The organism is Micromonospora andamanensis, from assembly GCF_016863495.1.
Classification (GTDB): Bacteria; Actinomycetota; Actinomycetes; order Mycobacteriales; family Micromonosporaceae; genus Micromonospora; species Micromonospora andamanensis.
Window position 1 is genome coordinate 1 of the sequence record NZ_BOOZ01000025.1, and the last position, 57,671, is coordinate 57,671.

The following is a 57,671-nucleotide window of genomic DNA, read 5'->3' on the forward strand; positions in this document are numbered from 1 at the left end:
TCAGGTTCCCCTTTCCACGCTTTGCTCTGCTTCAACCAACGCAATAGCGACTGAGCTGGGCCTCCTCATGCTGACGAAGCCAGCTCGGCTCGACAGTCGGCTACGTAGTGCAACCGTTGCGTGGGTTGAAGCAGAGCAAAGCAGGCGGGGTGGTGGGCGGGTGGGCAGGAGGTGGGTACGGATCGTGACGGCCATTACGACTGAGGATGCCTGCCGCGCTCCCTGGCCGGCTCGCAGCCGGCCAGGGAGCGCGACCAGGACCTAGGCAGCCGCCAGGGCCGGCTCCCGGGTGGGCCGCAGGTGCCGGGCGTACGCGCTGGTGGTAAAGAACGACGGCAGGTCCTCGCCGAGCGCGGTCTCCTCGACGATCCGGGCGGCCTGCTCGGCGCGTTCCCGCTCGGTCTCCCCGCGCCCCTCGGTCACCGCTGCCAGTTCCTCGGCGAGCATCGAGCGGACCAGTTCCTCGGTCACCGATCCCCCGCCGGCCAGCGGCGTGCCGTGGTGCAGCCACTGCCACAGCTGGCAGCGGGCGATCTCGGCGGTGGCGGCGTCCTCCATCAGGTTCCACAGCGCCACCGCGCCCGTACCGCCGAGCCAGGCGTCGATGTAGCGCAACGCCACCGCCACGTTGGCCCGCACCCCCGCCTCGGTGACCTGGCCCGGGGTCTTGTCCACCGAGAGCAGCTCGGCGGCGGTGACCGTCACCTCGTCGCGGCGTCGGTCGAGCTGGTTTGGACGCTCGCCCAGCACCGCGTCGAAGACCTCCCGGCAGGTCGCCACCAGGCCGGGGTGGGCGACCCAGGAGCCGTCGAAGCCGTCGCCGGCCTCGCGCTGCTTGTCCGCCCGCACCTTGCTCAACGCCACCTCGTTGACCTGCGGATCACGCGCCGGGACGAAGGCGGCCATCCCGCCGATCGCGTGCGCCCCGCGCCGGTGGCAGGTCCGCACCAGCAGCTCGGTGTACGCCCGCATGAACGGCACAGTCATCGTCACCTCGGCGCGGTCCGGCAGGACGAAGTCCGGCCACTGACCGAAGTTCTTGATGACGCTGAAGATGTAGTCCCACCGGCCGGCGTTCAGGCCCGCCGAGTGCTCGCGCAGCTCGTAGAGGATCTCCTCCATCTCGAACGCGGCGGTGATCGTCTCGATGAGCGTGGTCGCCCGGATGGTGCCCTGTGGCAGGCCCAGGTAACGCTGGGCGAAGACGAAGACGTCATTCCACAACCGCGCCTCGCGGTGGCCCTCCAGCTTCGGCAGGTAGAAGTACGGACCCTTGCCGGCGTCGAGCTGCCGCCGGGCGCAGTGGAACAGGTACAGCCCGAAGTCGACGAGGCTGGCCGAGATCGGCCGCCCGTCCACCACGATGCCCTTCTCCACCAGGTGCCAGCCGCGCGGCCGGACCACGATCGTGGCCAGGTCGTCGCCGAGCGCGTACCGCTTGCCCCGGGCGTCGGTGAAGTCGATCCGGCGGTCCAGGGCGTCGATCAGGTTGAGCTGACCACCGATGACGTTCTGCCAGGTCGGCGCGGTGGCGTCCTCGAAGTCGGCGAGCCACACCTTGGCGCCGGAGTTCAACGCGTTGATCGTCATCTTGCGGTCCGGCGGTCCGGTGATCTCGACCCGCCGGTCCTCCAGGCCGGGTGCGGGCGCGGCCACCTGCCAGGTCGGATCGTCGCGGACCGCTGCGGTCTCCGGCAGGAAGTCGGGCAGCTGACCGGTGGCGTAGCGGTCGCGGCGGGCGCGGCGGGTGTCCAGCAGAGCCACCCGGCGGGCGGCGAACTCGCTGTCCAGCGCGACCAGGAACGCCAGTGCCTCGGGCGTGAGGACCTCGTCGAAGCGTTCGGCCATCGGGCCGATGATCTCGTGTCTCATGCGAACTGCTCCTCTTCGGTGGAGCCACGCAGGGCGGTGGTCTCGGCGGCCGGGTTGAGCACCGTGCTGATCAGGTCGAAATAGCCGGTGCCCACCTCCCGCTGGTGCTTGACCGCGGTGTAGCCCGCCGGCTCGGCGGCGAACTCGCGCTCCTGGAGCGACACGTACGCCGACATGCCGTCGGCCGCGTAGCCCCGGGCCAGGTCGAACATCGAGTAGTTGAGGGCGTGGAAGCCGGCCAGGGTGATGAACTGGAACTTGTATCCCATGTGGCCGAGTTCCCGCTGGAACTTGGCGATGGTCGCGTCGTCGAGGTGCTTACGCCAGTTGAACGACGGCGAGCAGTTGTAGGCGAGCAACTGGTCGGGGTACTCGTCCTTGATCGCCTCGGCGAAGCGGCGGGCGACCTCCAGGTCCGGCGTGCTGGTCTCCATCCAGAGCAGGTCGGAGTGCGGGGCGTACGCCAGGCCACGGGCGATGCACGGCTCGACGCCGTTGCGGACCCGGTAGAAGCCCTCGGCGGTACGCTCGCCGGTGACGAACGGCTGGTCCCGCTCGTCGACGTCGGTGGTGAGCAGGGTGGCGGCCTGCGCGTCGGTGCGGGCGATGACCACCGACGGCACACCCGCCACGTCGGCGGCCAGCCGTGCCGCCTCAAGGGTGCGGATGTGCTGGCCGGTGGGGATGAGCACCTTCCCGCCCAGGTGACCGCACTTCTTCTCGCTGGCGAGCTGGTCCTCCCAGTGCACCCCGGCGGCCCCGGCCGCGATCATCGCGTTCATCAGCTCGTACGCGTTGAGCACGCCGCCGAAGCCGGCCTCGGCGTCGGCGACGATCGGCGCCAACCAGTCGATGCCTGAGGTGTCGCCCTCGACGGTGGTGATCTGCGCGGCGCGCAGCAACGCGTTGTTGATCCGTCGCACCACCGCGGGCACCGAGTTGGCCGGGTAGAGGCTCTGGTCGGGGTAGGTGTGCCCGGCCAGGTTCGCGTCGGCGGCCACCTGCCAGCCGGACAGGTAGATCGCCTTGAGCCCGGCCCGGACCATCTGCACGGCCTGGTTGCCGGTGAGGGCACCGAGGGCGTGGATGTAGTCCTCACTGTTCAACAGCCGCCACAGCCGGTTCGCGCCGTGCCGGGCCAGGGTGTGTTCCTCCTGGATCGCGCCACGCAACCGAACCACGTCCTCGGCGCGGTAGCTGCGCCGCACACCCCGCCAGCGGGGGTTGGTGTCCCATTCGTGCTGCAACTGCTCGACCGCGGTAACCATCGTCGCTCATTCCCTTCGAATTCCGTCGTCACCTGGTGACGCTGCGCGAGACGCCGGCCGCCGGGTGTGCAGCCACGGTCACACGGCATACCGGAGATGGTCGAGAGACGGAAAAAGCCAATTATTGAAAAGTCAACACGCGATTTTGCAAAGTTGTGAAAGCGCCTATTCGCAGCGGTGCTAATGTGGCCGGACCAGAACGCCGGACCAGGGAGGTGAGGGCCGTCGCCAGGACGTTCGCCGGGGCCCGGCTGCGCCGGATGCGCGAGGAGCGTGGGCTCAGCCAGACGGAACTGGCCCGGCATCTCAGCATTTCCCCGAGCTATCTCAACCAGATCGAGCACGACAGCCGACCACTTACCGTTCCGGTGCTGTTACGCATCACCGAGCTGTTCGGCGTCGACCCGACGGTGTTCGCCGCGCACGACACCCCCCGGCTGGTCGCCGGGCTGCGCGAGGCGCTGCCGGGACGCGCCGGGCTTACCGAACTCACCGAACTGGCCACCCGGCTGCCGGAGGTCGCCGCGGCGGTCATCGAGCTGCACCGCCGCTACCAGCAGGCCGACGAGCAGCTCGCCGAGCTGGTCGGTGACCGGGAGCGGATCGGTCGCAGCCCGCACGACCAGGTAACTGAGTTCTTCTACCGGCGGCAGAACTACGTACCGGACCTCGACGAGGAGGCCGAGCGGCTGGCCGGACGGATGGCGCTGCGTCGCGGCGAGGTCCGCGCCCTGCTGCGCGACAGGTTGGCGCAGCGGCACGGCGTCCACGTCACCCGCGAGGACGCCGCCGCACTCGGTGGTGAACTGCACCGGTACCGCCCGCAGACCCGCACCCTGCACCTGTCCACGTCGCTGCGCGCCGGGCAGGAGGCGATGCGGATGGCGGCGCAGATCGCGCTGCTGGAGTTCGCCGACGTCATCGACGAGATCGTCGAGTCGGAGGAGTTCGACGACGCGCAGACCCAGATCCTCACCCGGGTCGGCCTGGCCAACTACTTCGCGGCGGCGCTGATCCTGCCGTACGAACACTTCCTGGCCGCCGCCGAGCAGCGTCGTTACGACATCGACCTGCTCACCCAGCACTACGCGATGGGCTGGGAGACGGTCTGCCACCGGCTCAGCACCCTGCAGCGACCCCGGGCGCGGGGCGTGCCGTTCTCCTTCGTCCGGGTCGACCGGGCCGGCAACATGTCGAAGCGCCAGTCGGCCACCGGCTTCCCGTTCTCCCGCACCGGCGGTACCTGTCCGCTGTGGACGGTGTACGAGGCGTTCGGGGCGCCGGGGCGGGTGGTCACCCAGGTCGCCGCCATGCCGGACGGGCAGCGCTACCTGTGGATCGCCCGCACCATCACCCGGCACCACGGCGGCTACGGCCAACCCGGCAAGGTGTACGCCATCGGGCTGGGCTGCGAGGTGCGGCACGCCAGCCGGCTCGTCTACTCCACCGGAATGGACCTGCACGCGGCCGAGGCGGCGACCCCGATCGGGCCCGGCTGCAAGACCTGCGAGCGAATGACCTGCCCACAGCGGGCCGCCCCACCGATCAGCCGGCAGCTGGACGTGGACGAGAACCGCAGCACCTTCATCCCGTACCCGCTGCGAACCTGACCTCCGTCCCGCCGGTACGGATACACTTTCAGCCCCTCCGCGAGCCCAGGGCTGGTGCATGGTTTCTCGTCCGATCCGCGTCCCCCGTTCGCTGCTTGCCGCCGCCGTCGCTCTGGTCTCGGTCGCCGCGTCGCTTGTCGGCTGCTCGGTCGTCGAACCGGCCGCTCCCGCGCCGCTGCGGGTGCTCCAACTGAACCTGTGCAACAGCGGCATGGCCACCGGCTGCTACACCGGTCGATCGGTGGCCCGGGCCGCCCAGGTGATCCGGGCCGAGGCCCCCGACATCGTCACCCTCAACGAGATCTGCTCCGGCGACGTGGACATGCTGGAGCGGGCGATGACCGACGTGCACGACGGCACTGTGGCGGCGGCCTTCCAACCCGCGCGCAACGGCCGTACCGGCGAACCGTACCGCTGCGTCAACGGCCAGCAGTACGGCGTCGGGGTGCTGACGCACATCCCGGCACCCGCCGCCGACCACGAGGTGCACGCCGGGATCTACCCGGCCCAGGACCCGGCCGACCCCGAGCAGCGGGCCTGGCTCTGCGTGGAAGCCAGCACCCTCTTCCTCGCCTGCACCACGCACCTGGCGTACACCAGCTCGACCCTGGCGCTCGCCCAGTGCGCACACCTGGTCGGCACGGCCATCCCGCAACTGCACGCCGACGGTCGCTACCGCCCCACAGTGGTCAGCGGCGACCTCAACCTGCGCCACGGCGGCACGCCAGACGTGCGGTCCTGCGTGCCGGCGGACTACCGCCACCGGCACGACGGCGGGGTGCAGCAGTTCATGGCCACGGCGGACCTGCGGATCGACGCCACCAGGTCGGTGAGCATGGAACGGACCACCGACCACGCGGCCTTCCTGGTGACGCTCACGCTGCCCGGTCAGGGCGACCCCGCGCACTGAGGGGCGTTTGTCAGTCCCACCAGAACGCCCAGGTCGGCGCGTCGACGATCCGTTCGGCGTAGGCGGCGAGGGTGCACGGCCGCTGCCCCTGCCACACGTTGTCGGGGCAGAAGGCGAAGTGCTCGGCGGCCACCCGCAACGCCTCGCCGGTTTCCTCCGGGGGCGCGGCGACGCTCAGATACAGCTCGGCGAACCCGACCCCGATCACCCGGACCCCGAACCGGTCCTCCCAGCTGCGCAGCACGGCCGACAGCCGCCCGGGATCGTTCGTGTGGTTGACCGCACCCTGCCAGCCCAGGACGGCCAGGGCGTCGCTGCCCCGCTCGGCGGGGACCAGCCCGAGGCGCATCGCCGGTTGGGCCAGCGAGAGCTGCTCGGCCCAGTGGTCCGCGTGCCGCTCCGGCGTCGTCCACGGCTCGCCGGGCGGTGCCAGCCCCGGCCAGTCCCGCCCGTACGGGGCGGTCACGGCGGCCCGCCGGTCGTTGGACAGCTGGTCGTCGCCGTCGTAGGGGGCGGTCTGGCCAGCCCACCAGCCGGCCAGCAGTCGCTCCGGATCGTGCTCGGTGGGCGACGACACCCGGTCGGGCCAGAACTCGCCATCGTCCCATGGACGGGTCGGCGCACCGTCGTAGCCGTCGAGCAGCAACGGCCACAAGCCCGACTGCGGGTGCGCCGCGTGCAACCGCGACCAGAGACCGGCCGGGGCCGGGTCGTCACTGAGCCACAGCGTGGGCCGATCGGCGTCGCCCTCGTCGCCGCGTACCGTCCGGCCGGGCGGGAGCGGCTCGGTCAGCGCCCGAGGGCGCGCCGTGGCATCCACGAACAATTCCGACAGCTCCGCCGGCATCTCGTTCAGCTGTGAGGTCACGACGCGTGAGGATAGTGGCCGCGTCCGACAACCCACGGCGACAAGCCGGTCGTGTCGCCGGGTCCTGGCCGGCCGAGGAGCCGGGCCGCGTGGTCGGCGCACAGCGCTTACTCGGCGGCAGCGAATCGTTCTACGTTGTCGACCGGACCGACGACCAGGATCAGATCGCCGTAGGCCAGCACGGTGTCCGGGGTCGCGTGGGTGAAGCCGGGATGACGGCCACCGATGGCGACCTCCGGCTTCACCGCCACCACTGTCACCCCCCACCGACTGCGGAGGCGCGACTCGCGAAGCGGCATGCCGACCACGTCGCGCGGGGGCTTGGTCTTGATGACCGCGAAGTCCGCGTCCACCTCGACGTAGTCGAGGATGCGGCCGGTGAGCAGGTGGGCAGTGCGTTCACCCATGTCGTGCTCCGGCGCGATGACGTGGTGGGCGCCGACGCGAGTCAGGATGTTGCGGTGCTGCCCGCTCACGGCTTTGGCCCAGATGTCGGGGATGCCGAGCTCCGAGAGCAGACTGGTGGTCAGGATGCTGGCCTGGATGTCCGTGCCGATCGCCACGACCGCCCGGTGGAAGTCGCCGACACCTAGTTGCCGCAACGCCTCGATGTCGGTCGAGTCCGCGGTGATCACGTGCGGAAGTTGCCCGACGAGACTCTGCACGGTCTTCGGCTGACTGTCGATGCCGAGCACCTCCGTGCCTCGCTTGGCCAGTTCAAGAGCCAGGGCGCTGCCGAAACGGCCCAGGCCGATCACGACGACCGGCTCGTTACGGATGTCAGCCAACGATCGTCCTCTCCTCTGGTAGTTCGAAACGCCGGTTGCGCTCGCGCAGCGCCAGCGCAGATGCGAGGGTGAGCGGTCCGATCCTGCCCGCGAACATCAGCAGCACGAGCAGGACATTGGCCTGTGGTGGCAGGTCACCTGTGATGCCGGTGGACAGGCCGACGGTACCGAAGGCGGAGATCACCTCAAACAGGACCGCGTCGAGCCGGTGCGGGGTGATCGCCAGGAGGATGAAGGTGGCCACAGCCACCGCACCGGCGCTGAGCAGGACGATCGCGAGGGCCTGGCGTTGGTTGCTAGCGGGGATCCGGCGATGACCGACGTTGACCTGGGTCTCGCCGCGCATCTCGGACCACAGCACGAACGCGAGCAGCCCGAAGGTGGTGATCTTGATACCGCCGGCCGTGCCCGCGCTGCCGCCACCGATGAACATCAGCACGTCGCTGGCGAGCAGACTTTCCGGCCGCATCGCCCCGATGTCGACGCTGTTGAAACCGGCGGTACGGGTCATCGCGGAGGCGAAGAACCCAGCCAGCAGTTTCTGGGGTCGTTCAGCGGGCCGAACGTGCCCGGGTTCGAGTACTCGGCGAGGGTGAACACCACGGTGCCGAGGGCCAGCAACGCGACGGTGAGCGTGACGGTTATCCGGGTCGTCACCGACCAGTACGAAGGGTGGCGCCAGGAGCGGGCCAGTTCGAAGACGACCGGGAATCCCAGCCCACCGAGGATGACGGCCGCCGTGACGGTCAGGGTGATCCAGGGGTCGGCCACGTAACCCATCAGGCTGTCGGCGTAGGTGGAGAAGCCGGCGTTGTTGAACGCGGAGATCGCGTGGAAGACGCCCTCGTAGAGCGCCGTACCGAACGGACGCTCGTACGCGGTGGCGAAACGGATCGTGAGCAGCGTGGCGACGACAACCTCGCTGACCAGGCTGAACACGACGATGCGGCGCACCACGCCGCGTACGTCACCCAGGTTGAGGCTCTTGGTCTCCGCTTGAGCGAGAAAACGGGCACGCAGCCCGAGCCGGCGTGACAGCAGCACGGTGAACAACGTGGCCAGGGTCATGATCCCAAGCCCGCCGATCTGAATGAGCAGCAGGATGACCGCCTGCCCGAAGCCGGACCAGTAGCTGCCGGTGTCGACGGTGACCAGGCCGGTGACGCACACCGCCGAGGTGGCGGTGAAAAGGGCGTCCACCAACCCGGTGCGGTGTCCGGATCGGGTCGCCCACGGTAGGGACAGCAGGCCGGTGCCCACCGCGATCGCCACGGCGAACCCGACGGCGATCATCTGTGCCGGATGCCGGAACCGGTCACCCCGTCGCTGCCAGGCGGGTCGCCGGGTCACGAACCGCATGACTGGCCGCCCACCACGCCGAAGGCCGGTCCCGACGATGAATCCGGGTTGCAAAGGACCCGCCCGACGGACCGGTCCACCGGTCGCCGCTGGTCAGCAGCGATCACCACACGGCGCATCTTCGCACGGCCGGGCACCCGGACGCCTGGACGGGCGGACGGAGGCGATCTGACGACGCCCGTCCGGCCGGGACAGCGCGTCGCTGTGCCGGTGCGGTGAGGACCACTACTCGGCGAGGATCTGCTCGCGGAGAATCTCGGCGTGTCCGCAGTGCTGGGCGAGTTCGCGCAGCACATGCAGGTAGACCCAGCGCAGCGGCAACGGTCCGCGACGGTTGCCGGGCAACAGGTCGTCCAGGTCGAGAGCCGCGGTGGCGCGGCGGGCGGCGGCGCAGGCTTCCCGGTGTGCCCGCCGTACGCCGTCGATGGTGTCCGAGTCGTCGAGCACGAACGACTCGTCAGGCGTCGCGGGGATGCCGATGTCGGCGCGCGACCGGCCGGTGACCGCCTCGTCGAACCAGACCTTCTCCACGAACGTGGCGTGCTTCACCAGCCCCAGCAGGGTGGTCCGGGACGGCACCAACGACCGACGCGCCTGCTCCTCGGTCAGACCGTCCAGGCAGCTGCTGAGCATCGCGCGGTGCTGATCGGTGGACACCGCGACAGCATGCCAGCTCTGCCGGCGTAGCCTGGCCCCGGTGGAGCTGGATCGCACACCGGCGCGACGGGCGGATGGGTCGGACGCGGAGCTGCTGGCGGCGGCGCTGGCCGGTGACGGTGTGGCCTTCGGTCGTCTCGTGGGGCCCGTGCGGGACGAGTTGCGGGCGCACTGCTACCGGATCCTGGGCTCGCTGCACGAGGCGGAGGACGCGGTGCAGGAGACGTTGGATCGGGCCTGGCGTGCGCTGGACCGCCTCGACGACCACTCCGGGATCCGGCCCTGGCTGTACCGGATCGCGACGAACCGGGCGTTGACGCTGGCCGCGCGGCGACGCCGCCGTGAACTGCCCGCCGCCCTGCGTCCGGACGCGGCTCCGGCGACCGAGGTGGCGTGGTTGCAGCCGTACCCGGATCGGCTGATGGCCTGGGCCGACCACCTGGACCCGGCGGCGCGGGTGATCGCCCGGGAGAGTGTGGAGCTGGCGTTCGTCGCCGCGTTGCAACACCTGTCGGCCCGGCAACGCGCGGTCCTGCTGCTGCGCGACGTGCTCGACTTCCCGGCCCGCGAGGTCGCCGACCTGCTGGACACCACTGTCGTGGCGGTCAACAGCGCGTTGCGGCGGGCCCGCGCGGTGCTCGCGGGCCGGCTGCCGGACCGGACTCAGCAACGGACCCTGGGCACCCTCGGCGACCCGGCGCGGCGGGAGCTGGCCCGCCGGTACGCGGCGGCCTGGGAGGGCGGTGACGTCGAGACCCTGGTGGCGATGTTGACCGAGGAGGCGCGGTACTCGATGCCGCCGCAGCGGGCCTGGTACCAGGGCCGTGACGCGATCCGCGGTTTTCTCGTCGAGGCGGTGCTGTCGCACCGCTGGCGGTTCCTGCCGGCTCGGGCGAACGGGCAGCTCGCGTTCGGCACGTACCGCTGGGACGACGACCGGGCGAGTTACCTGCCGGCGGGCCTGGACCTGCTGGCGCTGGACGGTGCCCGGGTCACCGAGGTGGTCTCCTTCCTCGACGCCCCGTTCCCGGCTTTCGGCCTGCCTGACCGACTCGCCGGAGACGAGTTCGCCGCGCGGCGGTGAGTTTCCGTTCCGGCCGGGGTTGTAGGTGTGACGGACCCGATCGACGCCGGAAGGACCGAGCCGAGCATGACCACGAACGAGGAACAGATCCGCGAGCTGATCGAACGTTGGGCCAGGGCGGTACACCAGGGGGATCTCGCCTCGGTGCTCGCCGACCACGCCGAGGACATCGTGATGTTCGACGTGCCGCCGCCACAGCAGGGGGTACGCGGAATCGACGCCTACCGGCAGACCTGGCCGCCGTTCTTCCGGTGGCAGGCCCAGGGCGCGTCGTTCGAGATCGAGTCGCTCGACGTCACGGCCGGTGACGACGTGGCGTTCGCGTACGCCCTGCTGCGCTGCGGCACGCCTGACGACCTGGCCGAGGCCCCCGACCGACGGTTGCGCCTCACCTTGGGCCTACGCCGCCACGACGACCGCTGGGTGGTCACCCACGAGCATCATTCGTTCGCCCTCGACCCGGCACCCGACCGGGACTCCGCCTCCGACGAGCGGGAACTGCACGCGCTGCACGAGCGGTGGTTCGCCGCGACAGCGGCGAAGGACCTCGACGCCCTGATGGAGCCGATCGCCACCGATGTCGTGTCGTACGAGCACGAGGCACCGCTGCGGTACGTCGGCGAACCGGCGGTACGCGAGGTCTGCCGGGCCGGCCTCGACGCCTCCGGTGACGGCGCGGTGAGCTGGGAGGTGCCTGACCAGACGCTCGTGGTCGACGGGGATCTCGCCGTGTCCTGGGGCCTGAACCGGGTACGGGTCACCCCGCCCGGTGCCGCGACAGTCGAGAGCTGGTCGCGCGGTACCCGGGTGTTCGCCCGACGCGACGGCGGCTGGCGGCTGGTGCACCAGCACCTCTCCTACCCGTTCGACCCGACCACCGGTGCCGCCCGGACCGACCTGCTCCCCTGAGCGGACCGAGCCGGGGCCGCGGTCAGCGTTGCACCCGGGCACCGGCTCCGCGTACCAAGGCCTCCACCTCGGCCAGGCTGGCCATCGACGTGTCGCCCGGAGTGGTCATCGCCAGCGCACCGTGGGCAGCGCCGTACTCCACCGCGAGCGCCAGGTCACGTTCGCGTTCGAGCAGGCCGTAGATCAGCCCGGAGGCGAAGCTGTCGCCGCCGCCGACCCGGTCCAGGATCTCCAGGCCGGGTCGGTGGGTGGCCTCGGCGAACGCGCCGCCGGCCCAGGCCACGGCACCCCAGTCGTTCACTGTCGCGCTGCGCACCCCGCGCAGGGTGGTCGCCACCACCTTGAAGTTGGGGTACGCCCGCACGACGGCTTCGATCATCGCCTTGAAGTTGCCGGCGTCGAGCGCGCCACTGTGGATGTCGGTGTCCGGTACCGGGAAGCCCAGGCAGGCGGTGAAGTCCTCCTCGTTGCCGATCATCACGTCCACCAGGCCGGCAAGTCGGGTGTTCACCTCGCGCGCGCGGTCCTGGCCGCCGACGGCCTTCCAGAGGCTGGGCCGGTAGTTCAGGTCGTACGAGACGAGGGTGCCGTGTCGACGGGCGGCGGTCATCGCGGCCTCGGCGGTCTGCGCGGCCGTCTCCGACAGGGCGGCGTAGATGCCGCCGGTGTGCAGCCAGCGCACCCCGAGCGTGCCGAAGAGGTGGTCCCAGTCGACGTCGTCCGGCTTGAGCTGGCTGGCGGCGGAGTGGCCCCGGTCGGAGGTGCCGACCGCGCCACGGACGCCGAAGCCACGCTCGGTGAAGTTCAGACCGTTGCGGACGGTGCGGCCGATCCCGTCGTACGGCAGCCAGGTGACGAGGCTGGTGTCGACACCGCCCTGGAGGATCAGGTCCTCCAGCAGCAGGCCGACCTCGTTGCGGGCGAACGCGGTGACGACGGCGGTGCGCAGGCCGAAGCAGCGGCGCAGCCCTCGGGCCACGTTGTACTCGCCGCCGCCCTCCCAGGCCCGGAACTGGCGGGCGGTGCGGACCCGGCCCTCTCCGGGGTCGAGCCGCAGCATGACCTCACCGAGGGAGACCAGATCGTAGTGGCAGTCGGCCTTCGGCCGAGGGTTCACCGCACTCACGCCGCACCCCCGGCGGCGGCCAGCGCCTCCCGGGTGCGGTCGGTGATCTCGTCCCACTGCTGGCCGGCGATCAGGTCGGCCGAGACCATCCAGCTCGCCCCGACCGCCAGGACCGCCGGCAGGGCCAGGTAGTCGGCGATCACCGCGGCGGTGATGCCGCCGGTCGGGATGAACCTGACGTCGCGGAACGGGGCCGCGAGGGCCTTGATCATGGCCGCCCCGCCGAGCTGCTGGGCGGGAAAGAACTTGACCACGTTCAGGCCGGCGTCGAGGGCCATCTGGATCTCGGTGGCGGTGGCGGCGCCGGGCACCACCGGCACGTCGGCCTGCTGGCAGGCGCGGACCACGGCCGGCGCGAAGCCCGGGGTCACCACGAACCGGGCACCGGCTGCGATCGAGCGCTCTGCCTGCTCGACGGTGAGCACCGTGCCGGCGCCGACGGTCAGGTCGTCGCGGGCGGCGAGCGCCGCGATGGCGTCCAGCCCGGCGGCGGTACGCAGGGTCACCTCGACGGCGGTCAGACCGCCCTTGACCAGGGCGTCGCCGAGCGGGTCGGCGAGCCGTGCGTCGTCGAGAACCACCACTGGCAGCACCCGACCGACAGGCAATTGTTCAGAACTATGAACGTTGGTCACGTACGTGACCTTACTGGAGGCCGGCACCCTTCGCTAGAGTGGCCCCGTGTCCACCGCACCCGAGGACTTCCAGCCCGTGAAGTCGGCCGGGCGCACTCTCGACCTGCTCGAACTGCTCGCCGATCACCCACAGGCTTGGGCGCTGGGTGACCTGGCCCGCGCCCTCGGCATCCCGAAGAGCAGCCTGCACGGCCTGCTGCGCACGTTGACCAGCCGCGGCTGGGTACGCACCGACGAGACCGGCAGCCGGTTCCGGCTCGGTCTGCGCGCCCTCCGGGTAGGAGCCGCCTACCTCGACGGGGACGACCGGATCGGTCTGCTGGCCGGCGTGCTGGATGAGTTGTCCCGCCGCTTCGGTGAAGCCGTCCATCTCGGCCGACTCGACGGCGACCAGGTCGTCTACCTCGCCAAACGGGAGTCGGTGCACCGCCTGCGGCTGTACAGCGCGATCGGCCGCCGACTCCCGGCACACGCCACCGCATTGGGCAAGGCCCTACTGGCCGAGCATCCGGACCAGGAGGTCGACCGGATGCTGACCTGGCCGCTGGCCCGTCTCACGCCACACACGGTCACCGACCCCGAGGCCCTGCACGCCGCCCTCGCGGCGGTGCGGACCACCGGCCACGCGGTCGACCAGGAGGAGAACGCCGAGGGCATCCGCTGCGTCGCGATGGCCGTACCGCTGGCCCGCCCGGCTGTCGACGCGGTGAGCGTCTCGGTCCCGGTCAGCCGGCTGAGCCCGGAGCTCGAAGCGGCGATCGTCGCGTCGCTGCGGGAACTCCTAGGTGACCTCGCCAAGGCCCGGAGCATGCTGAGCGCGTGACGTCAGCCTGTGGGGCGACCTGACGGCACGGAGTCGGGCGATCGATCCCCCCGCGCTGCCCGGCGACGTTGACCCTGCCCGGCACCCCTCATAACCTGGGTGAATCGATTCGACTGCGAGGAGCGGGATGAACATCGGGGAGATCGCCCGCCGCGCGGGCGTGTCCCGCAGCACCGTGTCGTACGTGTTGAGCGGCAAGCGGGCGGTGTCGGAACCGACCCGGCAGCGGATCCAGGCCGTCATCGACGAGTTGGACTACCGCCCCAACGCGAACGCCCGGGCGTTGAAGGAGGGCCGTACCCGTACCCTCGGCCTGGTCATCCCCCCGGCCAGCCAGCGCCTGACCGACATGCAGCTCGGCTTCGTCGCCAGCGTGGTCGAGGCCGCCGCCCGCGCCGACCTGGACGTGCTGCTCTCCCCGTCCGGCGGCGACCACGACAGGTCGTTCGAGCGGATCGTGACCGGGCGCCGGGTGGACGGGGTGATCCTCATGGAGATCCGGCTGGAGGACGACCGGGTCACCCGGCTGCGGCAGAGTCGCCTGCCCTTCGTGACCATCGGGCGCACGGCCGAGCCGACCGGCACCAGCTGGGTCGACGTCGACTACGAGGGTCTGATCGCCAGGTGTGTGCACCATCTGGCCGACCTGGGCCACCGGCACGTCGCCCTGGTGAACCGCTCGGCCGAACTGGTGGCCGCCGGCTACGGACCCGGGCACCGCGCCCTGGCCGGGTTCTCCCACGCGGTGGCCGAACGCGGACTGACCGGCGTCGACCTGTGCTGCGGCGACGACGCGCCCGCCGGCGAGGCCGCCATGAGCCGGCTGCTGACCACCCGTCCGGAGGTCACCGCCGTTGCCACGATCAACGAGGCCGCCCTGCCCGGCGTACAGCGGGCCCTGCAGGCCGAGGGCAGGCTGGTGCCCCGCGACTTCTCCGTCGTCGGGGTCGCCGCCGCGCACTGGGCCGAGGACTTCCGCCCACCGTTGACAGCGGCGGACGTGCCCACCCTGGAGATGGGGGCCGAAGCCGTGGCGCTGCTGCTCGAACGGATCGCCGCCCCCACCGCCGCCCCCCGCCACCACCTCTACCACCCACCCGTCTCGCTGAGAGCCAGCACCGCCCCACCCCCGACCTCCGACCCCCGACCGCAGCGTTGATCAAGAGGTTCTCGCCGTGCCCGGCCGCGCGGCGCGACGAAAACTTCTTGATCAACCAGGTGGGTGGTGCGGGCGACGGCGTTCGTGGGCGGCGGCGAGGATGAGGTAGCTGCTGGCGGTCCAGGTGTACGCCCGGTCGCGCAGGCCCGCGCCGGTCTCGGCGTCGAAGTTCTCGGCGAAACCGGACTTCTCGCACAGGGCACGGAACCGGTGGCTGATCTCATCGGCAAACCCGGTGTGTCCGGCCCGGCGCAGGCCGTCCTCGATCAGTACGGTGGCCGGTGCCCAGATCGGACCACGCCAGTAGCCGTCGGCGGCGTAGCACGGCGAGTCGACAGGCTCGGTGGCGAGGCCGTGCGCGGTCAGATGACGCTTGAGACCACCGGCGAGCCCGGCGCTCACCTCGGCGGGCAGGTCGGCACCGAGCACGATGGGCATGAGGTCGAGCAGACTCGTGCTCGACCTCGGCCGACCGGTCCTGGCACTCCGGGCCACGAACCGCTGGCCGTCCCAGAGTTCACTCAGCAGGTCACCTCGGACCTGGCTCGCGGTGCGGCTCCACTGCCCCACTTCCTCAGGCAGGTGCAGTTCGGCGGCCAGGTCCGCGAGCTGACGCAGCTGCACCAGCAGCAGAGCGGCGAGATCCGGTGTCTCGACGGTCCGATCACCGTCGAAGGTTGTCGCGTTGTCCCACCCACTGTCGTTGCCGTGCTGGTAGTGCGGCAGGTGGTGCCCGGATACCCGGCGTTGGTCGAGCCAGAAGGTCGTCCAGCGGGCGAGCCGGCGGTACATGTCAGCCAGTTCGGCACGCGACAGTGGCCGGGACAGCCGCTGCCGCAGCTGCCGCAACGCCCAGCCGTGCACCGGCGGCTTGACGTAGTTGTACAGCACCTCCGAGTGGGCGACGGAGTCCGGCAACGCACCCGTAGGGTCCTGATGGTCGAAGGGGAGGTGGAACTGGTGCCAGGCCAGCTCGGCGTCCGCCTCGGCCAGGGCCAGGGCATTGAAGCAGTGGTCCCAGCTCCACACCTTGTTCATCCAGTGCTTGGACATCAGCACGGCTGGCCGGGTGAGGAAACCGCCAGGCGCGACAGTCGCCGACCACAGCACGTACGCGGCCAGTTCGGCAGCGGGAGTCTCGGAGCTGCGCCAGGGCGCCACCCGGTCGACGAAGCTGGCGAACTCGGCCGCCGTCGACCTCACGAGCTGATCGAAGTCACGGTCGCCCGGGTAGCGGCGGCGGGCCGACTCGTACTCCTCGACAGCGATCTCCCACGGCTGGTCGGCTGGCAGCTCCACGACCCGCTCGGCGGTGCCGAGCGCTTCGACGCCCTCGGCACGCGGGTGGCCGCGAAGTGAGGTGACCCGGTAGCGGCGGCCGGTCTCGTACGAGGTGAAGACGTACGAGTCATCGACTGGGTCGTGGAAGAGGTAGGTCCCGCTGAACGGGGTGAGGGTGTCCCGGGCGGCGGCGATCCGCAGACCGATTCCGCGACCGCGCAACCGCACGGTGTCCCGGCCGTCGTAGGTCAACTCGATCTGTCCGGTGCGGTTGCGCCAGCTCAGCAGCGCCGCGCTGGCCGTCACCGTGGTGTCAGCCGAAGGCGTCAGCCGGAGCACCGGATGCATCCCCGTCTGGTGCGAGACCAGATGCAGCTCCGGTGCGTGGGTGTGCGCTGCCACCACCGGCGAGATGCTGAACCAGGACCCGTGGTAGCTGAACGGAATCTCCTGGATGGAGAACGTCGGGCCGGTACGGACGACGGTCATGACAGGTGGCTGCCTTTCCGGGTACGGATGGTGCGACTGCTCCGAGGATCGGCCGGATCAGTCCTTGACGGCGCCGGCGGTCACCCCGGCGGCGACGTAGCGTTGGGCCAGGACCAGCAGCAGGGTGGTGGGGATGGACGCCACCACCGCGGTCGCCATGATCGCGTTCCACTGCTGGTTGTTGTTCCCGATGTACTGGTAGATGCCGAGCGTGATCGGCCGATGAGCGCCACCACCGGCCAGGGTGGAGGCGAAGACGAAGTCGGACCAGGCCCAGAGGAACGCGAACAGCGACACGGTGACTATCGCGTTGCGGCTCACCGGCAGCACCACCGACCAGAACGTCCGCAGCCGGTTCGCGCCGTCGACGAGCGCGGCCTGGATCAGGTCGTCAGGTATCCCGGACATGAAGGCGGTGAAGATGAGCACCGCGAAGGGCACCGCGATCGTCGAGTCGGCCAGGATCAACCCGGGCACGGTGTTGAGCACGCCGAGGTTCAGGTAGATGGCGTAGAAGCCCATCGCCATGATGATGCCGGGGATCATCTGCGCGATCAGCAGGACGAAGCGGATCGCCCCGCCGCCGGGCGGCCGGAGTTTGGCCAGCGCGTACCCGGCGGGGGCCGCCAGGATCAGGGTGAGCAGTACGGTGCCGAGCCCGACGACCAGACTGGTGCCGACGTACGGCAACTGCTGGCCGAGCACGGCCCGGTAGCCGTCGAGCGTGCCGTCGAGCGGGAACAGGTGCGGCGGGCTCCTGCGCACGTCCTGATCCCGGGTGAACGACACGTTGATCATCCAGTAGACCGGAAAGAGCATCAGCCCGGTCAGCATCACCCCCAGCCCGGTTCGCCACCAGCCACGCGTCGGTCGGCTCATGACAGCCGCCGCCGATGCTCGAATCCGATGTAGCAGCCGCCGGCGGCCACCGCTAGCAGGATCAACAGGTTGCCGACGGCCGCCCCGGAGCCGAACTCGGGCAGCAGGTTGCCGAACCCGAGCCGGTACGACCAGGTGGCCAGGGTGGTCGACGAATCGGTCGGGCCGCCCCTGGTCATGATCCAGATCAGGTCGAAGACCTTGAGCGTGTAGACCAACCCGAGCAGCAGCGTGATCGCCGATACCGGGCGCAGCAACGGCCAGGTGATCCATCGAAAGCGCTGCCAGCCGCCCGCTCCGTCCAGCTCCGCCGCCTCGTGGAGCTGGCGCGGGATCGCCTGCAGGCCGCTGTAGAGCACGACCAGGTTGAACGGGATGCCGATCCAGATGTTGGCGATGATCACCGACACCAGCGACCACCGGGGCGAGGTCAGCCAGTTCACCGGATCCGCGCCGACAAGCGCGAGCCCGGCGTTGACCACACTGGCCTCACTGTTGAGCAGCCACGACCAGGTGGACGCCGACACGATCAACGGCAACAGCCAGGGTACGAGGAACAGCGCGCGCAGGGTGCGGGAGAGCGGGAAGTGCCGATGGAAGAAGAGCGCCAGCAGCAGTCCGACGGCGAACTGGCAGACAAGTGACGTGACGGTGAAGACGAGCGTGTTGAGCAGCGCCTGCGGGAACGTCGGCGCGGCCAGCACCGCCCGGTAGTTGTCCAGGCCGGCGAAGGGCGCACCACCCTGGACGAAGGAGCGGACCGTGTACTCGCGCAGGCTCAGCTCGACGTTGCGGTACAGCGGATAGGCATAGAAGGCGATCAGGTATACGACCACCGGGGCGAGGAAGGCCCACGCCGCCCACCGGGCACCGCCGGGGCGGCGTCGGCGGGCCGACGGGGCGGTGGGCACCGCCGGGGCGGCCTCGCGCACCGTCGCTGATCGCGGGGTACGGGTGACGTCGATTCCCATGTCGCTGACGCGCCTGGTCAGCTCGTCGCGCTGGCGGCGGTCCGCTGCGCGGCCGACAGCGCCTCCTGTGGCGTCTGTGCGCCGCTGAGTGCGGACTGCACAGCCGTCCACAGCGGCTCGGAGATTCTCGGGTACCGGGTACCCAGGTCGTCGCCGGTGCGGCCCTTCGCCGCCTTCACCGCGTCGACCCAGACCTTCAATGCGGCGTTCGCCGCCACCTGCTGCTCCTGCACGGCGGCGACCGGGGCGATGTAGGACAGTGTGGTGTCCGTGGTGAGCAGGTTGTCGCCGCTGGTCAGGCAGGTGACCAACTGCTGCGAGGTGGCGTACCGCCCGGTGTCAGGCTGCACCGGGATGGAGATGAACTCGCCGCCTGTGGGTGCCGGCGCGGTGCCGCCGGCGCGGGCCGGAATGGGAATGATGCCGTACTCGAAGTCCAGCTTCGCCGCGTTGGCCAGCTGCCAGGTGCCGTTCTCGCTGAACGCGTACTCGCCGCTGGCGAACTCCTGCCAGCTGGTGGTCTGCGTGTTGTTGATGACGGAGTTGGGCGCGTGGCCAGCGGCCAGCCAGTCGGTCCACAGCGTCAACGCCGCCACCGCCGGCGGCGCGTCGAGCGCGGTCAGCTCGGCCCCGGCTCCCCAGAACCAGGGCAGGAACTGGAAGCTGCCCTCCTCGGTGCCGATCGCGGAGAAGGTGATGCCCTTCTTGCCGGCGGCTTTGACCTTGACCAGTGCCGCGGTGAGGGAGGGCCAGTCAGTCACCGTGGCCACGTCCACTCCCGCGTCGGCCAGCAGGTCCTTGTTGTAGTAGAGGGCGAGGGTGTTCGCGCCGATCGGCACTCCGTACGTCTTGCCCTCGCTCTGCCCGGCGCCGAGCAGGTTGGGTTCCATCGTCGACACGTCGAGATTCGTCTCGGCGGTGGTGGTCAGGACACCGGCCTCGGCAAGAGTGGAGATCACCGGGTTGTCGATGATCAGCACATCCGGGGAGTTGCCCTGTTGTGCGGCGAGTAAGGCCTTGTTCGTCAGGTCGGTGGTGTCGTAGCCGGTGCGTTCGACGGTCACCCCGGCTGACGTGCCGCAGTCCTTGAGCAGCCCGACCCAGTCGGAATCCTCGGTGAACTGCGGGTACGGGTCCCAGACGGTGTACGTCCCGCCAGCCTCGGTCGAGGGGGATTCCGCGGAGCAGGCGACGGCCGTGGCGGCGAGGGCGGCGGCCAGCAGGGCGGCACCGACGGTGCGCCCGCGCGGGATGGATCGGGTCATCTGACGCCTCGCTTCGATCTCTGTGGCGGACGCTGCTCACCATCAACCCTATGTCGAACCGATTCGCGGAATCGGTTCGGCCGACCATAGGCCCACCTCGGCGAACCGGTCAAGGGCGAGCGCGGCAACGTCCAGCCATCGGGGAGAAACATGCGCTTCACCCCGACGACACGGCGTTGACATTTACAACCGTGAACTCCTACGCTCCGCAGCGAATCGGTTCGACCGCAGCTCTCCGCCCTCCGGACGTGCTCCCGTCGCAAAGGAGTCCCAGTGCCACTCCCCCGCACGAGCAGACCAGGACCTATCCGCCGCCTCACCGCCCGACTCGCGGTCGGTATCCTCGCGGCCACCTCCGTCGTCGCGGTGTCCACGCCGGCCCGGGCCGCCGACGAGTCGATGAGCGTCAACTTCTCGGTCACCAGCGGCGCACCGACGTACCGCGCGGCCGGCTGGATCTACGGGATGACCGAGAACGCCGCCGGCCCGGCCGACCACTTCTATCGCGACGTGAAGTTCCGGTACATGCGTGCCGGGGGCGCGCAGCTCCCCGGCAGCGGCTGGGTCGGCGGAAACTACGAGCGCCGGTGGAACTCCACAGTCGCCCAGGCCCGCCGGACCAACGCTCTCGGCGGTGAGTTCATCCTCCTGCCGCACGACCTGTGGGGTGCCGACGGTGCCGCGATCTCCCGCTTCCCCGGCGACAACGGCAACTGGACCGACTACGACAACTTCCTCAACCGGGTCATCAACGACGTACGCGCGGCCGGGCTGAGCGTGCAGTGGGACATCTGGAACGAACCGAACATCACGCTGTTCTGGAACCGCCCGATTTCCCAGTACTTCGAGCTGTGGCGCCGTACCTACCAACGCATCCGGGCCGAGTTCCCCAACCAGCTCATCGTCGGGCCCAGCTGCGCGTGCGTACCGTCGACAAACCACGCCTTCTGGAACCAGTACCTGGACTTCGTCCGCTCGACAAACACGATCCCGGACATCGTCAGTTGGCACGCGCTGCCCGGTGACCCGGTGGCAAACGTCGCCGCCGCCAACGCGACCCTCGACCCGCGCGGCATCCCGCCCCCCCGCCCATACCAGATCAACGAGTATGCCGCGCCGGACGAGCAGAACCCGGCCGACGGTGCCTGGTACATCGCCCGCCTGGAGCGGGCCCGCGCCGACGGCCTGCGGGCGAACTGGGCCAGCGCCGGCAACCTGCACAACGACCTCGGCAACCTGCTGGTACGCAACTCGGCCGGGCAGCACCAGCCCAAGGGCGAGTGGTGGGCCTACCGCTTCTACGGCGCGCAGACCGGGCAGATCGTCTCGGTCTCGGCCAGCCCGTCGTACGACGCCTTCGCCACGAAGACGACAGGTTCGGCACGGGTGCTGCTCGGTGGGGGCCGCACCACCGGAAACCTCACAGTGAACCTGCAACGGCTCGACACCACAAGCGGCATCGTGCAGAACAACCAGGTACGGGTACTCACCCAACGGATCCCCAACAGTGGCGGCGGCGCGGTGCAGGGCCCGATCACCGTCTCGAACAGCGTGGTGAATGTGAGCGGCAACAACGCCACAGTGACGGTGCCCTACTCCAACCAGACCGACACGTACACGCTGACCCTGCTGCCGCCGGCCGACGGCGGCTTCCAGTCGGTGGCCGTGGCGCAGCACTCCCAACAGTGTCTCGACAACACCGACCGCAACACCGCCGACGGCAATGTGCAGCAACAGTTCCATTGCCAGGGCGGCGACCAGCAGCTGTGGAACTTCCAGCCGGTCGCCGGGGTGGCGAACACCTTCAGCGTGGTCAACCAGCAGACCGGCAAGTGCCTTGATGTCAGCGGGGTGTCCACCGCGGACGGCGCGGCGGTGCACCAGTGGGGCTGCCACGGCGGCCTCAACCAGCAGTTCACCCTGCGCAAGGTGACCTACTCGGGCAACGACCCACACGACTACCAACTGGTGGCTCGGCACAGCAACAAGTGCGTGGACGTCAGCACCATCTCCACCGCGCCCCGCGCCGCTGTCCACCAGTGGACCTGCAACCCGGTGGGCCAGGGCAGCCCGCTCAACCAGACCTGGCGGCTGTGGGGCCGGTGACCGCCGATCCCGGCCGATGAGAACCCGCCGGCCACGGCGGTCCCGCCCCGGTCGGGACGGGGCCGCCGTGGCGTTCCGGGCGGGCGAGGTCAGGCCGGTAGGCGCCAGACCTGGTTGGCGCCGGCGAAGCAGTCCCAGATCTGCAACCGGGTGCCGTCGGCGGAACTGTTGCCGGTGGCGTCGAGGCACCTGTTCGACACCGGGTTGCGCAGGGTGCCGTTGGACTGGGCCTGCCAGACCTGGGCGCCTGTGCCGTTGCAGTCCCAGAGCTGGATCGGGGTGCCGTTGGCGGTGCCGGCGCTCGTCACGTCCAGGCACTTGCCGAGGGCGCGCAGGGTACCGTCGGTGCCGACGGTCCAGCGCTGCGCGTTGGTGCCGTTGCAGGTGTAGAGCTGAACGGCGGTGCCGTTGGCGGTGCTGGCGGCGGCGACGTCGACACACTTGCCGGCGATGCCGGTGATCGGGCCGGTCCGGCCGGTCGGCGGCGGGGAGCCACCAGTCACGGTGTCGTAGATCGCGCTGACCAGCGAGGTCGAGCCACCGGTGTCCTGGGTCAGTTCCCAGTTCATCATGCCGCCGGCGTTTGCCATCGCCCACTGGGTCTTGCGCTTCACCGTCGGTACGCCGTTGTAGCACTGCTGGGCGCCGCCCACGGTGGTGCAGTCCCGGTTGGCGTTGGCCGGATCCATGCCGACCAACTGGGTGTAGGTGTAGTAGCCGGGCCTGCTGTAGAAGGGCACCCCGAGGATGGCCTTGCTGGCCGGCAGACCCCGGGCCTTCCAGCCGTTCACCGCGTTTATCGACCAGTCGTAGTTGGCGTGTGGGCTGCCGCCGTCGTACGCCATGATGTTGAGGAAGTCGACGTGGTTGAAGACCGATGTCGGTACGCCGTCGCGGTAGTAGCCCTCCGCGACGACGGCTGCGGTGAGCAGCTTGCCCTGCGGGCGCAGCGCGTTGCTGAGCTGCTGCATCAGCAGGCTGAAGTTGTTGGCCGAGGTACCCGGGTCGGGATACTCCCAGTCCATGTCGACACCGTCGAGGCCGTACTGGTTGACGAAGCTGACCACGCTGTTGACGAATGTGGTGCGGGTGCCGGCGTTGGCCGCGAGGGCCTCGAAGGCGGAGTCGTCACCGTCGTTCCAGCCGCCGATGGCGATGGAGACCTTCACGTTGTTCGCCCGGGCCAGCGACACCAGCGAGGTGAGCTTGCTCGGGTTCTCCACCGCGCGCAGGGTGCCGTTGCTGTTCGGCAGCACGAACGCGTAGTTGATGTGGGTGAGCTTGTTGTACTGCACCGAGTTGACGTTGCCGGTCCAGGACGGCAGGTAGCCCACGCTCTTGAAGTTGTCGGGCAGCACCACCGCCTGTGCGGCGGTCGGGGTGACGGCGAGAGTGGCACCGGCGGTGACCAGCGCGAGCAGACCGGCGGCCAGGGCCGAGCGCGGCCGGGGACGTGGTGAGGACATCGAGGACCTTCCCATGACAGGTGAGGGTGCCGTGCCGCCACGACCGGTCGTTGTGGAGCCGCCGATGACCGGCCGTGGCGTACGGGTGCTGGGTTCCTCGAGGCAGCCAAATCTTAAAGAGTGTTAACCGTAGCGGTCAATGACGTCCTTCGATCGGATCCGGCCGGCCCGGTTCAGCCGACGGTGACCTGGTACAACGTCGTGTTGACCTCACCGCTGCCGGTGAAGATCTCCGGTCCCGCCTGGACGCTCGTCAGGTACTTCGAGCTGCTCATCCAGCCCCGGGAGACCACGTCGTTCGTGAAGTCGCGGATGTTGAGGGTCGCGCTCGTGGTGTTGCTGGTCCGCACGTAGGAGTAGACGTTCCAGGTGCCCACGTGGCCACGCCAGACCTCCCAGGTGGTCCCCGCGATGGTGACGGTGCCCTGGCGACTGCCGGCCGGCGAGGCGTTGGACCGGTAGAGCCAGATCATCAGCTCGTCGGTGGGCTGGTCCGCGGAGCCCGGGTCGGCCATCGGGTGGAACCACATGTCGTACGCGACGTTCATGTTCGACGAGCCGTTGGCGGTGACGTTGAACCGCCAGTTGGTGGTGACGTCACGGTTGGCCGAGACCTGCACCGGCAGGCCGGTGTTCGGCCGCCGCCAGCCCCAGTGCCAGCCGAGGATCGCCGCCGCGTACGACTTGACGCTGCTCGGGTCGCCGCTCCAGGTGTAGCTGGTCCCCCAGTAGATGGGGTCTCCCGGCCCTCCGTTGGACCAGATGCACTGGCTGCCGGTGGCACCGGTGGCGCCCCACTGGTTGTTGGGAATCCAGTACTTCCCGATGTCGATCAGATCGCTGCTGTTGCACAGCCGGCCGGTGGGCGGATAGTCGGGTACCGGCGGCGGAGTGGTCCGGGTCGGCGTCGGGGTCGGACCTGGGTTGCTGGAGCCGGTGCAGGTCACGCCGTTGAGCGCGAACGCGGTAGGCACCGGGTTGCTGCCACTCCAGGTGCCGTTGAGTCCGAAGTTCGCGGTGCCGTTGAGGCCGATCGCCCCGTTGTACGGCATGTTCGCCGCGGTCACCTGCGCAAGGTCCTGGGTCACTGTGGCGTTCCACGCCTGCGTCACCCGCTGCCCTGAGGCGTACGCCCAGGTCAGGCGCCACGACGTCACCGGCTCACCGAGGTTGGTGATGGTCACGTCGGCGTTGAAGCCGCCCTGCCACTGCGCGGAAACCGTGTACCGCACCGCGCAGCCGACAGCTGCGGCGTGCGCGACAGCGACTCCGACGGCGGCGGTGACGACGGTGCTGGCCACCGCGGCGGCGAGCAGGGCGATGCGCTTCCGTTTCACCATTGCTCTCTCCTTCAGTCCCGGCCGCGGTCCGGGCGACCGGGACTGTTCGCGTTCACAACTGCGGCGAAACGCGCCGAGCAGGTCGTGATCGCGGACGGAGGCGGCAGCCGGCAGCGGCGTGTGCGTGACCGGTCCCGCGCCTGCGGCGCTGGCCCCGGCCGTCGCGGCCCATCGCGCCCGGCGACCGTGCCCTGGAAGTCGCCCGGCGGACACGGCGCCGGCTCGGTCGCCCTGCCCATCATCGAGGGCCGACGCTGTGACGGTACGACGGCAGCGAGACGACAGTCAATGAACTGTGCTCGCGCCCAGGGGCCACCCGATCCACTGTCGACATGTGGTCAGTCCGTCGAGCCACCGGATCAGTACGCTGAGGCCACCCGGCTTCGGTGGTGGCCCTGTCGAAAGGTCCAGCATGGCTGGCTCGTCCGTCCCGCGAATCGCTGTCCCCCTCGTTGTGGCGGTCACCGTCGGGCTGGTCGCGACGCCCGCACCGGCGTCCGCCGACGGGCCGCTCGCCGAGGTGTCCGTCGCCCTGACCGGTACGGACTCTGCCGCCTGCGGCACCCCGACCATCCCCTGCCGCACCGTCAACCACGCGGTGGGCCGGGTCGCCGGCGGCGGCACGGTCCGGATCGGGCCCGGCTGGTACGACGAGAACGTGATCATTCCGGACGGCCTCGCGGTCAGTCTGATCGGTGCCGGCATGGACGTCACTGTCCTCAACGGACACAAGCGCGCCACGGTTGTCGACTCCTGGGACGGCGGTGGGATCACCAGCGCGGCACCGCTCACCGTGCGGCAGGTTCGGCTGTGGCACAACGCGAGTGAGTTCGGCGGCGGGATCGCGGCCTACGCCACGATCAGGGTCATCAGCGGCAACGCCGCTCGTTCCGGCGGTGGTGGCATCCTCGCTCAGTTCCACGCGCTGACCCTGGAGAGGTCGACCGTTGGCGGCAACCGCGCCGTCGTCGCGGGCGGCGTCTACGCGCTCTTCGCGGCCACCCGGATCACCGACGCCACGATCACCGGCAACGCGGCCGGTACCAGCGCGAGCGGAATCCTCGTCGCGCACGGGGATCTGCGGCTGCGGCACGTCACTGTCGCCTCCAACCAGGGGTCGGCCGCTGTGGTGACGTCAGGTGATCCGAATCGATCCCACGACATCACCGCGTCACTGTTCACCGACAATGCCGCTGGAGACTGCGTCCTCACCCACTCTCCCGACATGGACCCGGCCGACCACAACGTCAGCGCCGACGGCAGTTGCGGCCGACAGGTGGCAGCGGCCGACATCGACCTGCGCCCCGTCGCGGAGGCGGACACCGGCCCGACCCCGACCCACGTTCTCGGCGTGGCGAGCACGGTCCGCGGCAGCATCCCGGTCGGCGACCCGCTCTGCGACGGCACCGACCAACACGGCCAGAGCCGCCGCAGTTCGCTGGCCGGCGGCTGCGATCCGGGGGCCTACCAGTCGGCACCTGTGCCGTTCAACGCGATCCCGCCGCAACTGAGCGGACTCGACAGCCCGATCGACCCCTACGGATCGGTGGGCAGCGCGACGCCGGAGGTCTGGCCGTTCCAGCGAAATCTGGGGTACGCCTTCCAGTGGCAACGCTGCCACCACTCCGAACCGGTCTGCGTGTCGATTCCGGAAGCCACCGACCGGACGTACCGGGTCACCGACACCGATGCCGGCAGTCGGCTGCGGGTACGGGTCATCGCGACAAGCGCCGCCGGGATCAGCCAACCGGCCTATTCGGCGATCACCGAATCTATCGGCCACGGCTGATCAGGTTCCGCACCGAGCTGACGTCGCCGGCACCGAGGTGCCTAGCATCGGTCGGCATGACTGCCCCCTTGACCACGTTCCGCAACCCGGTGCTCTCGGGCTTCCATCCCGATCCGAGCATCTGCCGCGTCGGCGACGACTACTACCTGGTCTGTTCGAGCTTCGAGTACTTTCCGGGCGTACCGATCTTCCACAGCCGGGACCTGGTGAACTGGCGGCAGATCGGCAACGTGCTCGACCGCCCCGGTCAGTTGCGGCTCCCGCCGGACACGCACGCCTCGCGCGGCATCTTCGCGCCGACGATCCGGCACCACGACGGCCGGTTCTGGATGATCACCACCGACGTCACCCTCGGCCGGCACCTGCTCGTCACCGCCGTCGACCCGGCCGGACCGTGGTCGGACCCGGTCTACTTCGACCTGCCGCACGTCGACCCGTCGCTGGCGTGGGACGACAACGGTGACTGTTGGCTGACCGTGTCGGGGGTGGAGTCCTATCGCGTCGATCCGCAGACCGGCACCGTCCTGGAAGGGCCGGTGCCGATGTGGTCCGGCACCGGCGGGCAGTACCCGGAGGCCCCGCACCTGTACCGGATCGGCGAATGGTGGTACCTGCTCGTCTCCGAGGGCGGGACCCACACCGGGCACGCGGTCTCCATCGCCCGGTCCCGCAGTATCCGGGGGCCGTTCGAACCGGGGCCGGTGAACCCCTTCCTCACCCACCGCGGCATGAAGCGTACGGTGCAGGCCACCGGCCACGCCGACCTCGTCCAGGCCGGAGACGGCAGCTGGTGGATGGTCCTGCTCGGCATTCGCGCCAAGGGCCAGTGGCCGCCGTACCACGTGCTCGGTCGGGAGACCTTTCTGGTGCCGGTGCGGTGGGTGGACGGCTGGCCGGTGGTCGACCCGGTCGAGGAGGTCATGGCCGCCCCCGCCGGCAGCCCGCCCGCGCTCGCCCCCGCCCCCGACGCTGGCGGGTACCGCGAGGACTTCGACGGCGGCGAGCTGTCGCCGCGCTGGATCTCCCTGCGTCACCGGCCGAGGACAAGCTGGTCGCTCGCCGAACGGCCGGGATGGCTCACCCTGCACGCCGACGGTACGACCCTCGACCGCGCCGGGGCGACGCTCGTCGCCCATCGGCAACTGCACCACGACTGCCGGGCCGGCGTCCGGGTCGATCCCGGTACCGGGCGGGCCGGGCTGACCCTGCGCCTGGACGAGGCGCACCACTACGACCTGGAGGTCACCGACGGGACCGTACGGGTGATCGGCCGGGTCGGGCCGTTCCGCCAGGTGTTCGGCGAGCGGCAGGTGCCGGCCGGGCCGGTCACGCTCACCATCTCCACCAGGACGCACGACCTGCTGCCGCCGACGGCGACCGCCGCCGACCAGGCGGCGGCACCGGGAGCACCCTTCGGCGTACGCCCCTCCGCCTGCGACATGGTCACCTTCGCGGTGGACACCGAGCAGGGCCCTGTGGTGCTTGCCGAACTCGACGGCCGTTATTTGTCCACCGAGGTCGCCGCCGGCTTCACCGGCCGGGTCTTCGGCCTCTACGTCACCGCCGGAAGTGCCGCCTTCGACTGGTTCGACTACCAGCCGGCGGCGACCGGCGCGCCGGGTGCGCCGACGACGCCGTGACCGAACGAGGACCGGCCGTGCGGGGCGAACCCCGCACGGCCGGTGTGGCTCGGCTCGGTCAGCCTGCGGTGCAGGACCTGATCTGCGGTCGGGCGCTGGAGTTGCCGTTCATCATCGTGGTGAAGCCGAACGTGTTGCCGCTGCCGTTGGAGCGGACGGTCATGATGTTTCCGCTGCCGTCCCAGCTGAAGCTGCCACTCCAGGTGGAGGAGACCTTCTGCGGCGCGGTGATGGCGACGACCACCGACCAGGTGCTGGCCCCACTGACCGTCACGGAGGTGTTGTAGCGGTCACCCCAGACCTGACCGGGCGTCACCGTCGCGGTGCACCCACTGCTGGGCGGCGGAGTGGTCGGGTTGCCGGTGGGCGGCGGCGTCGTCGGGTTGCCGGTCGGCGGCGTGGTGCCGTTGTTCAGCGCGGTGAGCACGGCGTCGTACGCCGGCTTCTTCTGGCCGCTGCTGTTGAACAGCAGCGGGCTCTCGCTCGACCGCCACGAGTCCGAGTCGCGGATGCCCCAGACGGTGATGCCCTTGCAGCGCGCGACGGCGAGGCAGTCGTTGACCACGTTGCGGTACGCGTCGGACGGCGCGTTGCGGATGTCCAGCTCGGTGATGTGCACATCGACGCCGAGGGCGGCGAAGCTGGACAGCGTGGTGCGGTAGTTGCTCGGGTAGTTCGAGCCGCCGGTGAAGTGCGACTGGAGTCCGACGCAGTCGATCGGCACGCCACGGTTCTTGAAGTCCTGGACCATCCGGTAGACGGCCTGGGTCTTGGCGTCGTTCCAGTTGTCGATGTTGTAGTCGTTGTAGCACAGGTCGGCGTTCGGGTCGGCCTGGCGGGCGGCCCGGAAGGCTGCCTCGATCCAGTCGTTGCCGGTGCGCTGGAGGTTGGAGTCACGGCGAGCGCCGCTGCTACCGTCGGCGAACGCCTCGTTCACCACGTCCCACCACTCGATCTGCCCGCGGTAGTGGGTGGCGACCTGGGTGACGTGGTTGAGCATCGCGTTGCGCAGCGTGGTGCCGGACATGTTCTGCATCCAGCCGGGCTGCTGCGCGTGCCAGGCCAGAGTGTGGCCCCGGACCAGCATGCCCTGGCTGCGGGCGTGCTGGACCAGCCGGTCGCCGTTGCCGTAGTTGAACTGCCCCTGGTTCGGCTGGAGCGCGTCGATCTTCATCTCGTTCTCGGCGGTGACCTGGTTGAACTCGCGGTTCAGGATGGTCGTGTACGCCGAGTCGTTGAGCCTGCTCACCGCGACGGCGGTGCCGAAGTACCGGCCGCGCTCGGCCGCCGAGGCGCCGAGGGTGCTCGCGGCGCTGGCGCTGCCGGGCAGGACCACTGCGCCCGCGGTGGCGAGCAGTCCGACGGCGGCGGAGACCACGAGCGCGGTGCGCAGTCGCCTCGACCGTCCGGGTGCTCGGGAAGAGTTGGCCATCTGACGCTCTTCCGGGTCCGGTGGCCCACTCTGGGGCAGCGTGAATCCGGACGTGTGGGTGCGAAAAGGGTTGACGACGCGATCCCGGCCAAAGGGACCGCAGCGGTCTTACTGGGCCGAAGTATTGCAGCGAGATTTCACGCACGTCAATGATTTCCGGAAGTCGGCTCGGAAGTTTCGAAGCGTGACCGGCCGCGACGGCGCTCGCCGTCGCGGCCGGTGGCTCCGTCCGCAGAGCCCGGAGCTACCTGGCGGCGCAGGTGGGCGTCAGCCCGCCGGCCGTGCCGGTGCCCTGGAAACCGAACTCGATGGACTGTCCGGCGGCGATCGACCCGTTGTAACTGACGTTGCTGAAGGTGACCGCACTACTGGACCCGCTGCGCTGGGCGTTCCAGGCGTTGGTGACGCTGACACCGGAGGGCAGCGTCACGGCCACCGTCCAGCCGTTCACCGCCGCGGAGCCCGCAGTGACCCGTACGGTGGCGACGAAGCCGCCCGTCCACTGGTTGAGCGACACCGACGCCGAGCACGCACCACCCGCCGGAGGCGTGGTCGGCGGCGTGGTGGTGGTCGGCGGGGTGCTGGGGGGCGTGGTCGGCGGGGTGGTCGGCGGCGTCGTGGGCGGTGGGGTGGTCGGACCGTCGGTCAGCGTCGGGGTCTGCCAGTCCCGCCACTCGGCCAGGTTGCCCGCCTTACGGCCGGAGATCCGGAAGACGCCCGCCGCGCTGCCCGTCTTGAGCAGGAACTTCTGGATGCTCTGCTGCAGCGGGGTACGCCACTCGGAGCGGGAGGCGCAGTGCGTGCCGTCCTGGACGTCAGACCAGTAGCTGATGTTGTCGCTCGCGCCGAGCGCCCGGTAGACCTCGGCGCCGGCCAGCGCCGCGACGCTGGAGGACCGGGCCGCCAACCAGTCGATGTGCGGATTGTCCATTATGAGCAGTCCACGCGGCGCCACCATGGCCACCGTCTGGTGGGTGTCGACGGGCAGGTTCGCCGGGTTGCCGGTGTACGAGCCGAAGGCGTCGCCCAACCACGGCTGTTCACCGTACGCACTGCTCAACGGCTGGGCGCCGGACTCGCCGGGGATGCCGCGGAAGATCGGCGCACCGGCGCTGCCCGATTCGATGGGCATGGTCAGGGCGATGCGCTGGTCGAAGGCACCCGCCACGAAGGCACCCTTGCCGTACCGGGAGCACCCCGTGACGCCTGTCGCGTCCGGCCGCAGGATGCTGCCGCCCGACTGCTCGATGACGTCGATGACGCGGCTCACGCCCCAGGCCCAGGCGACCAGCAGTCCACTGCTGCTCGACGAGCCGTAGATGCTGTAGAAGGCGCCCTGCTTGTTGTTGCGGGGAGTGCCCTCCCGGCCCACCGCGAGCGGGTCATAATTGATCACCGCGGCACCGGCCGACCGGATGGTGGCGGTGTCCGCGCCGAATCCGCCGAGCACCACCACTGCCGGATACGGTCCGCTGCCGCCGCTGGGCAGTTGCACACTCGCGGAGAAGCTGGCGGTACGGCCGTTGTGGGCCACGTTCACCGTGATGCTGGTGTTCGACACCGTACCGCTGACCGTCTGCGGCTTGGCCGGCTTGTCGCCGTAGACGTACCGCTGCGCGAGCTGCTTGGTCTCCGCCCGCTGACAACGCCAGTCGGCCCCGGTCGAGATGCGGCTCCCGTCGAGCCTACGGAAGGGGTCGGGCAGCCTGGGGTTGGCCGAGGGCGATCCCGGATTCGATGTCGGACAGTCGACGCCGTCGTCCTCCACCGAGGAGACCGCGAGCCCGGCGGCGGCCCGGGCCACGCCCAGCTCCGCCACCGCAAGTGTCGTTGCGGCGAGGGCGAGCGCCGTCACCGCCAGTACGACGACCACCGAGCGGGTCCGAGGGCAGCCAAGCTTCGCAGTCACGCCAGACCCCTTCCGGGCAGACACCGAGGACCATCGATCGAGATACTTCGATTTATGGTCGAAGGTAAGTTTCGGGCCGGGAAACGGAAGGTGTCAATACGGTTTCGGTGATTATCGGCGCCGCCGCCCCGTCGACCCGGCTGGCCACGGCCCGCGACCACCCCTCGGAGCGGCCGGTTGGGATTGTTTACCCTGGGTTCACCACGGGTCCACGCTTGGTCCACCCGCGCGAGATCGCGTCCTGACCAGCGAATCGGGCCGGGCCGGAGCGCCGGGCAATGCCTGGCGCGCGCCAAAAGTCCAGGTTGGCACTACATTGCCATTGACTTACTTCGATTCTTCGGCCTACTATTCTCGGAATAGTTACCGCAAGTTTGCCGAGACTTTCGGTTGCGTTCGGTCCGCCTGGCCGCAGCTCGTGCCGACGAGATGAGACGGGGCCGGCGCGACAGCGACCCAGGAGGAAGACAGCAGATGTCGCAGCTCATCCTGTTCGCGATCGACATCGGCGCGGTGGCGCTGCTCGTGTTCGGGCTCTACTTCCCAAGGCACCGGCGCCGCGACCTCGTCGTCGCCTACCTAGGCGTCAACGTCGGTGTCCTCGCGGTGGCCAGTGCGCTCAGCGCCAGCGACGTCGGCGCGGGGCTCGGGCTCGGCCTGGCGCTGTTCGGCGTACTGTCGATCATCCGCCTGCGGTCCACGGAGCTCGACCAGCACGAGGTCGCGTACTACTTCTCGGCGCTGGCCCTGGGCATCCTCGGCGCGTTGAGCACCACCTCGGTCTGGCTCAGCGCCGGTCTGATGGGCCTCATCCTCGTGGTGATGTTCGTGGGCGACCACTCCCGGCTGCTCCGCCACTACCGGCACCAGATCATGGTGCTGGACACGGCCGTGACCGACCACGTGACCCTCGTGGCCCAGCTGGAACAACTGCTCGGCGCCCGGGTGCACGTCGCCACGGTGCAGCGGCTCGACCTGGTCAACGAGACCACTGTGGTCGACGTCAGATACTCGGTGAAGGGCCGCACCGCGAGGGCCGCCGCCACCCCGGCACCGGCGGGAGCCCACCGATGAGCAACCAGCCGATCGCCGCGCCGCTGGCCGTCATGGACACCATCGGGCTGGCCGAACTCGTCGAGCGTGCCGCCCTGCAGACCAGGGTCGACCGCAAGTACCTCGTCCCACTCGACCGGCTGCCACTCCTGCTCGACCAACTCATCCCGTACGCGCGGGTGCTGGAGATCGACGGCGCGCGCAGCTTCCGCTACGAGTCGGTGTACTTCGACACCGACCTGCTGGCCAGCTACCACTGCGCGGCCTACCGGCGGCGACGCCGCTTCAAGGTGCGGACCCGCACCTATCTCGATTCGGCCCAGTGCTGGCTCGAAGTGAAGATCAGCGGGGCACGGGACAACATCACCAAACACCGGTTGCCCTACGATCCGCGCGATCGCACCACTGTCGGCCCGGGCCAGGACTTCGTCGACGAGGCGCTCCTGCGGGAGGCGATCTGCCCGCCCGCCGGCAGCGCCCTCGACCCGGTGCTGGTCACCACCTACCGACGGGCGACGCTGCTGCTGCCGGAGACCGCCAGCCGGGTCACCATCGACACCGGGCTCGCCTGGCAGGCCGGCGACACCTCGCTGCACCTGCCCGACCTCGCCGTGGTCGAGACCAAGACCAGCGCCGCCGCCTCACCGGCCGACCGGATGCTGTGGCAGCGCGGGCTGCGGCCCGCCCGCATCTCCAAGTACGCGACAGGTCTCGCGGCGCTACGCCCGGAGCTGCCGGATTCGCCCTGGCGTCGGACGCTGCGTCGGCACTTCCGCGCCACCCCGTCGGTGGGCACGGCACCGACCGCCACCACCCACCGACCCGTTCAGGAGGCATCGTGCGTCTGACCGACCGCAGCGCCGGGACACCGGCGGCACCGCTGCGCATCGCGGGGATCGCTGCCGTCGCCGTGCTGGTAGCCGGGGCTCTCGTGCCGTCGCCGGCACCGGCCGGCGCCGAGCCCCTCGCCGACACGTCCGCCAGCTCCACCACAGTGACCGACCGGGCCGCCGGTTCCCGCGCGGCGACGGACGCCGTCGCGGCCACGGAAGCCGCCGAAGACCTGGTCGGCGACATAGGCTTCTCGGTACCCAGCGGAACCTTCTCCGGCGAGGTGTCGGTGTCGCTGAGCACCACGATCAGTGACGCCCAGATCCGGTACACCACAGACGGTCGCCTGCCCGACGCGCAGTCGCCGCTCTACTCCGGCACGGCGCTGCGGTTCACCCGGACGACGCAGTTGCGGGCCCAGGCGTTCGTCGGTCAGGCCGCCTCGGGGGCCCCCGGCACCGCGATGTACGTCGCCCGCAACACCAGCAACGCCCACGACCTGCCGGTCGTCCTGATCGACTCGTACGGTGCCGGACGCCCCGACCGGGAGTACTTCGACGCCACCACGATGATCTTCGAGCCGGGCGGCGGCAGCACTTCGTTGGCCGCCGCCCCCACGGTGGCCACCCGGGCCGGGTTCCGGCTGCGCGGGCAGTCGTCGGCGATGTTCGCCAAGACGCCGTTCCGGCTCGAATTCTGGGACAACCAGGACGACGACGCCGACTACCCGGTGCTCGGCATGCCGGCCGACTCCGACTGGGTGCTGCGCGGGCCGTTCAGCGACAAGGCCCTGATCCGGGAGGCGTTCGTCTACGACCTCGGGCGGCAGATGGGCCTGCCGGCACCCAGGTACGCCTTCGCGGAGTTCTACCTGAACACCGACGCCGGCCCGGTCGGGGCCGACGACTACATGGGTGTCTACATGCTCGTCGAGACGATCAAGAACTCCAAGAACCGTCTCGACCTCAAGCAGCTGCGCGAGGACGACCGGACCCTGCCGAAGATCACCGGCGGCTACATCTTCAAGTTCGAGTGGATGGCCGCCGAGGAGCCGACCCTGCCCTGCACCGGGCCGACGGCGAGCTGCTGGAACTACCTCGAGGTCGCCGATCCGTCGCCGCTGCAACCCGAGCAGCGCGACTGGTTGCGCAACCACATCCAGGAATTCCACAACGTGCTCCGGGCACCGAACTTCGCCGACCCGGTAAGCGGTTACCGCGCGTACATCGACGTGGGGTCCTTCATCGACCAGCTCATCATCAACGAACTGAGCCGGGAGATGGACTCCTACATCCGCAGCGCCTACTTCTACAAGGACCGCGACACCAAGATCTTCGCCGGGCCGCTCTGGGACTACGATCTCAGCTTCGGGGTGGGTGGCTTCTTCCAGAACGACCAGACCGCCGGCTGGCAGTACCAGCAGGTCCGCCAGCCGGTGGCAAACGACTGGTACACCCAGTTGATGCGCGATCCGGCCTTCGTCAACGAGGTCCGGCTGCGCTGGCAGACGCTGCGCCGGGGCCCGCTTTCCGACGCGTCGTTGCAGTCCCGCGTCAACGACCTCAGCGCGCCCCTGACGGCCGCCGCGCAGCGCAACTTCCAGCGCTGGCCCAACCTGAGCACCCGCATGGTCGGCCCGTTCATCACGCCCACCTCGCCGACCTGGCAGGGGCAGGTCCAGTTCATGCGGGACTGGATGCTACGCCGGGCGGCCTGGCTCGACTCGACCGCGGGCTGGGGTGGGTCGACCACTCCGCCCCCGACCACTCCCCCGCCGACCACTCCCCCGCCGAGCACCCCGCCCCCGACCACGCCGCCGCCGACCACCCCGCCGCCGCCCGGCGGAGGCGGCTGCACAGCGACCTACACGGTGACCAACCAGTGGTCCGGCGGCTTCCAGGGCGAGGTGCGGGTCACCGCCGGCGGATCGGCGATCAGCGGCTGGACCGTGACCTGGACCAACCCGGCCGGACAGACGGTCACCCAGGCATGGAACGCGGCGGTCACCAGCCAGGGATCGACTGTGACAGCCCGCAACGTCAGTTACAACGGCAACCTCGCCGCGGGCGCCAGCACCACGTTCGGTTTCCTCGGCGCCACCACCGGCACGCCCGGCACACCGACACCCACCTGCACGGCGAGCTGACCGCAGCGACCCCGCCGGCACCGGTCCGTCCCGACGGACCGGTGCCGGACGTCCGGTTGGCCAGACAACGGTCCCGGGGGTTCCGGGACAGCAGGCGACGGCGAGTTCCGCTACGCTCCCCTATTATTGTGTCGATCGATACAGAATAGGGGCAGTCATGACCGAACTTGCCGGCAAGGTCGCGTTTGTCACCGGGGGCAGCCGCGGCATCGGTGCGGCGGTGGCCGCCCGGCTCGCCCGGGACGGTGCGGACGTGGCCATCACCTACCGCGCCGCGGCCGACCGGGCACAGGCGGTGGTCGCCGAGGTGGAGGCGCTGGGCCGCCGGGGACTGGCGATCGCGGCGGACAGCGCCGACCCGACCGCGATCACCACCGCGGTCCGTCAGACCGTCGACGAGCTGGGCCGGTTGGACATCCTGGTGAACAACGCCGGCATCTTCCCGTACGGACCGATCGAACAGGTCGGTCTGGCGGAACTGGACCACGCCCTCGCGGTGCACGTACGCGGGGTCTTCCTCGCCAGCCAGGCCGCGATCCCCCACCTGGGGCCGGGCGGCCGGATCATCAGCATCGGCAGCTGCTTCGCCGAGCGGGTGCCGTACGCCGGGGTCAGTCTCTACGCGATGACCAAGAGCGCGCTGCTCGGCCTGACCCGTGGGCTGGCCCGTGACCTCGGCCCCCGTGGGATCACCGCGACAGTTGTCCATCCCGGCTCGACGGACACCGAGATGAACCCGGCCGACGGCGAGGGCGCCGACCACGAGCGCACCTTCATCGCCCTCGGGCAGTACGCGGCCGCCGCCGACGTCGCGGCGACGGTCAGCCACCTCGCCGGCCCCGGCGGCCGTTACATCACCGGCACCGCGATCGCCGTCGACGGTGGCTTCGCCGCCTGAGGGATCGCCGGGTCCGGCCCCCCGCCCAGCCGGTCAACCAGCGGCGGGACCACTCATCGTGAGGAGCGTACGCATGGCATGGTTCGCGCTCGTCGTGGCCGGACTGCTCGAAGTCGTCTGGGCCACCGCGTTGAAACACACGCACGGATTCACCAGGTTCTGGCCCTCGGTGCTGGCGGTCACCACCGCCGCGTTCAGCTTCTTCATGCTGGCCTGGGCGATGAAGAGCCTGCCGGCCGGTGCCGCGTACGCGGTCTGGGTCGGCATCGGCGCGGTCGGTGTGGTGATCGCCGGGATCGTCACCATGCAGGAGAATGCCGATCCGGCGCGGCTGTTCTTCCTGGCCCTGATCGTGGTCGGGATCATCGGGCTGCGTCTGGTGGAACACTGACCGCTGACCCGGCCCGAAGGGAGAGGGCACACGATGGCCACCCGAGGTCGACCCCGCACGTTCGACCGTCAGGTCGCGCTGCGGCGAGCGATGGAGACCTTCTGGCGTCGCGGCTACCAGGGCGCCTCGATGACTGAGCTGACCGCCGCCATGGGCATCGCCTCGCCCAGCCTCTACGCCGCTTTCGGCAGCAAGGAAGCGCTGTTCCGGGAGGCCGTCGAGCTCTACAACAGCACCGAGGGCGCCGGCCCCCGGGCAGCCCTCGACGGTGGGGTCACCGCCCGCGCGGCGATCGAGGCGATGCTGCGTCACCAGGCGTACGCCTATGTGGATCCGGCGAATCCGAGCGGATGTCTTGTCGTTCTCGCCGGTGCCGGCACCGTGCCGGAGTCCGACGCGGTCGGCCAGTTCCTCACCAGTTGTCGCGAGCGGGACATCGCCGAGCTACGGCGACGGATCAGCCGGGGGGTGGACGAGGGTGATCTGCCCGCGTCGGTGGTGCCTGACGCGCTCGCCCGGTTCGTCGGCGCGGTCGTCCAGGGCATGGCGGTGCAGGCCCGCGACGGTGCCTCCGCCGAGAATCTCCTCGGCATCGTCGACTGCGCCATGGCGGCCTGGGACGGCCTGACCCGGGGCGGTGCCGCGACGACCTGACGCCGCCCGACCGGGCGGGCGGGATGCCGAGCGGCCGGTTGCCGGGAGAACGGCGCGGTGTGATCGGCGTCCCCGTGACTGTGACGCGGTATCGCTTCGGCACGCGACACGACCGGCTGTCGGAGCCGTCCCGGTTCGGCACAATGACCGGTATGCGAATAGATCTTGCCGGACGGACGGCGCTCGTCACCGGTTCGACCCAGGGCATCGGCCGGGCCATCGCGGCCGGGCTGGCCGCGGCCGGTGCCCGGGTGGGGATCAACGGACGATCGTCCGAGTCGGTCGACCGGGCCCTGGCCGAGCTGGGCGACGGTGACTTCATCGCGGTACCCGCCGACGTGAGCACGGCCGACGGGGCGATCGCGGCGGTCGAGGCCCTCCCCGGGGTCGACATCCTGGTCAACAACCTCGGCATCTTCGGCGCCCAGCCCGCCATGGAGATCACCGACGACGACTGGCGGCGGTACTTCGAGGTGAACGTGCTGGCGGCGATCCGGCTGACCCGGGCGTACCTGCCGGGGATGCGCGAGCGCGGCTGGGGCCGGATCCAGTACATCGCCAGCGACTCGGCGGTGGTGATCCCGGCCGAGATGATCCACTACGGGGTCTCCAAGACCGCACTGCTGGGCGTGTCGCGGGGCTTCGCCAAGGAGGCCGCCGGCTCGGGGGTCACCGTGAACAGCGTCATCGCCGGGCCCACCCACACCGGCGGGGTGGAGCAGTTCGTCCGCTCGCTCGTCGGCGACGACCTGCCCTGGGACACGGCGCAGCGGGAGTTCATGCTCCGGCACCGCCCGCAGTCGCTGCTGCAACGTCTCATCGAGCCGGCCGAGATCGCGGATCTGGTCGTCTACCTGGCCTCGCCGCTGGCCTCGGCGACCACCGGCGCGGCGGTACGGGTGGACGGCGGTTACGTCGACGCCATCCTGCCCTGACCGCACGGCCGCTCCTTCCGTCACACTCCGCCGAGCCGGTGCTCGCGCCACCGGAGGCGTCCGGCACGATCGGCTGCATGGTGTTCCACGCGCTCGCGTACACCGCGACACCCCACGACCGGGCCGCGGGCCTGCGCACCGACCCGGCCCGCGTGGCCGACCTGCTCGACCGCGACGGCAGCCAGGTGCTGCCGATGTGGCGTGACCGGCCACTGCTCACGGCCGATGGCAGGCCGGTGCAGCTCACCGGTCCAGCCGCCCGCACCGTGGTGGCGGCGGCCGGTCAGACTGCCCTGCTCGGCCTCGACGGCACCAGGGCGAGCTTCGCCGCCGATCTCAGCGACGTCGAGGAGACCGAGGCGCTGCGCCTGGCTACCGCGCACCGCAGCGCCGACCTGCGCGGACTGGCCATCACCCTGCCCGAGCCACTCGCCGCGACCCTGGCGTACGCGCGTGGCCTGCTCTACTGGAACCGACACGCCAGGTACTGCGGCACCTGCGGCGCGACCACGGTCAGCGCCGACGCCGGCCACCTGCGGGTCTGTCAGGGCCCGCACTGCGGCAGGCAGTTGTTTCCCCGCATCGAACCCGCAGTCATCGTGCTCGTGGAAGCCCCCGGCCCGCAGCCCCGCTGCCTGCTCGCCCGCCATCACGGTGCCGGCCCGGACGGCTTCTCGTTGCTCGCCGGCTTCGTCGAGATCGGCGAGAGCCTGGAGGGCACCGTCCGCCGGGAGGTCGGCGAGGAGGCCGGCGTGACCGTCGGTACCGTCACCTACCAGGGCTCCCAGGGATGGCCGTTCCCCGCCGGCCTCATGGTCGGTTTCGTTGCCCGGGCGGTCGACGAGACGATCGCCGTGGACGGGCACGAACTGCTGGAGGCCCGGTGGTTCACCCGGGCCGAAATCGTCGAACGCGTCCTCGACGGGCCAGGCTCAGGACCTGCCGACTCCATCGGCGGTCGGCTGCTGCGATCCTGGGCCGGCCTCGACCAGCCGCCGCCCCCGCACGCCGAGGTCTGACACCTGGCCAGCGCGGTGCGCCGCGAATGGCGTTCGGTGAGGCCAGCAGGTTAGCCTGCCCTAACTCATCGAACGTGAGGCGGGGGCATGACACAGACCACGGGGCGACTGATCCGCCGGATGTTCTGGCGACAACGTCGCGACACCGCCCTGTGCGCCACGTTCTGGTCACTGCACCAGGTGTGTGAGGCCCTCGTCCCGGTGGCCATCGGTCTGGTCATCGACCAGGCCGTCGGCACCGGGTCGACCTCGGCGATGGCCTGGTCCGTGCTGGGCATCTTCGCCTTGTTCACCGCCCTGACGATGGGCTGGCGGTCGGGCTTCTGGTTCCTCTCCAGGGCGGTCACCGAGGAGTCCCACCAGTTGCGGATGCGGGTGGTCCGGCGGGTGGTGGGTGGTCAGGGAATCCGGACCGGTCGGCAGAGCGGGGAGCTGCTCTCGATCGCGACCTCCGACACCCAGTCCGCCGCCGAACTGCTCGAACTGGGCACCCGGGGGGTGAGCGCCCTCGTCGGCCTGACGGTGTCGACTGTCGTGCTGCTGCGCATCGACTGGTCGCTCGGACTCGGGCTGGTGGTGGGCGTACCGATCCTGGTCCTCGGGCTCAACGCGCTCGGGCCGGTCGTGGGCCGGCGCACGTCCGCGCAGCAGCAGGCGGTCGGCCGGGCCGCCGCCACGGCGTCGGACCTGCTGCGCGGGCTGCGACCACTGCGCGGTTTCGGTGGCGTCGACGAGGCCGTGCGCCGCTACCGCACCGCCAGCCGTACGTCGCTGCGGGCCGGGGTCGGCACGGTCAAGGCCGGTGCCACCTTCATCGGCGCGTCCACCTTCACCACGAGCCTGCTGATCACCGTGGTGGCCGCCCTGGCCGGCTGGTACGCCCTGGAGGGGCGGATCACGATCGGTCAGCTCATCACGATCGTCGGGCTGGCCACGTTCCTCACCGATCCGGTGCTCAACCTCGCCGACTGCGTCTTCCGGCTGGCGACGGCACGGGCCAGCGCGGCCCGGGTGGCCGAGGTGCTCGCCGCTCCGGAGCGGGTGCCGTCCGGGACACGTACCGCCCGGCCGGGGCCGCTGACCCTGGACACGGTGCACGCGCCCGGCCTGGACGGCGTCGACCTCACCGTGGCCCCCGGTGAGCTGCTCGGCATCGTCACCGCGGAGACCGGCACCGCCGACAGCGTCACCGAACTGCTCGCCGGCTCGCGGGCCCCGGAGCGGGGCGAGGTGCGGCTGGCCGACACACCGATGCGGGACCTGGACCTCGGCTCGTTGCGCCGAACCGTGCTTGTCGAACCGCACGGGGTGGACCTGTTCGGCACCACCCTGCGCGAGGTGCTCCAGACCGGCGACGACCGGGACGACGAGGCCCTGCGCGCCGCGATGGCCTCGGCCTCCGTCGGCGACCTGCTCGCCGACCACACCGGGTTCGACCGCGAACTCGTCGATCACGGTCTGAACCTCTCCGGCGGCCAGCGGCAGCGACTCGCCCTGTCCCGCGCGCTGCTCGCCGACCGGCCGGTCACCGTCTTCCGCGACCCGACCACGGCTATCGACGCGGTCACCGAGCACGCCATCGCCGACGGCATCCGCGCCCACCGGAGCGGCGACGGCCGGGCGACAGTGCTCGTCAGCACCAGCGCGCCGCTGCTCGACCGGTGCGACCGGGTCGTCTTCCTCCGCGCCGGGCAGGTGGCTGCCGTCGGACGTCACCGGGACCTGCTCGCCGACTCCTCGTACGCCGAGGTGGTGCTGCGGTGAACCCCAGCGCCTCGATCCTGCCGGTCGCGACCGGGCGGGTGACCCTCGCGGCCTTCTGGCGTGCCCTGCGGCGCTACCCGCTGCTCGCCTGGACCTCGGTGGCGGCGGCCACCGCGGCGAGCGTCGCGGCCGTCGTCGTGCCGATCCTGCTCGGCCGGCTCGTCGACCTGGTGGCGGCCGGTGGCACCGTCGGTGCGCTGCTGCTGACCGCCGCGTTCATCCTCGGCGCCGGCCTGGCCGCCGCGGTCCTGACCGGGACCGCCAACTGGCTGGTCACCGAGTGGGGCATGCGTGCCTGCGCCGATCTCCGCGAGGAGGTGCTCGACCGGGCGCTGCGGATGGACGCGGTCCGGCTGGAGAGCGCCGGCTCCGGCGACGTGGCCTCCCGGGTCACCGAGGACGTGGAGCGGGTGACCGACTCGGTACGCCTGGCCGCCGGCATCTTCACCGCACTTGTCACAGTGGTCATCACCTTTGCCGGTTTCGCGACCCTCGACTGGCGGATCGCCGCCGCGTTCCTTGTCGTCTTCCCGGTGTACGTGGTGAGCCTGCGCCGTTTCGTGCCGCAGGCGAAACGGCTGTACGCCGCCGAGCGGGAAGCGGCGGCGGTACGCACGCAGAGCCTGCTGACCACCTTCACCGGTGCCCGCACGGTGCACGCGTACGGCATGCAGGAGCGCCAGAGCCGACGGGTCGAGCAAACCTCCCGGCACGCCGTCGTGGCGCGGCTGCGCGCGGTTCGCGGCTTCCTCTGGTTCGCCAACACGATGAACTACGCCGAGGCGCTCGGGCTGACCGCCGTGCTGCTCACCGGCTTCCTGCTGGTACGCGCGGGCGACAGCACGGTGGGTGACGTCACCGCCGCGGCGCTGCTCTTCCATCGGCTCTTCGGCCCGCTCGGCCTGTTGCTGATGTCGTTCAACGACATCCAGTCGGCCGGCGCGGCGCTCGCGCGGCTCGTCGGCGTCTCCGGGCTCGACGCCCCCACGGCGCGGCCGGCCGAGCCGGTCGCCGGGTGGCTGCCGACAGGCGTCACGGCAAAGTCGGTGTGGCACCGCTACCCCGGCGGCCCGGCCGTCGTGCAGGACGTCTCGATCGAGATCGCCCCGGGTGAGTCGTTGGCGATCGTCGGCGAGAGCGGAGCCGGCAAGACCACCCTCGCGGCCATCCTCGGTGGCGTCTTCCCCGCCGCCGAAGGCAAGGTGTGGCTGGCCGACCGTCCGATCGGCGAGCTGCGCCCGGCCGAGCTGCGCCGCACCGTCGGCGTCGTCACCCAGGAGGTCCACGTCTTCGCCGGCACCCTCGCCGACGACCTGCGGCTGGCCGTGCCGGATGCCTCCGACGACGATCTGCACACCGCGTTGCGGCTGGTCGGAGCCGACGGCTGGGTCAGCGCCCTACCCGACGGGCTGTCGACAGGGGTCGGCGACGGCGAACACCCGCTCACGGCCGGTCAGGCGCAACAGGTGGCGCTGGCCCGGATCGCTCTGCTGGACCCACCGGTCGTCGTGCTCGACGAGGCCAGCGCCGAAGCCGGCAGCGCCGGTGCCCGGCAGCTCGAACAGGCCACCGCCGCCCTGATCCGGGGCCGCACGGCCGTGGTGGTCGCCCACCGGCTCAGCCAGGCGCACACCTGCGACCGGATCGCCGTGATGGCGCACGGCCGGATCGTCGAACTCGGCACCCCGGACGAGCTGGTCGCGGCCGGCGGCCGGTACGCCGAACTCTGGTCGGCCTGGCGGCGCTGACGATCTGCCGGGCCCGTCCGACGCGTCAGGTGCGCAGCAGCGGCAACACCCGTCGGCCGATCAGGTCGATCCCGCGTTGCGGGGTCAGCCCGTGCGGGGTGCCGAACTCCACCCGGCTGGCTCCGGCGTCGAAGACCGCCGCGGCCTGCGCGGCGACCTGCTCGGGGGTGCCGGAGAACGCGAACAGGTCGAGCAGATCGTCACCGATCAGCGCGCCGGCCAGGTCGTCCTCGCGGCGGGTGACGTGCTGCTGGATGCGGGCCAGCAGCTCCGGGTCGATCTCGACGGTCGGATCGAGGGCGGCGACCACGGCGAGGTACATGGCGACCTCGGTGCGGGCCACCCGTCGGGCCAGCGCGCCGTCTGTGTCGACGACGGTGACCGCGCCGAGCACCACCCCGGTGTCCCGGCCCGAGGCCGCCTCGTCCAACCAGGCCCGCATCGTCTTGGCCATCGCCGGGTTCGCCGACCCGCCGACCTTCACCTCGTCGGCGAAGGCGGCACTGGACCGGGCGGTCTGCTGACCCCAGGTGCCCACCAGCACCGGCACGTCCGGCCGGGCCGGGGTGTACCGCAGCGCGGTGCCCGGGGCCACCGTGAACTCACGGCCGACGAAACCGCCGTCGTCACCGGCGAGCAGCCGCCGGACGATCTGGACCGTCTCGGCGATGCGCCGCAGCGGCCGGATCTGCGCCACCCCGACCTGCTGCAACCAGGTGCCCCGGGCCAGGCCGAGGTAGGCCCGGCCGTGCGAGGCCAGGTCGAGGGCGGCCACCTGGCCGGCCACCTCCACCGGGTGCAGGGTGAACGGGTTCAGGCAGGCCGCGCCGAGCCGGATCCGGCGGGTGTGCCGGGCGGCCACCAGCAGCGGGAACAGCGGCGGCTGGTACATCAGGTCACCGAAGACCGACAGCACGTCGAAGCCGTGCCGTTCGGCCATCTCGGCCAGCACGGCGTACTCGTCGGCTGACTTGTCCGACTGCAGGCCGATGCCGACCAGGCGATCGGAAGCGCTCACGTCAGCTCCTCGGTGGGGATCTGCCGCCGGGTGGTGCGTTCGATGCGCATGATGAGCCGCTCCTCCGGGTCGGGGCAGGCGACGTGACTGTCTTGGGCCATCCAGTCCCCGTCGTCCAGGGCCCGTTGCTTGGCCGGCAGCAGCGGCAGGCACGCGGCCAGCGCGTACAGGCAGAAGTGCTGGCCCTCGGGAATGCGCAACCGGCACGACTCGGTCAGCTCGACGTGGTCGCCCGGCTTCATCCCGCACACCGAGCGTCCCTCGATGCGTTCCACCACGACCCGCAGGTCGTAGACCTCGGTGGTGGGCTGCTCGTCGCTCATCGCACGGCCTCCGCGTGGTGGTGCACGATCCGCCAGCCCGCGTCGTCGCGCCGCAGCACGTCGGTGACCCGGAAGCAGACGTCCGGGCGGTCGTCGGCGTGCCGGGCCCGCAGCACGTACCGGACCAGACCGGTGTCGTCCCACGCGTCGGCATGCAGTTGTTCCGGAGCGACGGTGACCGGTGCCGGTCCGGTGGCCCCGGCGGCCCGGCGGTCCCGCAGCGCGTCCAGCTCGGCCAGGCCGGTGAGCAGGCCGTCGGCGTCGGATTCCCAGATGGTCAGGTCCGGGTGCAGGTGGGCGTCGAAGGCGGATCGATCACCAAGTGATCGGTACAGGTCGGTGATCGTGGTGGTGAGGTCGTCGATGCTCATCGGTCACTTCCGGTCGAGGGAGGCGGCAGCGGGTAGGAACGTCTCGGCGAGGCGCTCGCGCAGCGGATCCAGACCCATCGGCCCGAGCGCCAGCGCGGCGTGGTGGAACCGTTTGCGGTCGAAGGCGTGGCCGGCACGGCGCTCCGCCTCCTGGCGGGCCTGCTGCCACAGCCGCGCGCCCACCTTGAAGGCGAGTGCCTGCGCCGGCCAGCCGAGATAACGGTCGACCTCGAACCGGGCGGTCGCGGCGTCCAGCCCGGCCACCCGGGTGAGCAGGTCCACCGCCGCCGGATGGCTCCAGCGGAGTGCGTCGGTGAACCCGTTGCCGGCCGGTATCGGCAGGTCGAGGTGCAGGCCGAGGTCGATGACGACGCGGGCGGCCCGCCACATCTGCCCGTCCAGCATGCCGAGCCGTTCCGCCGGGCCGGCGTAGAGGCCGAGTTCGTCGGCGAGCCGTTCGGCGTAGTGCGCCCAGCCTTCGGCGTACCCGTGCACGTGGCACAGCGTGCGCTGCCACGGGTGCAGGTCGGCGGTGGTGAGCGTGATGGCGTGCTGAAGGTGGTGGCCGGGCAGCCCTTCGTGGCAGAGCGTCCCGACGTGCCGCCACACCGGCACCGTCGACTCGCCCGGCGGCACCGACCACCAGATGCCGCCGGGGCGGGTCAGGTTCGCGTCGGGTGGCGTGTAGTACATGACCCCGGAGGCGGCGGGGCTGATCCGGCAGACCACCTGCCGGGTGGCGGGCGGGATGTCGAAGTGCGTCCCGTCGAGCAGGTCGGTCACCAGCGCGGTCCGCCGGGTCAGCCAGTCCTCCAGGGGCGGACCGACAGGCACCCGCCCGGCCGGGTCCGCGTCCAGCGCGGTCCGGGCGGCGGCCACGTCCGGGTGGCCGCAGTCGAGCGCCGCCGCCCGCAGCTCGGCGGCGGTGCGGGCCAGCTCCGCCCAGCCGTACGCGTACAGCTCGTCCAGGTCGACAGTGGCACCGAGGAACGCGCGGGCGGTGACCCGGTAGAGGTCGCGGCCCACCCCGTCCACCTCGGAGGCGGCGGGAGCCAGTTCGGTACGCAGGAAGGTGGCGAACCTCGCCGTGGCTGCGGTGGCCAGTCCGGCCCCTTCGGCCAGCCGGCCGGCGAGCGGCCCACCCGCGTACCCGGCGACGAGACCACCGAAGAAGTCGGCGCCGACCCAGGCGGTGCACTGCTCGACGACGGTCAGCACCTGCCGGCGCGCGACCAGTTGGCCACGCTTGGCGGAACGACGCAGCGTGGCGGTGTACTGGTCGAGAGTGGTGGGCAGCCGGTGCAGGTGATCGGCGACCACGGCCCAGTCGTCGGCGGTGGTCCGGGGCAGGTTGTCGAAGACCTGCCGGGCCAGGTGCACCGGGGTGGCCAGCGGGGCGAGCAGCCGGGTGGTGAAGCCGGCGTCGTACAGCGCCGCCTCGCTGGCCAGCCGGTCGGCCAGGGCACCGGCGAGTGCCTGCTCGGTCGGGCCGGTAACGGTGGCGGCGCCCACCGCGGTGGCGGTGTCCCGGGTCAGCTCGGCCCGGGCGTCGAACGCTTCCGGCGACAGGTCCGCCAGCCGCCATTCGGGCGTACGCCCGGCCGCCTCGGCGGCCTCCGGGTCCAGCGCGGCGAGGGCGTGCAGGTATCGGTCGGCCACTGTGGTGATGCTCGGCCCGGTCGGGTCGGCCGCTAAAGTGCCGGTCATCGGGGCGTCCGGAAGCGGTGGTGGTCGTCGCGGTACACGACGCCGCCCTTGACGACCGCGTGCAGGGTGCGCAGGGCCGAGACGGAACGGGTCGGGTCGTCCCGAAGCACCAGCAGGTCGGCGTGTTTGCCGGCCTCGACACTGCCGAGCGTGTCGGCCTGGTCGAGCCATTCGGCGGGCCGGATGGTGGCGGCCTTCAGCGCGTCCGCGACAGACATCCCGGCGTCCACCATGAACTCCAGCTCACGGACGGTCGCGGTGGTCTCGTCGTAGCCCGCGTGCGGCGGCATGTCGCTGCCCAGCGCGATGGGTACGCCGTTGCGGATGGCGTGCTGGAGGCTCTCCCAGTGTCGGGGGCCGGCGGCCAGGGCCCGGTCCATCAGCCAGCCCGGCACCCCGGAGTCGCGGAAGAACTGCTCACACCGGCTCACCACGATTGTGGGCACGTACCAGACGCCCCGATCGGCCATCAGACGGGTGACCTCGTCGGTCAGCTCGTAGCCGTGTTCGACGCAGTCCAGACCGAGTTCGACAGCCCGGCGCACCGTGTCGGCGGGGCCGGCGTGCGCGGTGACCTTCCGCCCCCAGTCGTGGGCGACCCGGATGACGGCGGCCATCTCGTCGTCGAGCAGTTGTGGCGTGTCAATCGCCTCGAACTGACCGGCGATGCCGCCGGAGACGCAGACTTTGATCAGGTCGGCGCCGGCCCGGATCTGGGCCCGGGTGAGCCGGCGGAACCCGTCGGCGCCGTCGGCCTCCAAGGCGTCGGCCTCCCAGCCATGACCACCCGTGCAGCACAACGCGTGTCCGGCGGTGAAGATCCGGGGGCCGTCCACCGCGCCGGCCTCGATGCCCCGGCGCAGTGCGAAGTCGGCGTAGCGTCCCTCGCCGACCAGCCGGGCGGTGGTGACCCCGGCGTGCAGGGTGCGCCGGGCCGAGTCGGCCATCAGCAGCACCAGTTCGGCCAGGTTGGACCGGTGCACCGTGTCGGCGAGGTGACCGGGCAGCCCGAGGGAGAGGTGCACGTGCATGTTGGTCAGGCCGGGCATCACGACGTCGCCGCCGAGGTCGACCACGCGGGCGTCGCCGGCCTCGACGAGCACGTCGTCGACGGCTCCCACGGCCTTGATCATCCCGTCGGCGCCGACCCGGACACCCCGGTCGGGCTGGAGGTGGTCGGCGACGCCGTCGTAGAGCGCGAGGTTGACCAGGACCTGTTCGGTGGCTTTGTGCATGACGACGTCCTCAGTTCGCGGGCACGGTGGCCGGGGCCAGCGTGGGGTCGTTGAGCCAGCAGGCGGCGCTGCGTCCGCCGAGGTCGAGGGTGGGTGGCTGGTCGCCGCAGGGGGCGAAGGCGTGCGGGCAGCGTGGCCGGAACCGGCAACCGGTGGGGGCGTTCGCGGGGTCGGGTACCTCACCGGCCAGGGTGGCGGGCAACAGTGGGGTGGGGCCGATGCGGGGCACCGCGTCGATGAGCGCCCGGGTGTAGGGGTGTCGCGGATTCCGCCACAGCTCGCGGGTGGGCGCGCTCTCGACGATCCGGCCCAGGTACATCACGGCTGTGACGTCGGCGATCTCGTGCACCAGGGCGAGGTCGTGGGAGATGAACAGCATGCCCATGTCGAGATCGCGGACCAGCCCGACGAGCAGGTTGACCACCTGCGCCTGGGACGAGGCGTCCAGGGCGGTGACCGGCTCGTCGGCGATGATCATGCGGGGCTGCGGGGCGAGTGCCCGGGCGATGGCGAGACGTTGTCGCTGACCGCCGGAGAACTGGTGCGGGTACCGCTCGACGGCGGTGGCCGGCATGCCGACCCGGTCCAGCAGCTCGCGCACCCGGTCCCGGCGGGCCGTGGCGGTCAGGGTCGCCGGCACGCCGTCGAGCAGTTGCGCGCCGATGGTGCGCCGGGGGTTCAGCGAGGCGTACGGGTTCTGGAAGACCATCTGCAGACCGGTCTCGGTCTCCGGCCGGCGTCGCCAGCCAAGTGGCGTGACCGGCTGCCCGCCGAAGCGGACCGCCCCGGCGCTGGGCGGGGTCAGTCCCACCGCGACCCGGGCCAGCGACGACTTGCCGCAGCCGGATTCACCGACCAGGCCGACGATCTGCCCGGCCGCCACGTCCAGGCTGACTCCGGCGACCGCGAGCACCCGGCCGCGTCCCCGCGAGCGGTACTCGACCTCGACGTCGCTGATGTCCAGCAGGCCGGTCATCGGGCTGCCTCCTCCAGGTGCGGGCGGACCACGCAGGCCACCGACCGGTCGGCACCCGCCGGGGCCAGGGGCGGTGGCGTGGTGCCGCAGGTCGGCTCGGCGTACCGGCAGCGGGGTTGGAACGGGCAGCCTGGCGGTGCCTCACCCGGTGCCGGCGGGCCGCCGGGGATGGGCCGCAGCGTGCCGACGGCGTGGGTGCCGTGTGGTCGGGCGCCGAGCAGCGCCGCCGTGTACGGGTGGGTGGGCGCGGTCAGCAGCGCGCCGGTCGGGCCGGTCTCCACCACCCGACCGGCGTAGAAGACGTAGCCACGGGTGGTCAACGCGCTGAGCACCCCCAGGTCGTGGGTGATGAAGGCGACGGCCAGCCCGGTCTCGGCGCGCAACCGGTCGAGCAGGGCGAGGATGCCGGCCTGCACTGTGACGTCGAGGGCTGTGGTCGGTTCGTCGGCGATCAGCAGTCGGGGCCGGGCGGCCAGGGCGATCGCGATGGCCGCCCGTTGCCGCATGCCACCGGAGAACTGGTGCGGGTAGGCGCGCAGGGCACGCTCCGGGTCGGGGATCCGGACCTGGTCGAGCAGTTCCACAGCCCGCCGGGTCGCGGACCGCCGGTCCATCCGCAGGTGCACCCGCATGTGCTCGGTGAGCTGACGGCCGACGGTGAGCATCGGATGCAGGGCGGCGGTCGGGTCCTGGAAGACCATGGCGATGCCCGCGCCCCGGATCCGCTGCCAGCCCCGGTCGTCCAGGCCGAGCAGGTCGGTGCCGGCGAAGCGCGCCGTACCGCTGGCCCGCGCCCCAGCGGGGAGCAGACCGAGCAGGGTCTGTGCGGTGATGCTCTTGCCGCAGCCGCTCTCTCCGGCGATGCCGACAAGTTCCCCCTCGTCGACGGTGAGCGACACGTCGTGCAGGATCGGCAGCGGTCCGCGCGGGCCGGGCAGGGTGACCGCGAGGGATTCGACGTCGAGCAGCGGCGCCATCTCAGCGTCCCTTCGCGTAGCGGGGGTCGAGCCGGTCGCGCAGCGCGTCGCCGAGCACGTTGAAGGCCATCACGACGGTGAGGATGGCCAGGCCCGGGAAAACGCTCACCCACCACATCGACAGGTCCTGGGAGCCGAGCGCGACCATCGAGCCCCACTCGGCGGCCGGTGGACGCGGCCCGAGCCCCAGGAAGGAGAGCGCGGCGAGCAGCAGCACCGCGTTGCCGAGTTCCAGGGTGGCCAGCACGACCGCCGGGCCGATGCTGTTGGGCAGCACGTCGCGGCGCAGCGCACGGACCGGTCCGACGCCGAGCAGTCGGGCGGCGTTGAGGTAGTCGTCGCCGCGCATGCTGAGCACCGCGCTGCGGATCACCCGGGCGTAGACCGGCCAGGAGACGATGACCAGCGCCAGCACCGCGTTGCGGGTGTTCGGGCCGAAGGCGGCGGTCACCGCCATGGCCAGGATGATCTGCGGGAAGGCGAAGACCAGGTCGGTGAGCCGCATCAGCGCCTCGTCGGCGAACCGGCCCAGGTATCCGGCGACCAGCCCGAGCAGGCCGCCGATGAGCAGGGCGAGCGAGACGATGGCCAGGGCCAGCGGAATCGACAACCGCGCGCCGTGCACCACCCGGCTGAAGATGTCCCGGCCGAGCGAGTCGGTGCCGAACCAGTGCGCCGCCGACGGCGACGCGTAGGTGTCGGCGCTCTGGGCGAGCGGATCGTAGGGGGCGACGAGGGGGGCGAGGATCGCCACCAGCAGCCAGCCACCGAGAATGGTCAGGGCCACCACGGCGATCGGTTGTCGCCAGACCGGCCGACCGGCCGAGTCACCACGCAGCCGGCCGAGCCAGCGGCGGCGGGTCAACGCCCGGTCCACCTTCGGGTCGGGTGCCACCGGATCGGGTGCGATCATCGTCATGACAGGCGGATCCTCGGGTCGATGAGCCCGTACAGCAGGTCGACGGTCAGGTTGACAAGGGTGTAGACAAGCGCCACGAAGAGGCTGACCCCGAGGATCGCGGGCAGGTCCAGGGCGGTGGCGCTGCGGTAGGCGTACTGGCCGACGCCCGGCCAGCCGAAGATGCTCTCCACCAGCACCGTCCCGGACAGCAACGAGGCGAAGGCCAGGCCGGACACGGTGACCACCGGCACCAGGCCGGCGCGCAGCAGGTGCCGGCGCAGCACCACCCTGGTCGGCAGACCCTTGGCGTACGCGGCCCGGATGTAGTCCTGCTGGAGCACCTCCAGCATGGCGGAGCGGACGAAGCGCACCAGCAGCGCCACCGTCAGCGAGGTCAGCACCAGCACCGGCAGGGTCAGGTGCTGCGCCGCGTCCCAGGCCACGTCCCACTGGCCGGCGAGCGCGGCATCCACCGTGTACATCCCGGTGACCGTCGGCGGTGGGCTGAACCCGGTCGACAGCCGTCCGCCGCTGGGCGCCAGACCGAGCTGGTAGAAGAACACGTAGAGCACCACGAGCGAGAGCCAGAACGGCGGCGTGGAGAGCCCGAGCAGGGCACCGACCCGGACGAGCTGGTCGGTGAGCCGGCCGTTGCGGACCGCGGCGAGCATCCCGATGCCGGTGCCGATCAGCAGCGCCAGCACCATTGTGGGGATGGCCAGCTCCATCGTCGCCGGCACGTACCGCACCAGGTCGTCCAGGACCGCCCGGCCGGTCTGCTGGGAGATGCCCAGGTCGCCGCGGAACAGGTTGCCCAGGTAGTGCAGGTACTGCTGCCACAGCGGCTGGTCCAGCCCCCACTTCTCGCGGAAGGCGGCCACCGTGGCCGGGTCGTTGAGCGCCTGGTCGGACAGGTTGGCGGTGACCGGGTCACCGGGCACCACGTTCACCAGTCCGAACGTCACCACCGTGACACCCAGCAGCAGTCCGGCGGTGATCGCCAGCCGCTTCGCCAGGAAGGCCAGCAGCGGGTGGGCGCTTCGGCGCCCGGGCGCGGTCGTGGTGACCGCGCCCGGCTCGCCGCCGTGGGCCGTCGACATGGTGCTCCGACTACCTGCGGCCAACCGCGGCGACGTCGACCTGCCAGCCGGCGGCGGAGTAGTCCGCACCGGTCAGGTCGGCGGTCGCCACCACAGTGGAGGAGTTGCTGGCCAGCACGATGTACGGGGAGGACTGGTTCATCAGCCGCTGCCACTCCTGCATGGCGGTGGCCCGGGCCGCGAGGTCGAGGGTCTCGGTGACCTTCTCGCCGGCCGCCACGATCGCCGGTTCGGCCCGCTCGACCGTCCAGCCCGAGCGCAGCGCGGTGGCCTGGCCGGGTGCCATGTTGTTGATCAGTGAGTCGGCGACCGGGTAGTTCAGGCTCTGCGGGGTGAAGCCCAGTGGTGACTTACCGCCGCGCATCTCGTCGAGGAAGGAGGTGAGCGGCTGTGGGTTCAACTCCAACGTGATGCCGGCCTCGGCGGCGTCGCCCTGCACCTTTGTGGCGACGGTGCCCAGGTCCACGCCCTTGTAGGTGATGGCGGGGTAGTTGAACGTGACTGTGGGGTTGGTCAGGCCGGCCTCGGCGAGCAGCGCCTTGGCCTTCGGCACGTCCCGGGTGGACGCCTCGCTCCCGGGCAGGGTGCCGGGGAAGGCCGGCGCGACGAGTCCCGCGCCGGGGGCGGCGCCCGCGCCGTAGAGGGCGGCGATGCCCTGGTAGTCGATGGCGGCGCGCAACGCCTGGTTGAACTTCGGGTTCGAGGTCACCGCCGACACGGCCGGGTCGGCGTTGAGGAAGAGGAAGTAGACGGTGTCCTGCACACCTGAGGTCTGCAGGCTCTCCGGCAGCCCGTCGAGCAGCTTGCCGGAAATATCCAGCGAGATCTCGGCGCTCTCGGCGCGCTGCATCGTCAGCTTCTGGGTCTGTACGTCCATGTTGCGCAGCACCACCCGCTCGAACTGCGGCTTCTCGCCCCAGTAGTTCGGGTTGGCCTCCAGCACCACCTGCGACTCCGGCTCGTACGACTTGAGCACGTACGGGCCACTGCCGATCGAGTTGGTGTCGAGGTACTGCTGCGCGGTGTCGCCCTGCGCGGCGTCCTCGCCGTCCTTGGCGCCGTTGTCCTGGGCGGCCTTGGCGTTGAGCACGCCTGTGGACGGCATCGCCAGCACCACAGGCACGTTGGGGTTGGGTGTGGCAGAGGTGACCACGACGGTACTGTCGTCGGTCTTGCTGACACTCAGCTCACTCACCGTGACCGCCGGGCTGCCCTTGATGTTCTTCAACCGGTTCAGCGAGAACACCACGTCGTCGGCGGTGAGCGGGCTGCCGTCGGAGAAGGTCACCCCGGAGCGCAGCTTGAAGGTGAAGGTCTTCGCGTCGGGCGAGGTCTCGTACGACTCGGCCAGCGCCGGGACCGGCGTACCGACGTCGGAGCCCTCGAAGGTGAGCAGGGTGTCGTAGAGGGCGTGCACGGCGGTCAGGCCCGTCGCCTCGTAGACGCGGCCGGGGTCGAGGGTCTTGAGCACGAACGACGTGTTGACGGTGAGCGTCGTGGCCGCGCCATTGTTCGCGTTGCCACCGCTGCCGCCGGCGGTGCAGGCGGTGGTGGAGATGACGGCCAGCGTCGCCAGAGCGAGCGCTCCGGCGCGGAGCCGGCGGGGGGACACCGACATGCTGTTCCTACCTTCGTATGGCGCGGCCCGCTGCGCGGGACCCGCGGGGCATCGACGTCCGGCGGCACCACCACGGCCGGGCCCGGACGGCCAGTGACGGTGTTCCGGGTTCTCAGGGGTGCGTCGGGTTCTCGGGGTGCGTCGTCGCAGGGTTGGATGTAGCCGGACTCGTGTACGTCCGGTTCGTGCCTGGACGCGGCGTGTCTACCAGTACCAAACAGCGCCGGCCTCTTGTTTGACCACCCTAAACACGGCCGTGTAGCTTGGTCAAACATTTTTAGCCACACTGTTATCGGATCGAGGTTCCCATGCTCGGTGACCGGCTCCGCGTCCTGCGCCAGCAGCACTCCCTCACGCTGCGGCAGCTCGCCACAGCCGCCGACGTGTCACCCGCCCTGCTCAGCCAGATCGAGAACGGGGCGACCGACCCGAGCCTGGCCACCCTGCGAAAACTCGCGCAGGTGTTCGACACCTCGATCGCCGAGCTGTTCTCCGAACCCGAAGCACCGGCGGTGCACATCAGCAGGTCGGGCAGCCGCAGCCTGCTCACCGCTCCCCCGGGCCAGATCACCTACGAGCGCCTCACGCCGGGGCGCGGGGATCTGGAGGTGCTCCAGGCCCACCTCGCGCCCGGCGACGCCAGTTCGGCCGAGCCGTGGGCCCACCCCTCCACCGAGTGCGCCATCGTCATCAGCGGCGAGGTGGTCGCCGACATCGGCGGCGAGGCGTACACCCTCACCTCCGGCGAGGCCGTCACCTTCGACTCCCGCCTGGCCCACCTCTACCGCAACGCCAGCAACCAGCCGGCCCACCTGATCATCGCGGTCACCCCACCCAACCCCTGAGAGCCGCCGCCGTCGGGAAACCCGTCCGCTACCGGCTGCGATTCGATGGATCCTCGAGGAGCACAATGCGATTTGTCCGGGCCGCCGCGCTTACCGCGGCGGTAACCCTGTCTCTGTTCGCCAGTGGCTGCGGCGGCACTGACGACTCCACGCCGGCAGGTGACCCCACCCGCTCCGCACCAACCGGTGACACCACCTCCTCCGCACCCGCCACACCAGGGCCGAAGGTGGTCGCCTCCACCACCTGGGTCGGCGCGCTCGCCAAGGCCGCCGGCGCCAGCGAGGTCACCCTCGTCGCCCCCGCCGACGTCGAACACCCGCCGGACTTCCAGCCGACGGCCCGCGATCTCAAGGCCGCCGCCGACGCCGACTACGTCCTGTACGCCGAGACCGACGGCTTCGCGCCTCGGCTCATCAAGGCGGCCGGCGACAGCGAGCTCATCACCGTAATCCCCGTCGAGGCCACCCCCGGGAAGATCGCCTCGGAGGTGACCCGACTGGCCAACACGTTCGGCACCGCCGACGCGGCGAAGGCGTGGTTGAGCACCTTCAACGCCGAGTACACCGCGCTGTCCGGCCAGGCGAAGGCCGCCCTTCCCAACCCGGCGCCCACGGCGGTGTCGGAGTTGTTCGTCGGCTACTGGGGTTCATTCGCCGGGATCGAGGTCACCGACCTGTACGGGCCGGAGCCGGTCACCGCGAGCGAGCGGGCGACCCTTACCGCCAAGAAGCCCAAGCTGGTCTTCACCAACGCCCACGTGCCGGACGTGGACCCGAAGATCCCCGGCGCCACCCGGGTCAAGCTCGTCAACTACCCCGGCAAGGATCTGGATCTGCTCGGCGTGTTCCGGACCAACACCGAACGGCTGACCGCAGCGCTCGCCCCCTGAGCGACCGGTCCGTCGCGGCCGGTGCGCGGCGACAGCCCGCACCGGCCGCATCTCGCCCCGGCGACGCCGGTTCGCCGAGCTGTAGGCACACCCCCCGGGGATCACGCCATCGCCACAAACTCCCAACTCGTCGCCGGGTCTCGGGTCGGCGCGGGTTCGGGCCTGTTGCAACGACCGCACCGGTCGCTAGTGTCGTCCGTGTGGATCTGGACGACATCGCCGCCGCGCTCGGAGTATCCGTGGAGGACGTCGAACGCGTGCACCGGCTCGCTGGCGACCTCCCATCGGCACCGGTGCCCGCCAGAGCCGACGCTCCCGCGCTGCTCGACCGGCTCGCGGTGCGACCGGACGACGCCGCCGAGATCATGGCGGGCTGGCCCGACCCCGACTCCACGCTGTGGACCCCGGAGCTGCGCTGGCTGCTCGACCGCTCGATCGCCCTGGTCCGCGCGGATCTGGGGGGCCACGAATGGCTGCCCCCTGGTCCGGCGTTGCCGCGCGAGCGGGGCCCCGCCTGGCAACATCTCTATGTCTACGCATACCTCGCCCTGGTCGACGTGGCCTTGGAGTACCACCGTGACCACGGTGTTCCCGACACCGTCTCCTGGGTGACCCTCGCCGACCTGGGTCGCAACCTCGCGATCGACAGGCGGATGAACCGCGAGGGTTGGCCGGTGATGCAGAGCTGGCTGACACTGCACGCACGCGGCAGCGTCTACGAACTCGGCCGGCTCCAGCACCATCGCGGCGGGACCGCCATCAGCCTGCACATCCCCGAGTCGGGGCCGATGACCCCCGAGGCGATCGACGCCTCGCTCGACGAGGCCCGGGCGTTCTTCCCGCGCCACTTCCCGGACGAGCACTACACGGCCTTCGCCTGCGGCTCGTGGCTGCTCGACCCGCAGCTGCGGGAGTACCTGCCCGAGGACTCCAACATCGTCCGGTTCCAGCGCAGGTTCGAGTTGGAGCCCTACGAGGAGCCGGAGGGAATCGACGCCGACGTCGAGGTGCGGCGCTTCGTGTTCCGCAGCCTGACCACACCGCTGGATCAACTGCCGCGCCACACCATGCTCCAGCGCGCGGTCGTCGACCACCTCAAGGCCGGGCGCCACTGGCAGTGGCGCAACGGCCGCTTCCCGATCTAGCCGGTTCACTGGCCAGTGGCGGGTCGGTGCAGTCTCGGCGAGTACGACGATCCGGCTTCGATCGATGAGCCTGACCGGGCCGGTAGACGGACAAACCAGAGAAGCACTCCCGCCGGGCGGTCGTCGACGGCATCCTGTACGTGGCCGTACCTGCCGGTGGACTTCCCGCCCTGGCAGACCGTGTACTCCCACCTCCAACGCCCCAACAGGACGGGCGTGACCGAGCGGATCCTCCACGAGCTGAGGGAACGGGTCCGCCTGTCCCACGACCGGTAGGCCGAGCTTTGAGGAGTCGCCGATCGACGACTCTTCCGGAAGGAGCGCAGCATGGCCGTCTCGTTCGTCAATCCCGAAGGACTGCCGGCTACCGACCTGTACCGTCACGTCGCGGTCGCGACCGGCGCGAAGCAGGTCTTCATCGCCGGCCAGGTGGCCGTCGACGCGGACGGGGGCACGGTCGGCGCCGGAGACCTCGCCGCGCAGGTCGAGCAGTGCTACCTCAACGTTGCCAAGGCCCTGGCCGGGGTCGGTGGGTCCTTCGGTGATGTGGTACGCCTCACCGTGTACGTCGTCGACTGGACCCCGGACAAGATGACGCCGTTGATCGACGGCATCACCCGGGCCGCCGCGAAACTCGACGTCACTCCGGTCGCGCCGTTCACCGGGCTGGGCGTCAGCGCCCTCGCCGGCCCCGACTACCTCGTCGAGGTCGAGGCCACCGCCGTCATGGACTGAGAGCGCGTTTCACATTGCTGTCAGTCGGATGTGTTGAAGGTGCGGCATGGGTGGCGGGTGGCGGGTTCACCTCGTGTGAGACGGCGAAGCATAAGACCAGGTCCGGACGGCGATGGCGCCGGCCAGCAGGGCCAGACCCACGACGTGCAGCGCCCGGACGATTGTCACGGCGAGGGCGGTGGCACCGGGAAGCAGCGGCACGAGCGCCAGGCCGGCAGCGGCCACCAGCGCGGCAACGCTCCAGAACAGCGCCGGACGCCGACGTGGCGGCGCAACCCGACAAACACCGACCCTCGGCGCTTCCCGCCGGCCGAGGCGTACGGCGAACACCACGACGAGCAACGCGCCGACGAGGCTGCTCGTCAGATCCGAGACCGTCCACCAGGCGACGTCCGTGACGCTCGACCAGTGGAGACCGAACACCACTCGAAGCCAGCCGTCGGTGTGGGTCAGCCAGTCCCAGCCGAGGTGGCTCGCCGCCCCGAGCAACGCCGAGCTGATCGTGATCCACCAGCGGTGCGGCCACCGGGCCAGGGAGCCGTGGCCGCCCCAGCCGAACCAACGGTCGCCGGGCAGGTGAGCCAGGACGGTGTCGGCGCCGGCCCGGAAGATCGCCGCGTACGTCAGCGCCACCGGCAGGCACCACCAGAGCAGCGCCGGCCAGGAATGGGTGTCGGCGAAACTTCGGCCGGTCGGGCCGGTCGCCAGATAGGCGACGTCCGGCGACATCGCGCCGGTGCTCAACGCCACCCCGTC

48 protein-coding genes and 3 pseudogenes (1 of these 51 running past the window's edge) are annotated in these 57,671 nt (G+C 70.8%); 24 read left to right on the forward strand and 27 right to left on the reverse strand.

Annotated features, from left to right (window positions below):
- Positions 1 to 261: 261 nt before the first annotated feature.
- Positions 262 to 1,872: a malate synthase A gene (aceB, locus tag Van01_RS20280; RefSeq protein WP_204009837.1), complete on the reverse strand. Its 1,611-nt coding sequence runs from the start codon at positions 1,870 to 1,872 to the stop codon at positions 262 to 264.
- Entirely contained in the window at positions 1,869 to 3,140 is a 1,272-nt protein-coding gene (gene aceA, locus Van01_RS20285) for an isocitrate lyase (protein ID WP_204009840.1), read from the reverse strand. The genes aceB and aceA overlap by 4 nt, the downstream gene beginning before the upstream one ends.
- Positions 3,141 to 3,355: 215 nt before the next feature.
- On the opposite strand from aceA, the gene Van01_RS20290 reads away from it, so the two are divergent.
- The gene (locus tag Van01_RS20290) at positions 3,356 to 4,750 is read left to right on the forward strand and encodes a short-chain fatty acyl-CoA regulator family protein (RefSeq protein ID WP_204009843.1); all 1,395 of its coding nucleotides are present in this window, start codon (positions 3,356 to 3,358) and stop codon (positions 4,748 to 4,750) included.
- A gap of 58 nt (positions 4,751 to 4,808) precedes the next feature.
- A complete protein-coding gene (locus Van01_RS20295) occupies positions 4,809 to 5,660 on the forward strand; it encodes an endonuclease/exonuclease/phosphatase family protein (RefSeq protein ID WP_204009846.1) in 852 nt (283 codons plus the stop codon).
- Positions 5,661 to 5,670: 10 nt separating this feature from the next.
- Here Van01_RS20295 and Van01_RS20300 read toward each other — a convergent pair whose 3' ends face one another.
- From Van01_RS20300 to Van01_RS20315, 4 genes and pseudogenes are all read right to left on the reverse strand, one after another.
- Positions 5,671 to 6,528 (reverse strand): DUF4253 domain-containing protein, encoded by an 858-nt coding sequence (locus tag Van01_RS20300; protein WP_204009849.1) that lies wholly within the window; start codon positions 6,526 to 6,528, stop codon positions 5,671 to 5,673.
- 107 nt (positions 6,529 to 6,635) lie between these two features.
- Positions 6,636 to 7,316, reverse strand: a complete 681-nt coding sequence (locus Van01_RS20305) for a potassium channel family protein (RefSeq protein WP_204009852.1) — start codon at positions 7,314 to 7,316, stop codon at positions 6,636 to 6,638.
- A pseudogene (locus tag Van01_RS20310) lies at positions 7,309 to 8,675 on the reverse strand (TrkH family potassium uptake protein). Before Van01_RS20310 ends, Van01_RS20305 begins: the two are co-directional and overlap by 8 nt.
- A 225-nt stretch (positions 8,676 to 8,900) precedes the next feature.
- On the reverse strand, positions 8,901 to 9,332 hold the full coding sequence (locus Van01_RS20315) for a DinB family protein (protein ID WP_239099185.1): 432 nt from the start codon (positions 9,330 to 9,332) through the stop codon (positions 8,901 to 8,903).
- A 40-nt stretch (positions 9,333 to 9,372) separates the two neighbouring features.
- Here Van01_RS20315 and Van01_RS20320 point away from each other — a divergent pair, with 40 nt between their 5' ends.
- Both Van01_RS20320 and Van01_RS20325 read left to right on the forward strand, forming a co-directional pair.
- On the forward strand, positions 9,373 to 10,416 hold the full coding sequence (locus Van01_RS20320; protein WP_239099186.1) for an RNA polymerase subunit sigma-70: 1,044 nt from the start codon (positions 9,373 to 9,375) through the stop codon (positions 10,414 to 10,416).
- Positions 10,417 to 10,482: 66 nt separating this feature from the next.
- Complete coding sequence (locus Van01_RS20325; protein ID WP_204009860.1) at positions 10,483 to 11,325, forward strand: YybH family protein; 843 nt, start codon at positions 10,483 to 10,485, stop codon at positions 11,323 to 11,325.
- 22 nt (positions 11,326 to 11,347) lie between these two features.
- Here the strand turns inward: Van01_RS20325 and Van01_RS20330 are convergent, their stop codons facing one another.
- Together Van01_RS20330 and eda are read right to left on the reverse strand one after the other, a co-directional pair.
- The gene (locus Van01_RS20330; RefSeq protein WP_239099187.1) at positions 11,348 to 12,451 is read right to left on the reverse strand and encodes a sugar kinase; all 1,104 of its coding nucleotides are present in this window, start codon (positions 12,449 to 12,451) and stop codon (positions 11,348 to 11,350) included.
- Positions 12,448 to 13,086 carry a bifunctional 4-hydroxy-2-oxoglutarate aldolase/2-dehydro-3-deoxy-phosphogluconate aldolase gene (eda, locus tag Van01_RS20335; protein ID WP_204009862.1) on the reverse strand — a complete coding sequence of 213 codons (639 nt, stop codon included), beginning with the start codon at positions 13,084 to 13,086 and terminating at the stop codon, positions 12,448 to 12,450. The genes Van01_RS20330 and eda overlap by 4 nt, the downstream gene beginning before the upstream one ends.
- A 46-nt stretch (positions 13,087 to 13,132) precedes the next feature.
- On the opposite strand from eda, the gene Van01_RS20340 reads away from it, so the two are divergent.
- Both Van01_RS20340 and Van01_RS20345 read left to right on the forward strand, forming a co-directional pair.
- Entirely contained in the window at positions 13,133 to 13,909 is a 777-nt protein-coding gene (locus Van01_RS20340; protein WP_204009864.1) for an IclR family transcriptional regulator, read from the forward strand.
- A 127-nt stretch (positions 13,910 to 14,036) separates the two neighbouring features.
- Complete coding sequence (locus Van01_RS20345) at positions 14,037 to 15,068, forward strand: LacI family DNA-binding transcriptional regulator (protein ID WP_204009867.1); 1,032 nt, start codon at positions 14,037 to 14,039, stop codon at positions 15,066 to 15,068.
- A 51-nt stretch (positions 15,069 to 15,119) separates the two neighbouring features.
- Here the strand turns inward: Van01_RS20345 and Van01_RS20350 are convergent, their stop codons facing one another.
- The 4 genes from Van01_RS20350 to Van01_RS20365 are packed head-to-tail and all read right to left on the reverse strand — an operon-like array spanning position 15,120 to position 19,953.
- Complete coding sequence (locus tag Van01_RS20350) at positions 15,120 to 16,838, reverse strand: amylo-alpha-1,6-glucosidase (protein ID WP_204009870.1); 1,719 nt, start codon at positions 16,836 to 16,838, stop codon at positions 15,120 to 15,122.
- 57 nt (positions 16,839 to 16,895) lie between these two features.
- A complete protein-coding gene (locus Van01_RS20355) occupies positions 16,896 to 17,717 on the reverse strand; it encodes a carbohydrate ABC transporter permease (RefSeq protein ID WP_204009872.1) in 822 nt (273 codons plus the stop codon).
- Positions 17,714 to 18,688, reverse strand: coding sequence for a carbohydrate ABC transporter permease (locus Van01_RS20360; RefSeq protein WP_204009875.1), 975 nt, complete (start codon positions 18,686 to 18,688; stop codon positions 17,714 to 17,716). Before Van01_RS20360 ends, Van01_RS20355 begins: the two co-directional genes overlap by 4 nt.
- Before the next feature lie 17 nt (positions 18,689 to 18,705).
- The gene (locus Van01_RS20365; protein ID WP_204009877.1) at positions 18,706 to 19,953 is read right to left on the reverse strand and encodes a sugar ABC transporter substrate-binding protein; all 1,248 of its coding nucleotides are present in this window, start codon (positions 19,951 to 19,953) and stop codon (positions 18,706 to 18,708) included.
- A 273-nt stretch (positions 19,954 to 20,226) separates the two neighbouring features.
- Here Van01_RS20365 and Van01_RS20370 point away from each other — a divergent pair, with 273 nt between their 5' ends.
- On the forward strand, positions 20,227 to 22,059 hold the full coding sequence (locus Van01_RS20370) for an RICIN domain-containing protein (protein WP_204009879.1): 1,833 nt from the start codon (positions 20,227 to 20,229) through the stop codon (positions 22,057 to 22,059).
- An 89-nt stretch (positions 22,060 to 22,148) separates the two neighbouring features.
- On the opposite strand, the gene Van01_RS20375 is transcribed toward Van01_RS20370, so the two are convergent.
- Both Van01_RS20375 and Van01_RS20380 read right to left on the reverse strand, forming a co-directional pair.
- Positions 22,149 to 23,525, reverse strand: coding sequence for a glycosyl hydrolase family 18 protein (locus Van01_RS20375; RefSeq protein WP_204009881.1), 1,377 nt, complete (start codon positions 23,523 to 23,525; stop codon positions 22,149 to 22,151).
- A gap of 173 nt (positions 23,526 to 23,698) precedes the next feature.
- Positions 23,699 to 24,865: a GH12 family glycosyl hydrolase domain-containing protein gene (locus Van01_RS20380; RefSeq protein WP_204009883.1), complete on the reverse strand. Its 1,167-nt coding sequence runs from the start codon at positions 24,863 to 24,865 to the stop codon at positions 23,699 to 23,701.
- Positions 24,866 to 25,277: 412 nt separating this feature from the next.
- Here Van01_RS20380 and Van01_RS20385 point away from each other — a divergent pair, with 412 nt between their 5' ends.
- On the forward strand, positions 25,278 to 26,654 hold the full coding sequence (locus Van01_RS20385) for a right-handed parallel beta-helix repeat-containing protein (protein WP_204009885.1): 1,377 nt from the start codon (positions 25,278 to 25,280) through the stop codon (positions 26,652 to 26,654).
- Between the two features lie 56 nt (positions 26,655 to 26,710).
- Positions 26,711 to 28,294: a glycoside hydrolase family 43 protein gene (locus Van01_RS20390; RefSeq protein WP_204009887.1), complete on the forward strand. Its 1,584-nt coding sequence runs from the start codon at positions 26,711 to 26,713 to the stop codon at positions 28,292 to 28,294.
- A 58-nt stretch (positions 28,295 to 28,352) separates the two neighbouring features.
- Here Van01_RS20390 and Van01_RS20395 read toward each other — a convergent pair whose 3' ends face one another.
- Positions 28,353 to 29,726 (reverse strand): endo-1,4-beta-xylanase, encoded by a 1,374-nt coding sequence (locus Van01_RS20395; protein WP_099851593.1) that lies wholly within the window; start codon positions 29,724 to 29,726, stop codon positions 28,353 to 28,355.
- A 244-nt stretch (positions 29,727 to 29,970) separates the two neighbouring features.
- A complete protein-coding gene (locus Van01_RS33145; RefSeq protein ID WP_239099188.1) occupies positions 29,971 to 31,635 on the reverse strand; it encodes a glucuronyl esterase domain-containing protein in 1,665 nt (554 codons plus the stop codon).
- A gap of 474 nt (positions 31,636 to 32,109) precedes the next feature.
- Here Van01_RS33145 and Van01_RS20405 point away from each other — a divergent pair, with 474 nt between their 5' ends.
- The 11 genes and pseudogenes from Van01_RS20405 to Van01_RS20450 all read left to right on the forward strand — a co-directional run bounded on the left by Van01_RS20405 (position 32,110) and on the right by Van01_RS20450 (position 43,074).
- Positions 32,110 to 32,709, forward strand: a complete 600-nt coding sequence (locus Van01_RS20405) for a DUF4956 domain-containing protein (protein WP_204009890.1) — start codon at positions 32,110 to 32,112, stop codon at positions 32,707 to 32,709.
- On the forward strand, positions 32,706 to 33,536 hold the full coding sequence (locus Van01_RS20410; protein ID WP_239099189.1) for a VTC domain-containing protein: 831 nt from the start codon (positions 32,706 to 32,708) through the stop codon (positions 33,534 to 33,536). Before Van01_RS20405 ends, Van01_RS20410 begins: the two co-directional genes overlap by 4 nt.
- Before the next feature lie 146 nt (positions 33,537 to 33,682).
- Positions 33,683 to 35,227 (forward strand): annotated as a pseudogene (locus tag Van01_RS33520) (CotH kinase family protein); the annotation flags it as partial.
- Positions 35,228 to 35,266: 39 nt separating this feature from the next.
- Positions 35,267 to 35,665, forward strand: a pseudogene (locus Van01_RS33985) (cellulose binding domain-containing protein); the annotation flags it as partial.
- Between the two features lie 157 nt (positions 35,666 to 35,822).
- Entirely contained in the window at positions 35,823 to 36,563 is a 741-nt protein-coding gene (locus Van01_RS20420; protein WP_204009893.1) for an SDR family NAD(P)-dependent oxidoreductase, read from the forward strand.
- 73 nt (positions 36,564 to 36,636) lie between these two features.
- A complete protein-coding gene (gene sugE / locus Van01_RS20425; RefSeq protein WP_204009896.1) occupies positions 36,637 to 36,954 on the forward strand; it encodes a quaternary ammonium compound efflux SMR transporter SugE in 318 nt (105 codons plus the stop codon).
- Positions 36,955 to 36,987: 33 nt separating this feature from the next.
- Positions 36,988 to 37,608 (forward strand): TetR/AcrR family transcriptional regulator, encoded by a 621-nt coding sequence (locus Van01_RS20430; protein ID WP_204009899.1) that lies wholly within the window; start codon positions 36,988 to 36,990, stop codon positions 37,606 to 37,608.
- A gap of 152 nt (positions 37,609 to 37,760) precedes the next feature.
- On the forward strand, positions 37,761 to 38,543 hold the full coding sequence (locus Van01_RS20435; RefSeq protein ID WP_204009902.1) for an SDR family NAD(P)-dependent oxidoreductase: 783 nt from the start codon (positions 37,761 to 37,763) through the stop codon (positions 38,541 to 38,543).
- A 77-nt stretch (positions 38,544 to 38,620) separates the two neighbouring features.
- A complete protein-coding gene (gene nudC / locus Van01_RS20440) occupies positions 38,621 to 39,562 on the forward strand; it encodes an NAD(+) diphosphatase (RefSeq protein WP_204009904.1) in 942 nt (313 codons plus the stop codon).
- Between the two features lie 87 nt (positions 39,563 to 39,649).
- Positions 39,650 to 41,326, forward strand: coding sequence for an ABC transporter ATP-binding protein (locus Van01_RS20445; protein ID WP_204009906.1), 1,677 nt, complete (start codon positions 39,650 to 39,652; stop codon positions 41,324 to 41,326).
- Positions 41,323 to 43,074 (forward strand): ABC transporter ATP-binding protein, encoded by a 1,752-nt coding sequence (locus Van01_RS20450; protein ID WP_204009908.1) that lies wholly within the window; start codon positions 41,323 to 41,325, stop codon positions 43,072 to 43,074. Before Van01_RS20445 ends, Van01_RS20450 begins: the two co-directional genes overlap by 4 nt.
- A gap of 25 nt (positions 43,075 to 43,099) precedes the next feature.
- Here the strand turns inward: Van01_RS20450 and Van01_RS20455 are convergent, their stop codons facing one another.
- From Van01_RS20455 to Van01_RS20500, 10 genes are read right to left on the reverse strand one after another with little or no spacing between them, the layout of a single operon-like run.
- On the reverse strand, positions 43,100 to 44,092 hold the full coding sequence (locus Van01_RS20455; protein WP_204009910.1) for an LLM class flavin-dependent oxidoreductase: 993 nt from the start codon (positions 44,090 to 44,092) through the stop codon (positions 43,100 to 43,102).
- Positions 44,089 to 44,415: a TIGR04076 family protein gene (locus Van01_RS20460; RefSeq protein ID WP_204009912.1), complete on the reverse strand. Its 327-nt coding sequence runs from the start codon at positions 44,413 to 44,415 to the stop codon at positions 44,089 to 44,091. The genes Van01_RS20455 and Van01_RS20460 overlap by 4 nt, the downstream gene beginning before the upstream one ends.
- The gene (locus Van01_RS20465; protein WP_204009916.1) at positions 44,412 to 44,786 is read right to left on the reverse strand and encodes a nuclear transport factor 2 family protein; all 375 of its coding nucleotides are present in this window, start codon (positions 44,784 to 44,786) and stop codon (positions 44,412 to 44,414) included. Before Van01_RS20465 ends, Van01_RS20460 begins: the two co-directional genes overlap by 4 nt.
- A 3-nt stretch (positions 44,787 to 44,789) precedes the next feature.
- A complete protein-coding gene (locus Van01_RS20470; protein WP_204009919.1) occupies positions 44,790 to 46,493 on the reverse strand; it encodes a DUF885 domain-containing protein in 1,704 nt (567 codons plus the stop codon).
- Positions 46,490 to 47,728 (reverse strand): amidohydrolase family protein, encoded by a 1,239-nt coding sequence (locus Van01_RS20475; RefSeq protein ID WP_204009927.1) that lies wholly within the window; start codon positions 47,726 to 47,728, stop codon positions 46,490 to 46,492. Before Van01_RS20475 ends, Van01_RS20470 begins: the two co-directional genes overlap by 4 nt.
- A gap of 10 nt (positions 47,729 to 47,738) precedes the next feature.
- On the reverse strand, positions 47,739 to 48,704 hold the full coding sequence (locus Van01_RS20480; RefSeq protein WP_204009930.1) for an ABC transporter ATP-binding protein: 966 nt from the start codon (positions 48,702 to 48,704) through the stop codon (positions 47,739 to 47,741).
- Entirely contained in the window at positions 48,701 to 49,681 is a 981-nt protein-coding gene (locus Van01_RS20485; protein WP_204009932.1) for an ABC transporter ATP-binding protein, read from the reverse strand. Before Van01_RS20485 ends, Van01_RS20480 begins: the two co-directional genes overlap by 4 nt.
- A 1-nt stretch (position 49,682) precedes the next feature.
- Positions 49,683 to 50,600 (reverse strand): ABC transporter permease, encoded by a 918-nt coding sequence (locus Van01_RS20490; RefSeq protein WP_204009934.1) that lies wholly within the window; start codon positions 50,598 to 50,600, stop codon positions 49,683 to 49,685.
- Positions 50,597 to 51,682 (reverse strand): ABC transporter permease, encoded by a 1,086-nt coding sequence (locus tag Van01_RS20495; protein WP_204009936.1) that lies wholly within the window; start codon positions 51,680 to 51,682, stop codon positions 50,597 to 50,599. Before Van01_RS20495 ends, Van01_RS20490 begins: the two co-directional genes overlap by 4 nt.
- A 10-nt stretch (positions 51,683 to 51,692) precedes the next feature.
- Positions 51,693 to 53,300 carry an ABC transporter substrate-binding protein gene (locus Van01_RS20500; RefSeq protein WP_204009938.1) on the reverse strand — a complete coding sequence of 536 codons (1,608 nt, stop codon included), beginning with the start codon at positions 53,298 to 53,300 and terminating at the stop codon, positions 51,693 to 51,695.
- A 308-nt stretch (positions 53,301 to 53,608) separates the two neighbouring features.
- Here Van01_RS20500 and Van01_RS20505 point away from each other — a divergent pair, with 308 nt between their 5' ends.
- From Van01_RS20505 to Van01_RS20520, 4 genes are all read left to right on the forward strand, one after another.
- Positions 53,609 to 54,145 (forward strand): cupin domain-containing protein, encoded by a 537-nt coding sequence (locus Van01_RS20505; protein ID WP_204009940.1) that lies wholly within the window; start codon positions 53,609 to 53,611, stop codon positions 54,143 to 54,145.
- Positions 54,146 to 54,210: 65 nt separating this feature from the next.
- On the forward strand, positions 54,211 to 55,035 hold the full coding sequence (locus tag Van01_RS20510; protein ID WP_204009942.1) for a metal ABC transporter solute-binding protein, Zn/Mn family: 825 nt from the start codon (positions 54,211 to 54,213) through the stop codon (positions 55,033 to 55,035).
- Positions 55,036 to 55,235: 200 nt separating this feature from the next.
- Positions 55,236 to 56,180, forward strand: a complete 945-nt coding sequence (locus Van01_RS20515; protein ID WP_204009945.1) for an acyltransferase domain-containing protein — start codon at positions 55,236 to 55,238, stop codon at positions 56,178 to 56,180.
- 327 nt (positions 56,181 to 56,507) lie between these two features.
- Positions 56,508 to 56,915 (forward strand): RidA family protein, encoded by a 408-nt coding sequence (locus Van01_RS20520; protein WP_204009947.1) that lies wholly within the window; start codon positions 56,508 to 56,510, stop codon positions 56,913 to 56,915.
- Between the two features lie 66 nt (positions 56,916 to 56,981).
- Here Van01_RS20520 and Van01_RS20525 read toward each other — a convergent pair whose 3' ends face one another.
- Positions 56,982 to 57,671, reverse strand: the 3' portion of a protein-coding gene (locus tag Van01_RS20525; protein WP_204009963.1) for a DUF4184 family protein. It continues 69 nt past the right edge of the window; only the last 690 of its 759 coding nucleotides appear in the window; its start codon lies beyond the right edge, outside the window — the gene reads right to left on this strand; its stop codon occupies positions 56,982 to 56,984.

Coding starts and splice junctions, on each gene's coding strand:
- aceB (WP_204009837.1), bottom strand. CDS start 1,872: ATGAGACACGAGATCATCGGCCCGATGGCCGAACGCTTCGACGAGGTC.
- aceA (WP_204009840.1), bottom strand. CDS start 3,140: ATGGTTACCGCGGTCGAGCAGTTGCAGCACGAATGGGACACCAACCCC.
- Van01_RS20295 (WP_204009846.1), top strand. CDS start 4,809: ATGGTTTCTCGTCCGATCCGCGTCCCCCGTTCGCTGCTTGCCGCCGCC.
- Van01_RS20325 (WP_204009860.1), top strand. CDS start 10,483: ATGACCACGAACGAGGAACAGATCCGCGAGCTGATCGAACGTTGGGCC.
- Van01_RS20345 (WP_204009867.1), top strand. CDS start 14,037: ATGAACATCGGGGAGATCGCCCGCCGCGCGGGCGTGTCCCGCAGCACC.
- Van01_RS20350 (WP_204009870.1), bottom strand. CDS start 16,838: ATGACCGTCGTCCGTACCGGCCCGACGTTCTCCATCCAGGAGATTCCG.
- Van01_RS20355 (WP_204009872.1), bottom strand. CDS start 17,717: ATGAGCCGACCGACGCGTGGCTGGTGGCGAACCGGGCTGGGGGTGATG.
- Van01_RS20360 (WP_204009875.1), bottom strand. CDS start 18,688: ATGGGAATCGACGTCACCCGTACCCCGCGATCAGCGACGGTGCGCGAG.
- Van01_RS20365 (WP_204009877.1), bottom strand. CDS start 19,953: ATGACCCGATCCATCCCGCGCGGGCGCACCGTCGGTGCCGCCCTGCTG.
- Van01_RS20375 (WP_204009881.1), bottom strand. CDS start 23,525: ATGTCCTCACCACGTCCCCGGCCGCGCTCGGCCCTGGCCGCCGGTCTG.
- Van01_RS20380 (WP_204009883.1), bottom strand. CDS start 24,865: ATGGTGAAACGGAAGCGCATCGCCCTGCTCGCCGCCGCGGTGGCCAGC.
- Van01_RS20385 (WP_204009885.1), top strand. CDS start 25,278: ATGGCTGGCTCGTCCGTCCCGCGAATCGCTGTCCCCCTCGTTGTGGCG.
- Van01_RS20390 (WP_204009887.1), top strand. CDS start 26,711: ATGACTGCCCCCTTGACCACGTTCCGCAACCCGGTGCTCTCGGGCTTC.
- Van01_RS20395 (WP_099851593.1), bottom strand. CDS start 29,726: ATGGCCAACTCTTCCCGAGCACCCGGACGGTCGAGGCGACTGCGCACC.
- Van01_RS20405 (WP_204009890.1), top strand. CDS start 32,110: ATGTCGCAGCTCATCCTGTTCGCGATCGACATCGGCGCGGTGGCGCTG.
- Van01_RS20410 (WP_239099189.1), top strand. CDS start 32,706: ATGAGCAACCAGCCGATCGCCGCGCCGCTGGCCGTCATGGACACCATC.
- Van01_RS20420 (WP_204009893.1), top strand. CDS start 35,823: ATGACCGAACTTGCCGGCAAGGTCGCGTTTGTCACCGGGGGCAGCCGC.
- sugE (WP_204009896.1), top strand. CDS start 36,637: ATGGCATGGTTCGCGCTCGTCGTGGCCGGACTGCTCGAAGTCGTCTGG.
- Van01_RS20430 (WP_204009899.1), top strand. CDS start 36,988: ATGGCCACCCGAGGTCGACCCCGCACGTTCGACCGTCAGGTCGCGCTG.
- Van01_RS20435 (WP_204009902.1), top strand. CDS start 37,761: ATGCGAATAGATCTTGCCGGACGGACGGCGCTCGTCACCGGTTCGACC.
- nudC (WP_204009904.1), top strand. CDS start 38,621: ATGGTGTTCCACGCGCTCGCGTACACCGCGACACCCCACGACCGGGCC.
- Van01_RS20445 (WP_204009906.1), top strand. CDS start 39,650: ATGACACAGACCACGGGGCGACTGATCCGCCGGATGTTCTGGCGACAA.
- Van01_RS20460 (WP_204009912.1), bottom strand. CDS start 44,415: ATGAGCGACGAGCAGCCCACCACCGAGGTCTACGACCTGCGGGTCGTG.
- Van01_RS20465 (WP_204009916.1), bottom strand. CDS start 44,786: ATGAGCATCGACGACCTCACCACCACGATCACCGACCTGTACCGATCA.
- Van01_RS20470 (WP_204009919.1), bottom strand. CDS start 46,493: ATGACCGGCACTTTAGCGGCCGACCCGACCGGGCCGAGCATCACCACA.
- Van01_RS20475 (WP_204009927.1), bottom strand. CDS start 47,728: ATGCACAAAGCCACCGAACAGGTCCTGGTCAACCTCGCGCTCTACGAC.
- Van01_RS20480 (WP_204009930.1), bottom strand. CDS start 48,704: ATGACCGGCCTGCTGGACATCAGCGACGTCGAGGTCGAGTACCGCTCG.
- Van01_RS20485 (WP_204009932.1), bottom strand. CDS start 49,681: ATGGCGCCGCTGCTCGACGTCGAATCCCTCGCGGTCACCCTGCCCGGC.
- Van01_RS20490 (WP_204009934.1), bottom strand. CDS start 50,600: ATGACGATGATCGCACCCGATCCGGTGGCACCCGACCCGAAGGTGGAC.
- Van01_RS20495 (WP_204009936.1), bottom strand. CDS start 51,682: ATGTCGACGGCCCACGGCGGCGAGCCGGGCGCGGTCACCACGACCGCG.
- Van01_RS20500 (WP_204009938.1), bottom strand. CDS start 53,300: ATGTCGGTGTCCCCCCGCCGGCTCCGCGCCGGAGCGCTCGCTCTGGCG.
- Van01_RS20505 (WP_204009940.1), top strand. CDS start 53,609: ATGCTCGGTGACCGGCTCCGCGTCCTGCGCCAGCAGCACTCCCTCACG.
- Van01_RS20510 (WP_204009942.1), top strand. CDS start 54,211: ATGCGATTTGTCCGGGCCGCCGCGCTTACCGCGGCGGTAACCCTGTCT.
- Van01_RS20520 (WP_204009947.1), top strand. CDS start 56,508: ATGGCCGTCTCGTTCGTCAATCCCGAAGGACTGCCGGCTACCGACCTG.